This window comes from Streptomyces ortus, from assembly GCF_026341275.1.
Lineage (GTDB): Bacteria > Actinomycetota > Actinomycetes > Streptomycetales > Streptomycetaceae > Streptomyces > Streptomyces ortus.
The window spans coordinates 8197718-8255388 of the sequence record NZ_JAIFZO010000002.1 but is presented as its reverse complement, the minus strand read 5'-3'; the positions used below and the strand labels follow the sequence as shown (position 1 = coordinate 8255388).

Annotated in this window: 48 protein-coding genes and 1 pseudogene (2 of these 49 running past the window's edge); 30 read left to right on the top strand and 19 right to left on the bottom strand. The window is 71.9% G+C overall.

Annotation, left to right across the window (positions count from 1 at the left end):
• Positions 1-715, top strand: the 3' portion of a protein-coding gene (locus tag K3769_RS39055) for a patatin-like phospholipase family protein (RefSeq protein WP_267030944.1). 272 nt of this gene lie to the left of the window's left edge; only the last 715 of its 987 coding nucleotides appear in the window; the start codon falls outside the window, past its left edge; the stop codon is at positions 713-715.
• Between the two features lie 48 nt (positions 716-763).
• On the top strand, positions 764-1639 hold the full coding sequence (locus K3769_RS39050; RefSeq protein WP_267030943.1) for an SCO6745 family protein: 876 nt from the start codon (positions 764-766) through the stop codon (positions 1637-1639).
• A gap of 9 nt (positions 1640-1648) precedes the next feature.
• Here K3769_RS39050 and K3769_RS39045 read toward each other — a convergent pair whose 3' ends face one another.
• Positions 1649-2110: a MarR family winged helix-turn-helix transcriptional regulator gene (locus tag K3769_RS39045; protein ID WP_267030942.1), complete on the bottom strand. Its 462-nt coding sequence runs from the start codon at positions 2108-2110 to the stop codon at positions 1649-1651.
• Positions 2111-2181: 71 nt separating this feature from the next.
• Here K3769_RS39045 and K3769_RS39040 point away from each other — a divergent pair, with 71 nt between their 5' ends.
• The 5 genes from K3769_RS39040 to K3769_RS39020 all read left to right on the top strand — a co-directional run bounded on the left by K3769_RS39040 (position 2182) and on the right by K3769_RS39020 (position 7487).
• Positions 2182-2550: a VOC family protein gene (locus K3769_RS39040; protein WP_267030941.1), complete on the top strand. Its 369-nt coding sequence runs from the start codon at positions 2182-2184 to the stop codon at positions 2548-2550.
• A gap of 216 nt (positions 2551-2766) precedes the next feature.
• A complete protein-coding gene (locus K3769_RS39035) occupies positions 2767-3909 on the top strand; it encodes a polyprenyl synthetase family protein (protein ID WP_267030940.1) in 1143 nt (380 codons plus the stop codon).
• Positions 3906-5501, top strand: a complete 1596-nt coding sequence (locus K3769_RS39030; RefSeq protein WP_267030939.1) for a phytoene desaturase — start codon at positions 3906-3908, stop codon at positions 5499-5501. The genes K3769_RS39035 and K3769_RS39030 overlap by 4 nt, the downstream gene beginning before the upstream one ends.
• Positions 5488-6483 carry a phytoene/squalene synthase family protein gene (locus tag K3769_RS39025; protein ID WP_267030938.1) on the top strand — a complete coding sequence of 332 codons (996 nt, stop codon included), beginning with the start codon at positions 5488-5490 and terminating at the stop codon, positions 6481-6483. Before K3769_RS39030 ends, K3769_RS39025 begins: the two co-directional genes overlap by 14 nt.
• Positions 6480-7487: a Rieske (2Fe-2S) protein gene (locus K3769_RS39020; RefSeq protein ID WP_267030937.1), complete on the top strand. Its 1008-nt coding sequence runs from the start codon at positions 6480-6482 to the stop codon at positions 7485-7487. The genes K3769_RS39025 and K3769_RS39020 overlap by 4 nt, the downstream gene beginning before the upstream one ends.
• A 28-nt stretch (positions 7488-7515) precedes the next feature.
• Here the strand turns inward: K3769_RS39020 and K3769_RS39015 are convergent, their stop codons facing one another.
• Genes K3769_RS39015 through K3769_RS39000 form a run of 4 tightly spaced genes read right to left on the bottom strand, consistent with a single transcriptional unit; the run spans position 7516 to position 11736 of the window.
• Positions 7516-9069: an FAD-dependent oxidoreductase gene (locus K3769_RS39015; RefSeq protein ID WP_308216453.1), complete on the bottom strand. Its 1554-nt coding sequence runs from the start codon at positions 9067-9069 to the stop codon at positions 7516-7518.
• Positions 9066-9797: a class I SAM-dependent methyltransferase gene (locus K3769_RS39010; protein ID WP_267030936.1), complete on the bottom strand. Its 732-nt coding sequence runs from the start codon at positions 9795-9797 to the stop codon at positions 9066-9068. Before K3769_RS39010 ends, K3769_RS39015 begins: the two co-directional genes overlap by 4 nt.
• Positions 9794-10987, bottom strand: coding sequence for a lycopene cyclase family protein (locus tag K3769_RS39005; RefSeq protein WP_267030935.1), 1194 nt, complete (start codon positions 10985-10987; stop codon positions 9794-9796). The genes K3769_RS39010 and K3769_RS39005 overlap by 4 nt, the downstream gene beginning before the upstream one ends.
• A 44-nt stretch (positions 10988-11031) precedes the next feature.
• Complete coding sequence (locus tag K3769_RS39000) at positions 11032-11736, bottom strand: SDR family NAD(P)-dependent oxidoreductase (RefSeq protein ID WP_267031738.1); 705 nt, start codon at positions 11734-11736, stop codon at positions 11032-11034.
• Between the two features lie 167 nt (positions 11737-11903).
• Between K3769_RS39000 and K3769_RS38995 the strand changes: the two genes are divergently transcribed.
• From K3769_RS38995 to K3769_RS38985, 3 genes and pseudogenes are all read left to right on the top strand, one after another.
• Entirely contained in the window at positions 11904-12302 is a 399-nt protein-coding gene (locus K3769_RS38995) for a DUF6153 family protein (protein ID WP_267030934.1), read from the top strand.
• Between the two features lie 112 nt (positions 12303-12414).
• Positions 12415-13050 (top strand): annotated as a pseudogene (locus K3769_RS38990) (DUF305 domain-containing protein); the annotation flags it as partial.
• A 148-nt stretch (positions 13051-13198) separates the two neighbouring features.
• Positions 13199-13417 (top strand): hypothetical protein, encoded by a 219-nt coding sequence (locus K3769_RS38985; protein ID WP_267030933.1) that lies wholly within the window; start codon positions 13199-13201, stop codon positions 13415-13417.
• 28 nt (positions 13418-13445) lie between these two features.
• Here K3769_RS38985 and K3769_RS38980 read toward each other — a convergent pair whose 3' ends face one another.
• The gene (locus tag K3769_RS38980; protein ID WP_267030932.1) at positions 13446-14318 is read right to left on the bottom strand and encodes a ketopantoate reductase family protein; all 873 of its coding nucleotides are present in this window, start codon (positions 14316-14318) and stop codon (positions 13446-13448) included.
• A gap of 70 nt (positions 14319-14388) precedes the next feature.
• Here K3769_RS38980 and K3769_RS38975 point away from each other — a divergent pair, with 70 nt between their 5' ends.
• Both K3769_RS38975 and K3769_RS38970 read left to right on the top strand, forming a co-directional pair.
• Positions 14389-15018 carry a TetR/AcrR family transcriptional regulator gene (locus K3769_RS38975; RefSeq protein WP_267030931.1) on the top strand — a complete coding sequence of 210 codons (630 nt, stop codon included), beginning with the start codon at positions 14389-14391 and terminating at the stop codon, positions 15016-15018.
• A gap of 123 nt (positions 15019-15141) precedes the next feature.
• Complete coding sequence (locus tag K3769_RS38970) at positions 15142-16044, top strand: TIGR03619 family F420-dependent LLM class oxidoreductase (RefSeq protein ID WP_267030930.1); 903 nt, start codon at positions 15142-15144, stop codon at positions 16042-16044.
• A 60-nt stretch (positions 16045-16104) separates the two neighbouring features.
• Here the strand turns inward: K3769_RS38970 and K3769_RS38965 are convergent, their stop codons facing one another.
• Positions 16105-17016, bottom strand: coding sequence for an NAD-dependent protein deacetylase (locus tag K3769_RS38965; protein WP_267030929.1), 912 nt, complete (start codon positions 17014-17016; stop codon positions 16105-16107).
• 270 nt (positions 17017-17286) lie between these two features.
• On the opposite strand from K3769_RS38965, the gene K3769_RS38960 reads away from it, so the two are divergent.
• From K3769_RS38960 to K3769_RS38940, 5 genes are all read left to right on the top strand, one after another.
• Complete coding sequence (locus tag K3769_RS38960) at positions 17287-18297, top strand: Lrp/AsnC family transcriptional regulator (RefSeq protein ID WP_267030928.1); 1011 nt, start codon at positions 17287-17289, stop codon at positions 18295-18297.
• A gap of 83 nt (positions 18298-18380) precedes the next feature.
• Positions 18381-19358 (top strand): polysaccharide deacetylase family protein, encoded by a 978-nt coding sequence (locus K3769_RS38955; RefSeq protein ID WP_267030927.1) that lies wholly within the window; start codon positions 18381-18383, stop codon positions 19356-19358.
• Positions 19355-20686 carry an MFS transporter gene (locus K3769_RS38950; protein ID WP_267030926.1) on the top strand — a complete coding sequence of 444 codons (1332 nt, stop codon included), beginning with the start codon at positions 19355-19357 and terminating at the stop codon, positions 20684-20686. The genes K3769_RS38955 and K3769_RS38950 overlap by 4 nt, the downstream gene beginning before the upstream one ends.
• On the top strand, positions 20686-21516 hold the full coding sequence (locus K3769_RS38945; RefSeq protein ID WP_267030925.1) for an SDR family NAD(P)-dependent oxidoreductase: 831 nt from the start codon (positions 20686-20688) through the stop codon (positions 21514-21516). Before K3769_RS38950 ends, K3769_RS38945 begins: the two co-directional genes overlap by 1 nt.
• Entirely contained in the window at positions 21513-23798 is a 2286-nt protein-coding gene (locus tag K3769_RS38940) for a M20/M25/M40 family metallo-hydrolase (RefSeq protein ID WP_267030924.1), read from the top strand. The genes K3769_RS38945 and K3769_RS38940 overlap by 4 nt, the downstream gene beginning before the upstream one ends.
• A 184-nt stretch (positions 23799-23982) precedes the next feature.
• Here the strand turns inward: K3769_RS38940 and K3769_RS38935 are convergent, their stop codons facing one another.
• The 4 genes from K3769_RS38935 to K3769_RS38920 form a co-directional block, all read right to left on the bottom strand.
• Entirely contained in the window at positions 23983-25485 is a 1503-nt protein-coding gene (locus tag K3769_RS38935) for a family 43 glycosylhydrolase (protein ID WP_267030923.1), read from the bottom strand.
• Positions 25486-25953: 468 nt separating this feature from the next.
• On the bottom strand, positions 25954-26829 hold the full coding sequence (locus K3769_RS38930; RefSeq protein ID WP_267030922.1) for a SigB/SigF/SigG family RNA polymerase sigma factor: 876 nt from the start codon (positions 26827-26829) through the stop codon (positions 25954-25956).
• A 169-nt stretch (positions 26830-26998) separates the two neighbouring features.
• Positions 26999-27433, bottom strand: coding sequence for a DUF2267 domain-containing protein (locus K3769_RS38925; protein WP_267030921.1), 435 nt, complete (start codon positions 27431-27433; stop codon positions 26999-27001).
• Positions 27434-27595: 162 nt separating this feature from the next.
• Complete coding sequence (locus tag K3769_RS38920; protein ID WP_267030920.1) at positions 27596-28030, bottom strand: Hsp20/alpha crystallin family protein; 435 nt, start codon at positions 28028-28030, stop codon at positions 27596-27598.
• 138 nt (positions 28031-28168) lie between these two features.
• On the opposite strand from K3769_RS38920, the gene K3769_RS38915 reads away from it, so the two are divergent.
• Entirely contained in the window at positions 28169-28822 is a 654-nt protein-coding gene (locus K3769_RS38915; RefSeq protein WP_267030919.1) for a type III effector protein, read from the top strand.
• Positions 28823-28957: 135 nt separating this feature from the next.
• Here K3769_RS38915 and K3769_RS38910 read toward each other — a convergent pair whose 3' ends face one another.
• From K3769_RS38910 to K3769_RS38895, 3 genes are all read right to left on the bottom strand, one after another.
• Complete coding sequence (locus K3769_RS38910) at positions 28958-30283, bottom strand: APC family permease (RefSeq protein ID WP_267030918.1); 1326 nt, start codon at positions 30281-30283, stop codon at positions 28958-28960.
• A gap of 380 nt (positions 30284-30663) precedes the next feature.
• Positions 30664-31650 carry a helix-turn-helix domain-containing protein gene (locus K3769_RS38900; RefSeq protein ID WP_267030917.1) on the bottom strand — a complete coding sequence of 329 codons (987 nt, stop codon included), beginning with the start codon at positions 31648-31650 and terminating at the stop codon, positions 30664-30666.
• Entirely contained in the window at positions 31647-32438 is a 792-nt protein-coding gene (locus tag K3769_RS38895) for a peptidoglycan-binding protein (RefSeq protein ID WP_267030916.1), read from the bottom strand. Before K3769_RS38895 ends, K3769_RS38900 begins: the two co-directional genes overlap by 4 nt.
• Before the next feature lie 278 nt (positions 32439-32716).
• Between K3769_RS38895 and K3769_RS38890 the strand changes: the two genes are divergently transcribed.
• The 3 genes from K3769_RS38890 to ppk2 all read left to right on the top strand — a co-directional run bounded on the left by K3769_RS38890 (position 32717) and on the right by ppk2 (position 35965).
• Entirely contained in the window at positions 32717-33163 is a 447-nt protein-coding gene (locus tag K3769_RS38890; RefSeq protein ID WP_267030915.1) for a peptidoglycan-binding domain-containing protein, read from the top strand.
• Positions 33164-33403: 240 nt separating this feature from the next.
• Entirely contained in the window at positions 33404-35047 is a 1644-nt protein-coding gene (locus K3769_RS38885) for a peptidoglycan-binding protein (RefSeq protein ID WP_267030914.1), read from the top strand.
• A gap of 114 nt (positions 35048-35161) precedes the next feature.
• Positions 35162-35965 carry a polyphosphate kinase 2 gene (gene ppk2 / locus K3769_RS38880; RefSeq protein ID WP_267030913.1) on the top strand — a complete coding sequence of 268 codons (804 nt, stop codon included), beginning with the start codon at positions 35162-35164 and terminating at the stop codon, positions 35963-35965.
• A gap of 31 nt (positions 35966-35996) precedes the next feature.
• Here ppk2 and K3769_RS38875 read toward each other — a convergent pair whose 3' ends face one another.
• Both K3769_RS38875 and K3769_RS38870 read right to left on the bottom strand, forming a co-directional pair.
• Positions 35997-36353: an ATP-binding protein gene (locus tag K3769_RS38875; protein ID WP_308216452.1), complete on the bottom strand. Its 357-nt coding sequence runs from the start codon at positions 36351-36353 to the stop codon at positions 35997-35999.
• 293 nt (positions 36354-36646) lie between these two features.
• Positions 36647-37216 carry a TetR/AcrR family transcriptional regulator gene (locus K3769_RS38870; protein ID WP_267030912.1) on the bottom strand — a complete coding sequence of 190 codons (570 nt, stop codon included), beginning with the start codon at positions 37214-37216 and terminating at the stop codon, positions 36647-36649.
• Here K3769_RS38870 and K3769_RS38865 point away from each other — a divergent pair.
• The 9 genes from K3769_RS38865 to K3769_RS38825 all read left to right on the top strand — a co-directional run bounded on the left by K3769_RS38865 (position 37148) and on the right by K3769_RS38825 (position 51263).
• A complete protein-coding gene (locus K3769_RS38865) occupies positions 37148-38602 on the top strand; it encodes an MFS transporter (RefSeq protein ID WP_372515124.1) in 1455 nt (484 codons plus the stop codon). The two genes, K3769_RS38870 and K3769_RS38865, sit on opposite strands and share 69 nt — an antisense overlap.
• 375 nt (positions 38603-38977) lie before the next feature.
• A complete protein-coding gene (locus tag K3769_RS38860) occupies positions 38978-42262 on the top strand; it encodes a GH92 family glycosyl hydrolase (protein ID WP_267030910.1) in 3285 nt (1094 codons plus the stop codon).
• A 153-nt stretch (positions 42263-42415) separates the two neighbouring features.
• The gene (locus K3769_RS38855) at positions 42416-43066 is read left to right on the top strand and encodes a hypothetical protein (protein ID WP_267030909.1); all 651 of its coding nucleotides are present in this window, start codon (positions 42416-42418) and stop codon (positions 43064-43066) included.
• A gap of 136 nt (positions 43067-43202) precedes the next feature.
• Complete coding sequence (locus tag K3769_RS38850; RefSeq protein ID WP_267030908.1) at positions 43203-43877, top strand: LuxR C-terminal-related transcriptional regulator; 675 nt, start codon at positions 43203-43205, stop codon at positions 43875-43877.
• 23 nt (positions 43878-43900) lie between these two features.
• Entirely contained in the window at positions 43901-46171 is a 2271-nt protein-coding gene (locus K3769_RS38845) for a sensor histidine kinase (protein ID WP_267030907.1), read from the top strand.
• 130 nt (positions 46172-46301) lie between these two features.
• A complete protein-coding gene (locus K3769_RS38840; protein ID WP_267030906.1) occupies positions 46302-47309 on the top strand; it encodes a GTPase family protein in 1008 nt (335 codons plus the stop codon).
• Complete coding sequence (locus K3769_RS38835) at positions 47306-47605, top strand: hypothetical protein (protein WP_267030905.1); 300 nt, start codon at positions 47306-47308, stop codon at positions 47603-47605. Before K3769_RS38840 ends, K3769_RS38835 begins: the two co-directional genes overlap by 4 nt.
• 754 nt (positions 47606-48359) lie before the next feature.
• Positions 48360-48887 (top strand): SRPBCC family protein, encoded by a 528-nt coding sequence (locus K3769_RS38830; RefSeq protein WP_267030904.1) that lies wholly within the window; start codon positions 48360-48362, stop codon positions 48885-48887.
• Between the two features lie 60 nt (positions 48888-48947).
• On the top strand, positions 48948-51263 hold the full coding sequence (locus K3769_RS38825; protein ID WP_267030903.1) for an FdhF/YdeP family oxidoreductase: 2316 nt from the start codon (positions 48948-48950) through the stop codon (positions 51261-51263).
• 37 nt (positions 51264-51300) lie between these two features.
• Here the strand turns inward: K3769_RS38825 and K3769_RS38820 are convergent, their stop codons facing one another.
• The 3 genes from K3769_RS38820 to K3769_RS38810 all read right to left on the bottom strand — a co-directional run.
• Complete coding sequence (locus K3769_RS38820) at positions 51301-51813, bottom strand: GNAT family N-acetyltransferase (RefSeq protein ID WP_267030902.1); 513 nt, start codon at positions 51811-51813, stop codon at positions 51301-51303.
• An 84-nt stretch (positions 51814-51897) separates the two neighbouring features.
• Complete coding sequence (locus tag K3769_RS38815) at positions 51898-52101, bottom strand: MbtH family protein (RefSeq protein WP_267030901.1); 204 nt, start codon at positions 52099-52101, stop codon at positions 51898-51900.
• 101 nt (positions 52102-52202) lie between these two features.
• A protein-coding gene (locus tag K3769_RS38810; protein ID WP_267030900.1) for a non-ribosomal peptide synthase/polyketide synthase crosses the window boundary here: on the bottom strand, positions 52203-57671 show its end. The gene runs 14955 nt beyond the window's last position; only the last 5469 of its 20424 coding nucleotides appear in the window; the start codon falls outside the window, past its right edge — the gene reads right to left on this strand; its stop codon occupies positions 52203-52205.

Below are 57671 nucleotides of genomic sequence, written 5' to 3'. Positions count from 1 at the left end.
ACTGCTTCGCAGGCACGGGGCGTACCAGGGTGCGTGGATCCATGGCTGGATAAGGGACGTACTCGCCAGGAAGAAGGTCACCACCTTCGCCGACCTGCGACGCCAGGACAGCGGTGACTCCGCGGGGCTGGCCGAGGACCAGAAGTACAAGCTGGTGGTGATGGCCACCGACGTGACGCGCGGCCGGCTGCTGCGGCTCCCCTGGGACTACCACCTGTACGGCCGCAGGCCGGAGGACCAGTCGGTGGCCGACGCCGTACGGATGTCGCTGTCGATTCCCTTCTACTTCCAGCCGTGCACCCTCACCCACTGCGGGACCGGCCAGGATTCGGTGATCGTCGACGGCGGGGTGCTGTCCAACTTCCCCGTCGAGGTCTTCGACCGCACCGACGGGGAGAAGAGCCGCTGGCGGACGATCGGGGTACGCGTCCTGCCCGATCTGCCCGCGGGCGCGGCCCAGTTGTTCCCGCTCACGGCCCTGAAGCTGTTCCCGTTGCTGCAACTGCTCCAGGAGGTCATGACGACCGCCGTCGTGGGCAACGACCAGAGCCATCTGGAGCGCTCCGAGGTACGGGAGCGGACCATCGCCGTCGACCTGCCGGACGTCGGTGTCACCAACTTCGGCCTGTCGCTGCCCGAGCGGCAGGAGGCCGTCCACCGCGGCTGGCAGGCGGCCGACGCCTATGTGCGGCGGTGCCCCACCGACCCTCGTTGACTGCCGGATCGACGGTCGGGTCGGCGGAGAGCTCACCGATGAGTTTCCGTGCGCGGGACGGTCCACATCGGCATGGACAAGACGCCCTCGCACCCGATGACTGACATCGCCCGCCGCATGTACGAGCTCCTGGAGCCGATCTGCCTGGTCACCTTCTTCGCCGACGAGTGCAACGAGGAGCTGGCCGCACTCGGTCACCGCACCTACTGGGACGGCTACTTCGCCAGCCGCGCCGCACCGCTGGGCCGCGTGCCGGCCCACGTCGTGCACGCGGCCTTCTACAACTTCGCCGACGGGGAAGCCGCGCGGCACATCCCCAGCGCCTGGGCGACGATCCCGCCCGAGGCCTCCGTCGCCGCCCGGGAGCGGGGCAGCGCGGCCTCCCTGCGGCGCATCCTCGGCGAGCAGCTGAGCGCCTCCCCGGGCCTGGTGCGCGCCGCGGACCTGACCACCAAGGCCGCCACGAGCGCCCCCGTCGAAGGGCGGGTGATGTACGCCGGTATGCGCACCCTTGAGGTACCCGGCGACCCCGTCGCCCGGCTGTGGCATTCCGCGACGATGCTGCGCGAGCACCGGGGCGACGGGCACATCGCCGCGCTCGTGGGCGCGCGCATCGGGGGGACGGAGGCCCATGTGCTCTCCGCTCTGGAACAGGGCATCCACCCTCCGGAGTCCTTCGGACGCATCCATCACCTGCCGAAGGAGCGCCTGGCCGCGGTCATGGACGGATTGCGCGAACGGGGACTCATCGACGTCGACGGCCACTTCACCGACACCGGCCGCGCGACCAGACAACGTGTCGAAGCCCTCACCGACGAACTCGCCGCCTCGCCCTACGAGGCCCTGTCCCCCGCCGAACTCGACGAACTGATCACCGAGCTCGAACCCATCACCGCGACCCTGCTGGCCACAGGCTCGCAGTGACCCGCGGCACTACGCGCCGTCGTTGCCGTCCTTGCCCTCACGCAGGGCGTCGATCATGCTTCGCAGACTCCGGAACGCGGCTGACTGTTCGGTCTGCGTCATGCCTGCCAGCATCCTGACCTCGACGGACCGGACCGCCGCGGTCGCCTTCTCCAAGCTGCGTCGGCCGCGGGGCGTGAGCCGCGTGGGAAGAGCCTTTCCGACGGGGGCCGCCGCGGGCCTGGTCACATAGCCCTCTCGTTCCAGGTTCTGGAGCAGCACGTTCATCGACTGCCGTGTCACGAACGCGCCCCGCGCGAGCTCGGAGTTCGACAGGCCCGGCCGTTGGGCCAGCAGCTCAAGGCAGGAGTAGTGCGTCACGCTCATCCCGAGTGGCCGCAGCACCTCCTCCATGGCCGCGCGCAGGACACTCGACGCCTCTTTCAGCAGGTAGCCCAGAGACGTCTCCAGGTCGACACCGTCTTGTTTCATGTCAGGATTCTGACATACAGTGGCCTGTGTCAGAAACCTGACACGTCTGTCACCGCAGAAGGAGCAGCATCATGCCCGCCACCGGTCCCGACTTCATCTCGCTCCAGGCACGCGACCTCGCCGCCTCGCAGGCGTTCTACGAGCGGTATCTCGGTCTCGTCCGCTCACCCGCCGGTCCCCCGCACGCCGTCGTCTTCGAGACGAAGCCGATCGCGTTCGCACTCCGCGACGTCGTTCCCGGCACCGACCTCGCATCCGTCGCCCAGCCCGGCATCGGTGCCGCGATCTGGCTCCACGCCACCGACGTCCAGGCCATCCACGATGCGTTGGCCGCCGACGGCCACACCATCGTCTCCGCGCCGGTCGACGGACCCTTCGGCCGAACCTTCACCTTCGCCGACCCCGACGGCTACCAGGTCACCCTCCACGACCGCGTCTGACCGGCCGGCCGGTCAGACGGCCGCACCGCACCCCACCACTCCCCCGGCCGACCGCGGCACACCACGTCACACCGCCAGCAGGCGCAGGGTGTTGCGCCGCTGGAGTGACTGCCACCGGCGACAGGTCTCGTAACGGGCAGGAATCAGCGCATCCGTTAACAGGCCCGCGACAGAAGCACTGGTGTGCAGGTGACCGAGAGTGAAGGGGAGTTGTGCATGCTGGGACTCCGGCCCACCGCGGCGGCATCGGCCGCGCCCGTCGACAGTCCGCCCACGGCCCTGGCGGCCGTGGGCGCCGTCGAGGCGGAGCTCGGGCATGTACTCGACAGCAAGATGCGCGGGGCCTTCGATGTGGACGAGGTCTTCGCACAGGACGTGGCCGGCCGGGTGACCTCGTTCGTCCGCCGGGGCGGCAAACGGCTGCGCTCGGCGTTCGCGTGGTGCGGCTGGCGGGCAGCGGGCGGCTCGGGCGACCCCACCGCGCTCCTGCGGACCGCGGCGGCCCTCGAACTCGTACAGGCGTGCGCTCTCATACACGACGACGTCATGGACGGGTCGCCGCTCCGCCGGGGCGCGCCGGCCGTCCATGTGGAACTGGCCCGTATGCACCGGTCCGCGCGGATGACCGGCTCACCGGAGGCGTTCTCGACCTCCGTCGCGATACTCGCCGGTGACCTCGCCCTGGTCTGGGCGGACGACGTGCTGACCGAGACGGCGCTCGGTTCGCCGCACGGCGCGCGGCTGTTCCACGAGTGGCAGGCGATGCGTACGGAGATGGTCGCCGGCCAGTACCGCGACATCCACGCGCAGGCTTCAGGATCGTCCGGCGTCGACGAGGCCGTGAGCATCGCCACGCTCAAGAGCGCGCTGTACACGGTCGAGCGGCCCCTGGCGCTGGGCGCGTCCCTGGCCGGTGGCGACGACCACACCCTGAGCGCCCTCCGTTCGGCCGGGCGCTGCGCCGGGCTGGCCTTCCAGCTGCGGGACGACCTCCTCGGCACATACGGCAACCCGGACATGACCGGCAAACCGGCCGACGACGATCTGCGGAGCCGCAAACTCACCTATCTCCTCGCGGTCGGCCTGTGGCTCGCCGACGTCGCCGACGACGAGGAGGCGGCCGACGCACTCGGCCCCGGCGCCCACCTCCGGTCGGACGACGCGGTGGACCGGATGCGAGCGGCGCTGGAGCGGACCGGAGCGAGGGACGTCGTGGAGTCCAAGATCTCGGAGCTGGCGGCGACGAGCGTGCGGCACTTCGCGGGAGCCACGTCCGATCCCGGCGTGCGGCGGGAGTTCACCACCTTGGTCGAGCGCGCTTCGGGCGTCGTCCTGGGACACACCGGGGAGGCGGCATGAGGACGGTGGCGGGGCCGACGGACCACGTCGTCGTGGTGGGCGCCGGGCTGTCCGGCCTCGCGTGTGCGCTGCACCTGCTGGGCTCCGGCCGCCGGGTGACCGTCGTCGAACGGGACGCCGGCCCGGGCGGCCGGGCCGGTCACGTCCGCATGGGCGGCTTCGAGGTGGACACCGGCCCCACCGTGCTGACCATGCCGCAGCTGGCCGACGAGGCCTTCGCCGCCGTCGGTGACAGCCTCGCCCGGCACGTCGAACTGACGCCCCTGCACCCGGCCTACCGGGCGTCCTTCGCGGACGGGACCTCGCTCGACGTGCACACGGACGGCGAGGCCATGGAGACGGAGGTGCGGCGGTTCGCGGGCCCTGCCGAGGCGGCCGGTTACCGCGAACTGCGGGACTGGCTGGAGCGGCTGTACCGGGCGCAGATGCGGCGCTTCATCGACACCAACTTCGACTCCCCGTTCCAGCTCCTCCACCCGGACCTGGCCCGGCTGGCCGCGCTGGGCGGCTTCGGACGGCTGGACCGCCGTATCGGCCGCTTCCTCTCCGACCCCCGGCTGCGCCGTATCTTCTCCTTCCAGGCCCTGTACGCCGGAGTGGCTCCGGCCAGGGCCCTCGCGGCGTACGCGGTGATCGCGTACATGGACACCGTGGCCGGCGTCTGGTTCCCGAAGAACGGCGTCAACGCGCTGCCCCGGGGCATGGCGGACGCGGCGGCCGGGGCGGGCGCCGACTTCCGCTGGTCGACCGAGGTGACCTCGCTCGAACGGAGCGGCGGCCGGGTGCGTGCCGTCCATGTCGCCTCGGGCGAGCGCATCCCGTGCGACGCGGTGGTCCTGACCTGCGAGCTGTCCACGGCGCACCGGCTCGTCGGGCGGGCCCCCCGCCGCGCGGTGGGGCTGCGGCACTCCCCCTCGGCGGTGGTGCTGCACGCGGGCACCGACCGCACCTGGCCCGGCCTCGCCCACCACACCCTCTCGTTCGGCGCGGCCTGGGAGGGCACCTTCGAGGAGCTGACCCGGTCGGGGAAGCTGATGAGCGACCCGTCCTTGCTGATCACCCGGCCGACGACACACGACCCCGGCCTCGCCCCGCCGGGCAAGCACCTCCACTACGTGCTGGCCCCGTGCCCGAACACCGACCTCGGCCCCTCCGCCGAGGCCTGGCGGGATCTCGGCCCCCGTTACCGGGACAGTCTGGTCGCCGAGCTGGAACGCCGGGGCCTGCACGGATTCGGCGACAGCGTGCAGGAGGAGCTGCTGGTGACGCCGCTGGACTGGGCGGCCCAGGGGCATGCGGCGGGCAGCCCGTTCTCGGTGTCCCACACCTTCGCCCAGACAGGACCGTTCCGCCCCCGCAATCTGGTACGCGGTCTGGAGAACGTCGTGCTGGCCGGCTGCGGCACCACACCGGGCGTCGGAGTGCCGACGGTGCTCATCAGCGGAAAGCTCGCCGCCGCACGCGTCACGGGCGGCGACTCGAGAGGCGTCACAGGCGGCGCCCGAGGCCGTGGCCGCCGTATCCGTCCCGTACCGCGCGCGGCCCCCGCCGCCGCGGTCCCCACCGAGGAAGGCGCTCATGACCCGTCGTGAGCTGGACGCCGCAGACATCACCGATCCCGCCCTGCGCGCGGCCTACACCCACTGCCGGCAGCTCAACGCCCGCCACGGCCGGACCTACTTCCTGGCCACCCGCCTGCTCCCGGTGGAACGCCGCTCCGCGGTCCACGCGTTGTACGGTTTCGCCCGCTGGGCGGACGACATCGTGGACGACCTCGAACGGCACCGGACCCCCGACGAGCGCGACCGGCTGCTGCGGCGGCTGGAGAGCGACCTCGCGCACGGGCTGCGTACCGGCGGCGGGGACGAGCCGGTGGTCAGGGCCGTGGCAGACACCTCGAGCCGGTACGCCATCGAGCACACGCTGTTCGCCGACTTCCTGGCGTCGATGCGCAGCGACCTGCACATCACCGACTATCCGACCTACGCCGACCTGCGCGCCTACATGCACGGCTCGGCCGCGGTGATCGGACTGCAGATGCTGCCCGTGCTCGGTACGGTCACCGCTCGCGAGGAGGCGGCCCCGCACGCCGCCGACCTGGGGGTGGCCTTCCAGCTCACCAACTTCCTGCGCGACGTCGGTGAGGACCTGGACCGGGGCCGGGTCTACCTGCCCATGGACCTGCTCGTGGCCCACGGCGTGGACCGCCCGCTCCTGGAGTGGAGCCGCCGCACCGGTCGCCCCGACGCGAGGATCCGCGCGGCGTTCGTCGCCGCCGAGGCCATGACCAGGGAGGTCTACCGGGCTGCGGAGCCGGGCATCGCCATGCTCGACCCGCGGACGCGGCCCTGCATCCGCACCGCGTTCACCCTCTACGGCGGCATCCTCGACGCGATCGCGGACCAGGACTACGCGGTGCTGCACCGCCGCGCGGTCGTCTCCCGCGGGCGCCGGGCGGCGACGGCTGCCGCGGGGATCGCCGGCATCACGAGAGCGCGATGGGGCGCTCGCACCTCCCGACGGACAGCGCGGGCGGACGTCAGGCCCCTGCGGCGGAAAGGTCCCGTGCGATGAGTGACCGAGCGAACCGGCCCGGTTGGACGCCACCGTTGCGGCGGCGGCGCCGGTCGAACTGGGCGGCACAGCCCCCGACGTGGCAGGAAGCACGCCCGGCGGTCATCTCCGACGCGCTCAAACGGGCCTCCTCCCGGCCGTCCGGGAACTGGTTCGTCGTGGGTGCCTCGCGGGACGTGCGCGCCGGTGGCCGCCCCTGCGGCCGGACGGTCGGCGGCGTCGAAGTCGTGCTGTGGCGGTCGGAGACGGGCGAACTGAGGGCCGGCCCGGGCGCCTGCCCGCACCTCGGCGCCCCGCTGCGCGACAGCCGGGTCGTGTGCGGCACGCTGGTGTGCCATTGGCACGGGCTGGCCCTGGACGGAGGGTCGTTCGCCGGCTGGGATCCGTTCCCCGCGTACGACGACGGTGTACTGGTGTGGGTCCGGCTGGACTCGGTCGGCGGCGAGGATCCCACCGAGCGGCCCGTGGTGCCGGAGCGGCCGGCGGCGGGCAGTGGTGTGGACGCCGTCTTCACGGCCGTCGGCCGGTGCGAGCCGCAGGACGTGGTCGCCAACCGGCTGGACCCGTGGCACGGTTCGTGGTTCCACCCCTACTCGTTCGTCGATCTGACGGTGACCCGTCCGCCGCTGGGCGAGGAGGACGACGCGTTCGTCGTCGACGTCTCCTTCCGGCTGACCGACCGTCTGGTGGTGCCGGTGCGGGCGGAGTTCACGGCTCCCGGACCGCGTACCGTCGTGATGCGGATCACCGAGGGTGAGGGCACCACGTCCGTGGTCGAGACCCATGCCACGCCGCTGACCGCCGAGGGCGAGGACCGGCCGCGGACCGCCGTGGTCGAAGCGGTCGTGGCCGCCTCGGACCGGCGGGGTTTCGCCGTGGCACGGGCCGCCGCGCCCGCTCTCCGCCCGTTGATGCGCCGGACGGCCGGCCGGTTGTGGCGCGACGACCTGGCCTACGCGGAGCGGCGCTGGTCGTTGCGCAGCACGGGCCGGTTCCCGGGCTGAGCGGGGAGGTGCTCGGCGCGGGCGGGGCTCAGCGGCCCCCTACCGCGCCGAGTGCTCTCAGTACGGGCGAACGGCCCGCCCGGGGCACCGTCCACAGGACCTGGCCCCGGACTCCCCAGCCGGCCAGCAGCGCGTTGGCCGCCAGGAAGCCGGTCGTCGCGGCGCGTTCCATGAGGGCCACGGGCAGGTCGCAGCGGATCGCGTCACCGGCGAGCGTGACCTGCGGGTGCGCGGTGGTGACGGTGGGCCGCCGGGTGTAGGAGCCGACCGGGAAGAGCGGGCAGTCGGCGCGCCATTCGTGCCGGGCGTCCAGGATCCGCGCCCCGCGGGTCTCCGGATACACCTCGTGCAGGCGGTCGACGAGGCGGTCCTGTACGGCTTCGGGGCGCGCGCCGTCGGGAACGGCGTAGGCGTGCAGTTCCACCACCGCGCCGCCGACGCGGGCCGACCACCGGGCGGCCTCTTCCTCGTAGCGGTCCAGGACGCTGATGTTGTCGAGGCCGTCGTAGCCGCTGGTGCCGAGGAACGCGGCACGGTCGGCGCGGACCGGGCGGTCCAGCCAGAGCCGGGAGACGAGGAACCGGGGTGCGGTGCGCAGGCCGGCGATGTCGTCGCGCCAGGCGGCGGTGCCAAGACCGGGTGACGCCGCGACAAGGCTTCGCAGGGCACCGACGTCGAGGGCGAGGACGGTCGCGTCGTGACGGTCCTCGGCGCCGTCCGTCCGCACGTCCACTCCCCCGTCGTCGCGCGGGTGGACGGCGCGCACCGGTGTGCCGGTGCGGACCCGCGTCCCGAGGCGCTGGAGGTAGGCGCCGAGGGGGTCCCACAGCGCCTGGGGAAAGGGAGCGGTCGGTACGTCGAAGAGCAGGCCCTCGGACGAACCGAGGAAGTAGATGTGGAACATCAGCAGCAGTTCCGCCGCGGACAGTTCACGGGGGTCGGCGAAGAAGCTGCGGGAGAACACCTCGAACGCCAGGTGGTGCGCGGCCTCGGGGAAGCGGACACGTTCGAGGAAGTGGGTCGCGCTGATCGAGTCGAAGCGCTCGTAGACCTCGGGTACGCGGACGTCGAGGAGGGGCAGTGCGGCTCTGGGGTCCATCGCGGCGAGGTCGCGCCAGCCGAACGTGGGGCTCAGGGCGACGAACCCGAGGGCGCTGAACGGCGGGGTGCGCGGTACGCGGGCGAAGCTGTCGGTCAGTCCGCCGCTGTGCCGCAGCGGGTAGTCGGGCACCTGCCGGAGGCGTTCGAGGTGGGGATCCGTTCGCCGCAGCAGGCCGCGGAGGTTGTAGTACTGGCGGAAGAACGCGTGGAAGCCCCGGCTCATGGTCGCCTCGCCGCCGTCGGCCAGCCGGGTGGGCCAGCCGGCGAGCCGGCCGCCGAGCGACTCCTCCCCTTCGTAGAGGGTCACTCGGGCACCTCGTTCGGCCAGGAGGGTGGCCGCGGCGAGGCCCGCGATCCCGCCACCGATCACGGCCACACGCGGGGTGTCCGCGGAGGGGAACCGTGTCAGGCCGGGCGCAGGCAGTACGACCTCGGCCTTGCGGTCCCGGCCCCGCCGGACGGCACGTCGCGGGCCGTTCACCGTGCGTTCTCCGCCGTGGCGGCCGAGCCCTCGCGGGCCAGGAAGGTGTGCACGATCCCGGTCTGCCAGCCGGCCACGGGCAGGGCGCGTACGGCCGAGAACCCGGCGCTCCGCAGCCGGTCGCCGAAGGCGGGAACCGTGTCGAAGTCGAGGACGCTGCGCCACAGGTGGCGGTACAGGTCGCGGTCGCCGCTGAACGTGCCCGCAGGGATGATCACGCCGCGGCAGACAGCGGTCCACAGGGCCCGGTGGGCGGCGGAACCGCTGAGGCTGTACTCGTGGACGGCGAGCCGGCCGCCCGGCCGCAGCAGGGTCCGAACGGTCTTGAGGACGCCGTCCGGGTCGGTGACGTTGCGCAGGAGATAGGCGGCGAACACCGCGTCGTAGGGCCCCTCGTCCGCGGCGGCCAGCGCTTCGGCCGTCATGTGCTGGAAGCGCACGCGGGCGGGCCAGGGTTTGGACTGCGCGCGGGTCAGCATGCCGGACGACGCGTCGACCGCCGTGATACGGGCAGCGGGCGCGGCCTTGAGCAGCGCCCGGGTGGAGGCTCCCGTTCCGCATCCCAGGTCGAGAATGTGCAGACCGGCGCCGCCCCGGGGCAGCCGCAGCCGTCGCGCCGAACGCAGCAGATCGGTGCGGTATCCGGGGTTGAGGGCCGTGAGCCGGTCGTAGGAGTGCGAGGCGTGGTCGAAGGCGAGTGCCAGGTCGTGGTCACGCAACAGGGTCATCGGTGGCTCTCTTTGATTCGTGGGACCGGGTGGGTACGGCGCGGCAGGAAGGGGAGTTCGACGGCGGTCCGCAGCATGGGGCCCACGGGGGTGCGCAGGCCGATACCCCACTCCTCGCGGAGCGAGGTGCGTCCGTCCAGGAAACGCAGCAGCCGCTCCGGCGGTACGCGGCGGAACAGACCGGTGAAGAAGCCGGGGCCGTCGATGCGCCCGGTGTCCAGAGCGCGCAGCAGGATCGCGTCCATGGCCAGTACGCGCCGCGCGTGCGGCCGGGGCGCGAGGGCGCGGCCGTCGCGCAGGGCGGCGGCGATGGCCAGGCTCTGCCGCTGCACGGCGGCGAACGTGTAGCCGGTCGCCGGGCGGGTGGCGCCGCCGGCGGTCCCGATCCGGGAGACGGCCGGGCCGATCCGGCGCGGGAAGCGCGCGTCGGTCATGGGGATGACCCCCTGCTCCGCCGTCTCGACGGTGAACGCGCCGAGCTTGAGGATCTCCCGGCAGTAGTGTCCGAGCGCCGACTCGTACGCCGCACGGGTCAGCGGGGCCCGGGAGAACTCGGTGTACTCGACGAGCGCGTGGCCGGGCGCGAGCGGCAGTACGTAGCCGAAGGCGAGGCCGTGGCGCGGCTGCGGCACCCGGAAGTCCATCAGGTCCGCGACCGCCGGATCGAACCGGTCGGTGTCCGTGCGCACGAACCAGCCGCGGAAGTGCTGGAGCAGGTGCGTCCGGGCCGGGGGCAGGGCCGGCAGGGGGCGGGAGTCGAACACGTGGCGGGCGTGGAGTGTCAGCGTGCGGCCGTCGGGCGCCGTGCATTCGACGGCCGCTCCGCCGGGGGTGTCGCGCACCGCGTCCACCGTCGCGCGCACGACGCGCGCGGCGGGCGAGCCGGCCAGCCTGGAGTGCACCCAGTGCTCGTAGGCCGTGGAGCGGAGCATGCGGTAGCGCAGCGGGGACGGATCGACGGTGATCACGCCGCCGTCGGCGTCGTGGATGCGCAGCCGCGACCAGGACGCGCCGACCGCTTCGTCGAGCTCATCGGTGTCCGCGTCCCAGTAGCACCAGGTCCGCTCGGGCGGGCGCAGAGGACCGTCGGGCGCCTCCACCAGGGTCACCGTCGGTGAACCGTTCGCGACCAGGCGCTGCGCGAGGCTGAGGCCGGACGCGCCGCCGCCCACGATGATCACGTCAGACACGTCAGACACGTCAGACACGTCGTCCGGAGCGCCGGAGCCCCGGGTCACCGGGCGCGCCGTTCGACGACCGGTGTTCCGTCGGCTGCCGTGCGCAGCAACTCGGCGTCCAAGGCCATCGCGTCCGCGACGGCTCCGACGACGGCGCGCGGATCGCCGCCCGCGGGCAGCGGTGGGGCCGTGCCCACGACGGCGCGGTCGGCGAAGCCGGTGTCCAGGTGGGCGGGCCGGACCTCCAGGACGCGGATGCCCGCGGTTCGTGCCTCGCGGCGCACGGCATCGAGCCAGGCACGCAACGCGGCCTTCGACGCGCTGTAGTCGGCCATCCCCGGCTGCGGACGTTCGGCGACCACGCCGGTGAACGCGACGATCATGGAGCCCGGTTCCATGGTGGCCAGCGCGGCACGGAAGAAGGCCGCGGGTGCCAGTGCGTTGACCGTCATCACGTGCTCGGCGACCTCGTCACCGACCGCCGTCGCCTCTCCGAAGGCGACCGTTCCGAACACCGTCACGACGGCGTCCAGCCCGCCCAGGGCCTCCGCGGCACGGGTCACGGCACGAGCGCAGGAATCCGGTGCGTACGCGTCGAACAGGACGGTCGGGGCGCCCCGGCAGGCCCGGGCGGCGCGGGCGAGTCGGGCCTGGTCCCGTCCCGCGAGCGCCGGACGCGCGCCACGGCCGACAAGCTCCGCGGTGAGCGCGCCGCCGAGGGCACCGGTGGCTCCGGCCACCAGCACCCGCGCGCCGTTCATGTCCACGTCTCACTCCCGATCACGTGCGGGCGCGACCGCGCCCCTTCCCACACCAGTGGTTCCGCGAACCGGCCGCCGACGGATGCGCCGCGCGGCGACCAATCGAAGTCAACCGCACCACCCGTCCCGGTACCAGCACCGGCGGGCGGTGCCCCTACGATGAGCGCATGACCGCACCCGCCCGCCGAGCAGGCCGCCGCCCCGCCGGGCGGTTGTTCGTTCTGCTGGTCCTGGCGGTGCTGGCCGGTGTGCTGGGCATGCACGCGCTGGCACCCGGCGGGGTCTCGGCAGCGGAGACCGGTCACGCGATGGTGGTGGCCGCTGCGGACGACGTGCCGCACGCGGACGCGGGTTGCTCGCACACCGACGGCGGGTCGGGTCACCTCGCTCACGCGGACGGCACCTGTGCGGCGGCCGGTACGAGTGCGGCGTACACCCCGCCGGCGCTGGCCGACGCGGTCCTTGACGTACCCGCCGCCGCTTTCCCCGTCGTGGCGGTCACCGGCTGGACCCATGCGGGCCGGGCCCCGCCCGATCTGTCCGAACTGCAGCTCCTACGGATATAGAGCCCCCGCACGGCACCGGCACACCTGTGCTCGGTGCCGTTCTCGCGCTCGCTCTCACTGTCCGTGACCTCGCGTGCCCTCGCACGGGCGCGCGTCAAGGAGTTGCACCCTCATGATCTGCAAGCGTTCACTTGTCCGCCGCACGGCCGCCGTCACGGTCGCGAGTGCCGCGGCCCTCGTCCTGGCCGCCTGTGGTGGCGACGGCACGTCCGGGCACGACGGCCACGGCGCCGGCTCCGGTTCGGGGTCCGCATCCGCCTCCGCATCGTCGGCGGCGGCGGCGTCCGGGAAGCACAACGCGGCCGACGTGACCTTCGCCCAGGGGATGATTCCCCATCACCGCCAGGCCGTGGAGATGGCCGAACTCGCCGAGGGGCGGGCGCGGTCGGCCGAGGTGAGCGAACTCGCCGCAGCCATCAAGAAGGCCCAGGGGCCGGAGATCAGGACGTTGTCCGGTTGGCTCACGTCCTGGGGTGAGGACGTGCCCGCCGAGGGCGGCATGGACCACTCCGCGCACGACATGGGCTCGATGATGACGGACGAGGAGATGACCGGACTCGAGAACGCTTCGGGTAAGGCCTTCGACACCGCCTTCCTCAAGTTGATGATCAAGCATCACGAGGGTGCGGTGACGATGGCGAGGACCGAGCAGGCCGACGGCGCGTCCGTCGCCGCCGTGCGGCTGGCCGGTCGGATCGTCACCGCGCAGAGCACCGAGATCGACCGGATGAACACGCTCCTCGGCAGGGCGTCTTCGTGCGGGGTGACCTGCCGATCCACCCCACGCGACCAGCGGCGTCGGACGGCTGACCCGCTCGACGGTGTCGGCGCCGGCCCGCCCGTCGCTCACCCGGCCCGCGGGCGTTTCGAATGTGAACAGCGGGAACCTGGGATGTATGACAAACCACGATGACGACTCGCACACGCACCACGCGCCCGGATCCCAGCCGAGCGTCCGTCCCGGTTCCGACGAACCGCAGACCGTCCCGGTGCCGACACCTCCCGTCGCGTGGGACAGCGAGCCCACGGACCCGGCGGACCGTACCGACGACGAGGCGGAGGAGGAGCGGACCGCCGCCCACAAGGACCCGAAGACGACATCACGGGACGAGTGATCCCGCCCCTCGCTGACGGCTGACAAGCTCAGCGGGCCACCGCGCCCGCACGGAACTGTTCGGCCAGGAGGTCCAGTTCGGCCACCGTGGCGGGCGAGGCGTCGCTGAGTCCGCTGTGCACGGCCGTCGGGCTCCGCAGGAAGCGCCGGAACAGGGCCACGAGCAGCCCCTGTGGCAGAGTCCGCAAGGCGGCGAACGCGCGAGGTACCGGCGGCGTCGCCATGGCATCGAGGTTGCGCCGTATGGTGTGGACCATGCCGCGGACCGCCTCGGGATCGCCGGCCAGCCGCACCGGTCCGCCCGCCGCGTGCACCGCTTGGCCGAGCGGGACCGCGAAGGCGGCGTGCGTCCTGAGCCAGGCATCCATCCGCGGTTCGGCCTCGGCGTTGAACCCGGCGGTGCGAAACGTCTCCACGATCCGTTCCAGTCGGGGGGTGGTGCGCCCGTCGGGCTCGCCGATCGGCATCGCGACCCGCCGGGTCAGGAAGTTGGTCCTGCGGTAACGCACCACGTCGCCGTCCATCGTGCCGCCCGCCGCGGGGAAGCCGAGCAGCACCCGCTCAGGGCCGATGACCTCGCCCAGCGGGTGCGCTCCGGCCGCCCAGCCGTGGAGGAACAGCACGTCGCCCTCGACCCGGGCAAGTGACTCCAGTACCGCGTCCACCTGGTGGCTGCGGACGACGACGGCGATCAGGTCGTACCCGTCGTCCGGCTGCCCGACCACCGGTACGGGTATCCGTGTGACAGTCGGGCCGTCCTGCTCGGCGAGTTGCACGCCGTGCCGACGCAGGGCGGCCAGGCGCTCGCCCCGGGCGAGCAGCGAGACGTCGTGACCGGCCTCGTACATCCGGGCGGCGAACTGGGTGCCGCACACTCCGGCGCCGTACACGAGCAGTTTCATGACAGCTCTCTTTCACACGTTCGTTTCAGTCATACGTTCGTTTCATTCAAACATATGTAGAGTCCGTCGTGTGGCAACCCCAGACACCCGCACCCAGCTCCTCGACGCGGCCGGGCACCTCTTCGCCGAGAACGGTTACCGCGGCACCTCGGTCCGCGCGATCACCACGCTCGCCGGAGCGAACCTGGCCGCCGTCGGTTACCACTTCGGCTCGAAGGCGGAGCTGATGGCCGCGGTCGTCCGCCGGGCGATCGAGCCCATCACCGCCGCCCAGTGCGCCGGGCTCGACGCACTGCTCGCCCGCACCCCCGACCCGGCGGTCGGCGATCTGGTGGAGGCCTTCGCGGGACCGCTGTTCGACGAGATGCCGGCCGGCGACGAGGGCGGCACCCGGACGTCCCGCCTGATCATGACGATCCTCAGCGACCCGGCCGACGAGGCCCGCAGCTGGACCGGCCCCGCCGAGGACTCGGTCCGCGAGCGCTACTTCGCGGCCTTCGCGCGCGTACTGCCCGGCCTTTCCCAGGAAGAGCTGGCGTTCCGGATGCGGGGAATCCTCGCCGTCACGGCCGTCGACCGTCTCCAGCTCGACCAGCGGCCCTCCCCCGGCTGCGCACCCCCGGAGGCGGGCGAGGCGGCCCGGCGCTGGGCGCTCACGTTCCTGACGGCGGCGCTGAGCGCGCCTGCGACCCGGATGTGACGGCGCGCCTTCAGTTCGCTGGTTGCACCCACAACTACCTTGTGTGTGCGCCGACTTGGCGACGGGCGTCCGGCGGTGACCAGCCGGCCGTCCGACCGTGTCCCAGCAAGGAAAAGAACGAACATGAAGATCGGCTTCGCACTTCCGCAGTTCCACAAGCAGGCCTTCGGCATCTCCCGCATCGCCCTGTTCGCCCGTGAGGCCGAGCAGGCAGGCGCCGCGAGCCTGTGGGTCGGCGACCGCAACCTGGCCGCGGTGTCCCCGAAGGTCGGCTACGGCGGTCAGGGCGACACCATCCCGGCCGAACTCAACCCGGCCGCCGACCCGTTCGTCCTGCTGGGCGCGGCGGCGAGCGTCACCGAACGCGTCCAGCTGGGTATGCACGTACTGATCGCGCCGCTGTACCCGCCGGTCCAGCTCGCCCGCTCCCTGACCACCCTCGACCTGGTGAGCGAAGGACGTCTGCTGCCCGGGTTCGGCATCGGCTGGTCCCCCGAGGAGTACGAGGCGGCCGGCCTGGACTTCCACCGGCGCGGCGCGCGGATGGAGGAGCTGCTCGACGTCCTCGACACCATATGGACCACCGACCCGGCCGAGTACAAGGGCACCCACCTCACCGTGCCCCTGCACCACTCACCGCTCAAGCCCCACCAGAGCCCGCGTCCGCCGATCTACCTCGGAGCGATGTCCGAGCGCGCGCTGCGCAGGGTCGCCCTGCGCGGGGACGGCTGGCTGCCGCTGTGCGTGGTGCCCAGCTACGTCGACATCGACGGGCTCGTCGCGCAGCGCGCCCTCATCGACGGCCAGGCCCGCGAGGCCGGCCGTGACCCGGCGGACATCGGCACGGTCCTGCGCGTCAACATCGACGCCGGTACCGCGCCCTCGGCCGTCGTCGACACCCTCAAGTCGGTGCACGAGCGCACCGGAATCGCCCACTTCATGATCGACTCCCTCTACACCGCCGACACGGTCGAGGACTCGATCGAGCTGGCCACCGACATCCTCGTCCGGGTGAACCGGGGCTGAGCCGGGCCCGTGTCCCCGTACCCGCGGGGACACGGCATCACCCGTACCGGAACGGCGCGGTCACTGCCCGGTTCCGGCCGCCGCCCCGCCCTCGACCGGGATGCCCAGCCCGTCGGCCACGGTGGTCAGCGTCGCCCCCAGGGGAAGGGCGACCCGGGTGACGGCGTGCACGTCACCGCGGGTCGCGTCCCGGTTGACGATCAGCACCGGCTTCCCCTCCTGCGCCGCCTGGCGGACGAAGCGGAGCCCGGACATCACCGTCAGGGAGGAGCCGAGGACGAGCAGGCAGTTCGCCGCGCGGACCAGTTCGCGGCAGTGCTCGACCCGGGCGGCAGGCACGGCTTCGCCGAAGAACACCACGTCCGGCTTGAGGATGCCGCCGCAGAGCGTGCAGGGCACCACGCGGAAGTCCCCGACCTGCTCATCGGAGAGGTCGGCGTCACCGTCGGGGTTGATCGCCGCGGCCACCGGTGCGAAGCCCTCGTTCGCCTCCTCCAGCCGGCGGGCGAGTTCGCGGCGCGGGCCGAAGGCGCCGCAGGACAGACAGACGACCCTTTCCAGACTCCCGTGCAGCTCCACGACGCCCTCGGTGCCCGCGGCCTGGTGCAGGCCGTCGACGTTCTGCGTGATCACGCCCGTGAGCAGGCCGTGCCGCGCGAAGGCGGCGACGGCCCGGTGCCCGGCATTGGGGCGGGCACGGCCGAAGGTACGCCAGCCGAGGTGGCTGCGCGCCCAGTACCTGCGCCGCGCCTGTTCGCCGCCGACGAAGTCCTGGTAGGTCATCGGGGTGTGCCGGCTCAGGCTCCCGCCCTCGCCCCGGTAGTCGGGGATGCCCGACTCCGTGGACAGGCCCGCTCCGCTGAGTAGCAGCACACCGCCGAAGCGCAGCGCGTCGGCGACCGGTAGCGGATCCGTGGTGCCGGGCGGCAGGTCTTCGGTCGGGGTCCAGCTCAGAGTGGGGCGCATGCGCATGCCACCAGAGTAGGCAACCTCCGTCCTCTTCCGTTCGGCCGCCGGAAAGGCGCCGGCGGCAGCGACGGTCCGCGCACGTATCCCGCCGGTGAACTTTTTCAGACACACGGTGGCGTAATCCGTCACCTTCCAGCCATGTGGGGGCACGGGCCCCAACTGCGTCCTTTACGTCTCCGTAACCCTCCGAGTGCTGGATGGCACGGCTCTGAGCTGGGGTGATGCAGGATTCCTTCATTGACGGCGGCCTCGGTGCTCATTAGCGTCGGCGCCATGAACCACCGAGCCCCCGTGGACACCGTCGACGAGCTGGACCGGCGCATCATCGCCGCGCTCCAGCTCAACGGACGTGCCCCGTGGAGCGCGGTGGCGCGGTGGGTGGACGCCAGCGAGACGACCGCCCAGCGACGCTACCGGGCCCTGCGCGAACGCGGGCTGCTGCGCGTGGTCGGCACCCTGGAACTGGACCGGACGCGGGAGGGATCCTCCATGCTCGTCCGGGTGCAGGCCAGGCCCGGCCGTGGTCTTGACGTCGCGGACCGGCTCACCGCCAGTCCGGATGTGCGTTTCGTCGCTGTGGTCACCGGCGCCGCCGACCTGATCGTCGACTTCGTCGCCCGCGACAACGAGGAGATGATGCGGATGCTCTTCACCGATCTGCCCGCGGCCGACCTCATCACCAGCACCGAGGCCGTACCGGTCATCCGCGCGTTCACCTCGGCGTCGATGTGGGACACCGGACTGCTGCCCGCCGAGGCAGCCGCCGACCTGCGGCCCGACTCCCTGGCCTCGTCCTGCGACCGGGCCGACTGGGACGTGACACCGCAGGCGCTCACCACCCTGGAGCAGGCGGTCGTCGCGGCCCTCAAGGAGGACGGCCGCACCCCGGTCAGCACGCTGGCCAGGAGTCTGGAGCACACGGAGTCCAGCGTCGCGCGGGCCATGGACCGGCTCATCGCCCGCGGCATCCTCCAGTTCCGCACCCTCGTCGAACCGGCTCTGATCGGGTACGACGCGGAGTTCATGGTCTGGCTGTCGATCGAGCCCGACCGGCTCGACGCGGCGGGACGGCAGCTCGCCGGACATCCGGGAACCAAGTTCCTGGGCGCGGCGACCGGCCGCTTCAACCTCGTCGGACACATGGTGCTCCCCCGCCGCACCGACCTCTTCCGCTACACCAGCGACGTCATCGGGGCGCTGCCCGGCCTGCTGGCCTCCGACGTGACCCTGCACCTCGTCACCATGAAGTACTCCTGGCACCGCATGGTCCGCCCGGCCGCCTGAGCGGGCACCCGCGCGCCCGCGGCCCGCTCCGGCCGCGCTCCCCCACTTTTCCCCGTCCTGTCCCCGACCCCCGTGGAGTCACCATGCCCACAGACGACTCCGGCCTGCCCGCGGAGAGCTGGCGCTGGACCGAACAGACCTGGCGCGGCCACCTCGACGCCGTGCGCGCCGGACGCCGGCTGGTCCCCGACCGCTGGCCCGGCGGCGCCCGCGTCGCGGTCGCCCTCTCCTTCGACTCCGACCACGAGACGATCCCGCTGCGCGACGGCGAGACCAGCCCCGGCCGCCTCGCCCAGGGCGAGTACGGCGCCCGCGTCGGCGCGCCCCGGATCCTCGCTCTCCTCGCCCGGTACGGCGTGCCCGCGACGTTCTTCATGCCCGCGGTCTCCGCCCTGGCCCACCCCGAGGAGGCGCGCGCCTACACCCGCGACGGTCATGAACTGGCCGTGCACGGCTGGATCCACGAGCGCAACATGCTGCTGGGCCGCGACGACGAGCGGGAGCTGACCGCGCGTGCCCTGGACACCCTCGACACGCTGACCGGGCGGCGGCCCGTCGGCATCCGCACGCCGTCCTGGGACTTCTCCGACTCGACGCTCGACATCATGCTCGAACTGGGCTTCTCGTACGACTCGTCGCTGATGGCGGACGACGAGCCCTACGAGATCGTCGCCGACGGCAGGCCCACCGGTCTGGTCGAGATCCCCGTGGACTGGATCCGCGACGACGCCCCGTACTTCACGATGGACCGCTACGGCTCCGTCCGCCCGCACAGCCGCCCGCGCGACGTGCTGGAGATCTGGACCGACGAATTCGACGCCGCGTACCGCGACGGCGGGGTATTCCAGCTCACCCTGCATCCGCACGTCATCGGCCACCGTTCGCGCCTGGTGGCGCTGCGTGAACTCCTCGACCACATCGCCGCCCACTCCGACGTCTGGTACGCCACCCACGCCCAGCTCGCCGACGCGGCCCGCGCCGTGCTGAACAACGGGGTGCCGGCCGAAAACAACCGCTCGACCGCCCGTTCCGTCCCCGACGCCCCGGAGCAGACGCCATGACCACCGGACCCGCCACGCCCCCCGCCGGTCCCCTGTCCAAGGGCGGCGGCTCCCCCGCCCCGGGCAGACTGAGCAGCGCCCAGCGCAAGGCCATCGTCGCCGGCACCATCGGCAACACCGTCGAATGGGTCGACTGGGCCCTGTACTCGATCTTCGCGAAGATCATCGCCGATGAGTTCTTCCCCAAGGGCGACGGCGCGGTGGCCCTGCTGTCCACGCTCGCCGTGTTCGCCGTCGGTTTCGTGATGCGTCCGGTCGGTGCCGCGGTCCTCGGCGCGTACGCCGACCGGCACGGCCGTAAGAAGGGCATGACCCTCACGGTCGCCCTGATGGCGGGCGCCGGCTTCCTGATCGCGATCACCCCGAACTACGACACCATCGGCGTCCTCTCGCCGCTGGTCCTGCTCCTCGCCCGGCTCGTGCAGGGCTTCTCCGCGGGTGGCGAGTTCGGTTCGTCCTCCGCCTTCCTCGTGGAGTCGGCGGCCCGCGGCAGGCGCGCGTTCGCCGGGTCGTGGCAGCAGGTGTCGGTCGCGGGCGGCGTCCTCATCGCCTCGCTCCTGGGCACCCTCACCACCTCGACGCTCAGCGACGACGCCGTGCACTCCTGGGGCTGGCGCGCCGCGTTCGTCTTCGGCGGACTGCTCGGCCTGGTCGGACTGTGGCTGCGCGTCACGGTCGAGGACACCGAGTCCTTCACCCAGGCACAGGACACGGGCCGCACCCGGACCAACCCCGTCAAGACGATGTTCGTGGAGCACCCGGCCGCGACCCTGCGCGTCGCGGGCATCACCATCGCGGGCACCCTGACCTACTACATCTGGGTCAACTACCTGCCCACGTACGCGAATCTGACCACCGGCATCCCGCTCAAGACGGCCCTGCTGTCGCAGACGCTGTGTCTGGTCGTCTTCGTCGTCGCGCTGCCGTTCGTCGGGCTGCTCTCGGACCGGATCGGCCGCAAGCCGACCATGGCGGCCTTCGCCGGCGGCTTCGTGGTCCTCGCCTGGCCGCTGCTGCACCTGCTCAGCGGCAGCTTCCTGAGCCTGTTCCTGGTCCAGCTCGTCGGCATGCTGCTGATCCTCGGCTACTCCGCCAACTGCGCCGTCATCATGGCCGAGCAGTTCCCCGCGGAGGTACGCGCCACCGGAATCGCCCTGCCGTACGCGCTGGCGGTCGCGCTCTTCGGCGGCACGGCGCCGTATCTGACCACCTGGATGCACGAGAACGGCCACAGCGACCTGCTGTGGATCTACGTCTCCGGCGCCGCGCTCATCTCCCTCGTCGTCTACCTCACGATGCCGGAGACCAAGGACAAGGAGTTCGCCTGATGGCGCACGTGCTCGTCACCGGTGCCGCGGGCGGTATCGGCGGGGCGATCGCCGGGGAGTTCGCCGCACGGGGCGCCCTGCTCACGCTCGCCGACCGCGATCCAGAGGCGCTGGACCTGACCGCGGCACGGCTGGGCGGCGGCGCGGTGACGCGCGCCGCGGACCTCACCGACCCGGACGCGCCCGCCGCCCTGGTCGAGGCGGCCTGGGCGGCGAACGGCCCCGTGGACGTCCTGGTCAACGCGGCGGGGGTCTACCCGTCCCTGGACATGGCCGAGGTCGAAGCCAACGCCTGGGACCGGCTGTTCGCGGTCAACCTGCGTGCTCCCGTGCTCGCCACCGCGGCCTTCGCACGGCTCGCCATGGCTGCCGGGCGGCCCGGCGCGGTCGTCAACATCAGCTCCGGTTCCGCGCTGCGGGCCCGCCCCGGCGGCGGCCCGTACGCGACGTCCAAGGCCGCCCTGGAGATGGCCACCCGGGCCGCCGCACTCGAACTGGGCGAGCACGGCATCCGCGTCAACGCGGTCAGCCCCGGGTTCGTCCAGGTGTCCAGCGACTGCAACCCCGTCTCCGCCGAGTACGCCGCGGCCATCGGCGGCAACCCGCTCGGCCGCCCGGGCAGCCCCGAGGACATCGCCCGCGCGGTGTGCTGGATCGCGGGCCCGGACGCCTCCTGGATCACCGGAGAGATCCTGCGCGTGGACGGCGGGTCCAGTACGGGCGCACTGCACCTGCCCCGCATCTGGCAGCCCGGTGACATCCGCGCCACCCCGCACCCGGCGCTCCCGGCCGATCGCGCCACCGCCTCCACGGAAGGACTCCCCTCATGACCACCCCCTCCGCGCAACGGGCCGCCTACACCATCGTCGGCGGGGGCGCGATCGGCGGCACGCTCGCCTTCGCCCTCGCGCGGGCCGGCCACCCGGTCACGGTCGTCGACACCGATGCCGCCCATGTGGCCGCGATCCGCGCCCGCGGACTCGTCGTCGCGCACGGCGAGTCGCGTACGAGCGTGGCGGTCGACGCCGTCACCCCGGACGAGTTCCAAGGCGCCCTCGGACGGGTCCTGCTGGCCGTGAAGGCACAGGCCACCGGCGCGGCGGCGGCGTGGATCGCGCCCCGCCTGGAGCCGGACGGCTATGTGACCTCCCTGCAGAACGGCTTCAACGAGGGTCTGATCGCGCAGCATGTGGGCGCCCACCGCACCGTCGCCGCGTTCGTGAACATCTTCGCCGACGTCGTCGAACCGGGTGTCGTCCTGGACGGCGGCGCCGGGGCCCTGGTCGTCGGCGAACCCGGCGGGGCCCCGGTCAGCCCACGCGTCCGCGCGGTGGTGGCCGACCTGCGGAGCTGGGGCCCGGCCGTGGCCAGCGACAACGTCGAGGGATATCTGTGGGCCAAGGCCGGCTTCGGTGCCATGCTCGCCGCCACCGCCCTCGCCGACGCCCCCATGGCCGACCTCATCGACCGGCACCGCCCCGCCATGGCCGGTCTGACCGGTGAGATCTTCGCCGTGTCCGACCGGCTCGGCGTCGCCCTGGAGGCCTTCGACGCCTTCGACCCCCTCCCGTTCCGGCAGGGTACGGATCCGGCGGAACGGGACGCCGCCTTCGACCGCCTGAGCGCGTGGCTGCGTACGCAGGCGAAGGACCGCAGCGGGATCTGGCGGGACCTCGCCGTACGGCACCGGCCCGTCGAGGTCACCACCCACTACGCCGACGTCTTCGGCCACGCGGCCCGCGAAGGGCTGCCCACACCTCTGCTGCGCACCGTCATGGAGGGCCTGCGCTCCCTGGAGGGCGCCCCGGACGGGATGTCGGAGTCGCGCCTGGCGGAGCTGGACCGTCTCGCCGGGCCGGCGGTGCTCGGCGGGACCCATGAGTCCGGCCACGTCGCCCCGTCCACGATGCCCGGACGGCCGCCCGCGGCGGAGCAGGCCGCGGCGGTCCGGCGCTGGCTCGACGAGCACCGTGAGGAGATGGTCGCCGACCTCGACGCGTACACGTCCCAGGGCAGTGCCAGCGACGATCCGGACGACCTCGATGCCTGCCTCGGCTGGCTGCGCGACTGGCTCGACCGCCGCCTGGGCGCACCGGACGCCGAGGAGATCCTTCCCCGGACGGGAACGGGGGCAGGGGCCGGGGCCGGGGCCATCCTCGTACGCCGCTATCCGGGCCGGGACGCGTCCGCCGAGGACGGCCGGCCGGTCCTGCTCCTCGGTCACTACGACACCGTGTGGCCGACCGGCACCCTCGACGACTGGCCCTTCCGGCGGGACGGCGACCACATCAGCGGGCCCGGCGTGTTCGACATGAAGGCCGGTCTCGTACAGGCGGTGTGGGCCCTGCGCGCCCTCGACGCCCTGGGCCTGCCCAGGCCCGCCTGCACCCTGATGCTGAACGGCGACGAGGAGACGGGCAGCCTCGCCTCCCACGAGGCCATCGTCGCCGAGTCGCACGGCAGCAGGCTCGCCATGGTCTTCGAGGCGGCGGCCGACGGCGCGATCAAGACGGCACGCAAGGGGGTGGGACTCTTCACCCTCACGGTCACCGGCAGCGAGGCCCACGCCGGGCTCGACCCCACCGCCGGGGCGAGCGCGGTGGACGAACTCGCCCACCAGATCCTGCGCCTGGCGGAACTGCGTGCCCCGGAGGCGGGCACCTCGCTCAACGTGGGCGTGGTGGAGGGCGGCACCCGCAGCAACGTCACCGCGGGGCGGGCCGTCGGCCGCATCGACATCCGTGTCGCCTCCGCGGCCGAGCAGCAGCGGATCAGCGATGCCCTCGCCGCCCTGCGCCCGGTGGATCCGCGCACCCGCGTGGAGATAAGCGGGGACTGGAACCGGCCCGTCTTCGAGCGGACCGAACAGGTCGCGGCGCTCGCGGAGCTGGCCCGCCGGTGCGCGGCGCTGCTCGGGGAGGATCTGCGGGAGGCGTCCGTCGGCGGGGCGAGCGACGGCAACTTCGTCGTGGCCGCGGGGACGCCCGTCCTGGACGGCATCGGCGCGGTCGGCTCGGGCGCGCACGCCCGCTCGGAGAACACCTCGGTGTCCGGCATGGTGGCCCGCTCCGCGCTGACCGCCACGGTGCTGGTGTCGCTGGCCGCCGGATGACTACGAGACCGACGCCGCGCGCCCGGCCGGGGATATGACACAGGCTCTGCGAGACATACCGCGTGACCGTGACGCGTCAGGCTCCGGCTCCGGCCTCCGCCCGTGTCCGCCTTCGCCGCGGGGCGCGTTCGGCTCCGCGGCGGGGCGCGTTCGGCTCCGCGGCGGAGGCGGGAGCGCCGGTTCGTCACCCCGCGGGCGCGACGGCAACATTGTCGAAGGCGGCCTCGGTGTCGAAGACCCGGACGCCGTTCGCGCCGCTGCGGTAGGTGCCGTCGCTGACGGAGATCTTGGGCGTCGTCATGTCGTCGACGAACACCTTGATCGACGAGCCGACGGCGGTCACCCGCATCCGGTGGGCCGAACCGGAGCCGATGGCCGTGCGGGCACTGGCCAGCTCGGTCCAGGAACCGTTCGCCCGGCCGAGGACCACCTTGCCGCTCGGGCTGATGCCGGCGTAGTAGCCCGAGTAGCTGTCCCAGCCGACCGACGGCCCGCTCACCCTGAAGGTCAGGCCCGCGTCCCCGCCGCCCGAGGTGACGGTGACGTCGGCGTCGTAGGTGAAGTCGGCGAAGTTCGTGTCGAGCAGCGCCTTGCCGCCCAGGTTCCGGCCCACCCGGTACTGTCCGCCGCTCACGGACCAGGTCCCGCCGTACGTCTTCCAGCCCAGCGCGTTGCCGTCGGCGAAGTTGTCCTTCACCTGCATCGCGATACGGCGGATGGTGCCGTCGGAGTTGAAGTGGAGGCGGTCGTAGGCCAGTTGACGGTGGTTGCCGTCGCTCTCGCTGAGCGGGCGGCGGTGGTAGACGATGTACCAGATGTCGGTGCCGGGCACGTTGACGACGGAGTTGTGGCCGGATCCCTTGGCGACCGCCGGATCCTGGGCGAGGACCTTGTCGATCTTCTTGAAGGGGCCGGTGGGTGAGTCGGACATCGCGTACGACACCGAGTAGTCGGGGCCGGTCCAGCCGCCCTCCGACCACATGAAGTAGTACGTGCCATCGCGCTTGAACATGTAGGAGCCCTCGGTGAAGTTCTCGGGGGTGATCTCCTTGTAGGTGGAGCCGTCGTCGAAGGTGCCCAGGCTGGTCATGTCCGGGTTGAGCTTGACGACGTTGGAGTGGTGCCAGCCGCCGTAGTACATGTACGCCTGACCGTCGTCGTCGATGAAGACGTCCTGGTCGATGGGCTGGGCCCCGTTGTGGAACTGCGAGATCAGCGGCTTGCCGAGCGCGTCCTTGTAGGGGCCTTCGGGGCGGTCGGCGACGGCCACGCCGATGCCGCCGAGTTCCGAGTCGTTCTGGATGTCGTTGGCGGCGAAGTACAGGTAGTACTTGCCGTTCCGTTCGACCGGCGCGGGGGCCCACACCGCGTACTCGGCCCAGGTGACGTCCGCCGTCTTGAGGACGTTGCTGTGCTTGGTCCAGTGGACCAGGTCGGTGGAGGAGAACGCGTCGAGGTAGGTCTGCTCGGCGTAGGGCTTGGATGCCGTGGGGTAGACCCAGAACCTGCCGTCGTAGACCGCGGTGTCGGGGTCCGCGTACCAGCCGTCGACGAAGGGGTTGCCCGCCTCGGCGGTCGAGTAGTCGGGTGCGGCGACGGCGGTCGTCGGCGAGAACATCGCCACGAGGCCGCCGACCAGCAGGGTGGCCAAGGACTTGGCGACGAACCCGGTCGATCGGACAGTCACGAGAACCTCCGTGGGGGGTGAGGCCGGCGAGAGCAGACAACGTTGTCGAGAGCTCCGTGACGGGAATCGCGCGTGGGGTTGCTGCACGTTGGTGTTTACATCGTTGCAAGGGGGCTGTAAACCCTTCGCGCACGGATCGTCACCCACCGGTTCACGGGTGCTTCGCCCGGTCGAGCGGGTCGTTGCCGGCTCGGTCACCGGGCCGGGATGAACGGCCCCGGGGCGGGCACTCGGCCTCTGTGACACCAAGGGGTGCCGCGTTTCCGACGGAAAGAGAGACCCATGTACATCGGTCTGGGCACCATCGTCGTCATTGTCATCATCATCGCCGTCGTCATGATGCTGCGCCGTCGCTGACATGCGCCCGGTTCTGCCCGTCCGTCGCGCGGAGATGCGGGAACCGGACGCACACCGGTCGGCGCCGGCCTGCACGGCACGGCGCCGACTCTTCGTGACAGGCGACAGGGGCTATTCGGCGGCCAGCAGGCCCGCGCGGAGCTTGCCGAGGACGCGGGTGATCAGCCGCGACACGTGCATCTGCGAGTAGCCCAGCTGGTCGGCGATCTGCTGCTGGGTGAGTTCGTCGACGAAGCGGAGGTGGATGATCCTGCGGTCACGCTCGTCGAGTTCGGCGACCAGCGGCGCCAGGGAGTGGAAGTTGTCGATGACGTCGTAGGAGTTCTCCTCGAAGCCGATGAAGTCGGCGAGCGCGGTGTCGGACTCCTCGTCCTGGTTCATCACGGCGGCGTCCAGCGAGGCGGCGTTGTAGCCGTTGGACGCCATCTGCGCCTGGACCACCTCGGAGACCTCCAGCTGCATCAGCTCCGCGAGCTCCGCCGTCGAGGGAGAGCGTCCCAGACGGGTGCGCAACTCCTCGGTGGCCTTGGACAGTTCCAGCCGTGCCTCCTGGAGGCGGCGCGGAACGTGCACGGCCCAGCTCGTGTCGCGGAAGAACCGCTTGATCTCGCCGGTGATGTAGGGGACGGCGAAGGACGTGAACTCGACCTCGCGGGACAGTTCGAACCGGTCGATCGCCTTGATCAGGCCGATGGTCCCGACCTGGACGATGTCGTCCATCTCCTGCGGGCCCCGGTGCTTGAACCGGGAGGCCGCGTACTGCACGAGGGAGAGGTTCATCTCTATCAGGCAGTTGCGCACGTACTGGTACTCGTGCGTGCCCTCCTCGAACTGCGCGAGACGGTCGAAGAACCGCTTGCCGACCTCCCGCGCGTCCCGGGGCGTGATGGAGGAAGGGTCCGCGTACGCGCGCTCGACGAGGTCCTGCGCCACCCCGGTGGCCCGGACACCGGCCCCGGTCTGCTCCTGCGCCGTCACGATGGTCATGGGGTCTCGCTCCTTGTGCCTCAAACATGGCTGCCGTTGTTGATCCTGCCCGCGCGTACCCGGGTAGCGGATTCGTACGCCCACGGATTTCGGCCGAGTCCCGGTCGGGGTCCGGGATCGCGCCCCGGGCCGCCGCCGGAACTGTCCGCGCCCGGGGCCGGCCCGAAGGTCAGGCGGCCTGGATGAGTTCCGCGCGCCCGAACAGCAGCGCGTACCCCGACGGCAGTTGGGCGAGGACGCGGTCGAGGAGGGCAGGGCCCGCGAGGTCGGCGACGGCGGCGAGGACGGCTCCGGCGTCCCAGCGCGCGGTGGCGGGTGTGCCGCCCGTGCGGGAGGCGAGGTCCTTGACGAATCCCCAGCCGGTGAGCGGCTCGGGGTCGGGGCGCCGGCCAGTGAGGACGAGGGCGGCCTCGTCCGGCAGGCAGGCGGCGAGTTCCGTCCGCTCCTCGCCGGTGAGCTGACGTCCCAGCGCCGCCAGGACGGCGTACGTCACTTCCTCGGCGCGCTCCCTGGTGGAGTACGCCCCCTCGTACCGGATCCTCTCCAGCATCCGGTGAAACGTCGTGCCGGGTCGGGCCGAAGCCGGTTCACGCAGCGAAATCATCGGAGTGTGTTGCCTTTCTCGCCCTTCGGGCGTGGTGCCGGTGGGAGGGGCCGGCCCGGTGGGCATCGGCCGGCCCGTTCGTGTGGCGCCGCGCGCGGGACGGGATCGGAGCGGGGGCCCGATCCCGTCCTCCGCGTGCGGCCCTGCCGCGGAGATGAGTCCTCAGGCCCGGATCTGCTGCTGCTCGGATCCCCCGCCGATCGAGACCTTGCGGGGCTTGGCGCGCTCGGCGATCGGGATGCGCAGGGTCAGCACCCCCGCCTCGTAGTCGGCCCTGATGCGCTCGGTGTCCAGGGTGTCGGCCAGCACCAGCTGGCGTGAGAAGACACCTACGGGCCGCTCGGAGAGCTCCATCTGCACCTGGTCCGCGTCCGCGGCCGGGCGGCGCTCCGCCTTGACGGTCAGCATGTTCCGCTCGACATCGATATCGACCGCGTCCTTGTCCACACCGGGCAGGTCGAGTGCGATCACGTACTCCTCGCCGTGCCGGTAGGCGTCCATCGGCAGGACCGAGGGCCTGGACGAGGTGCCCGTGACACCCGTCAGCTGCTGGGCGAGCCGGTCCAGTTCGCGGAACGGGTCAGTGCGCATCAACATCGCGAAAACACCTCCACAGGTCTGGCAGTCACTGCCAATGCGCTTCAACTGACTCCGTTGTAGCATGTCATCGAAACGATGACAACTTCGATGTCATCCAAAGGATGACAGTCGCGCACGACGCCCGAGAGGATCTCCATGCCCCCTGCCTCCGACCCTCATGACCCCGCTTCGCTCCTCACCGCCAAAGCGGCGCTCGACGCGATCGGCGAAGCCGTCCGTACCGCCCGGACCGCGCGGCCGGAACCGTCCACGAAGGACGGGCAGGCCTCCGCCGACCAGGCCCTGGCGGCCCTCGTGCTCCTGCGTGAACTGCGCGAACAGCTCGCCGGATGGGAGCCGGGACTGATCGAGGCGGCCCGGGCGGCGGGCTCCAGCTGGGCGGAGCTCGCCCAGCCGCTGGGTGTCGCCAGCCGCCAGGCCGCCGAGCGCCGCTACCTGCGCGTACGCCCCGGGACGTCCGGCAGCACCGGCGAACAACGCGTACAGGCGACCCGGGACCTCCGCGCCGCCGGCCGCACCGTCTCCGCCTGGGCCCGGACCAACGCCGCCGAGCTGCGGCAACTCGCCGGGCAGATCACGGCTCTCACCGACCTGCCCGCGCAGGCGCGCACCCCGCTGGCCCGGCTCGCCGACGCCCTCGCCGCCGACGACGCCGCCCGTCTCCTCGGCCCGCTGACCGACGCGCGCGCCCATCTCGAAGCCGCTCACCCCGAGCTCGCGGCGCGCATCGACTCCATCAGTGACAACACCGACCGGCTCCGCCAGGCCCGGGGCGGCCCCGCCTCCTGAAGGCAGAAGGCAGAAGGCGGCGATCCGAACGGAAACGGCTGGGGCCGCCTTGCGACATCCCGGGGTTCGGGGCCCCTCCCCGGCCCGCCCGGCGCCGTCCGGCCGTCCGGCCGTCCTTCGCGGGCCGGGCCCGGTTCAGCGGGCTCGCCGCAACCGCACCGCGGCGACCAGACCCAGCACCACCCCCACCGCGAGGACGGCCAGTCCCTTCAGCCAGACCTCGCGTTCGATCTGGGTCGCCAGCAGGACGCAGGATGCCGCCCCCAGGACCGGCACCACGGACGGGGCCCGGAAGTGATCGTGGTCGGTGACCTCGCGGCGCAGCACGAGCACGGAGGTGTTGACGAGGAAGAACACCACGAGGAGGAGCAGGACCAGCGTGGAGGCGAGGGTGCCCACATCGCCGGTCAGCGCGAGGAGCAGCGACAGGGCCGTGGTGGCGGCGATCGCGGCCCACGGCGTACGCCGGCCGGGCAGCACCTTCGTCAGGAAGTTCGGCAGCAGGCCGTCCCTGGCCATGCCGTAGGCCAGCCGCGACGACATGATGCCGGTGAGCAGCGCGCCGTTGGCTACAGCGACCAGGGCGATGGCGCTGAAGACCTTGGTGGGGACCCCGCCGGCCGCACGGACGACTTCGAGGAGCGGTCCGCTGGACTCGGCCAGCTTCCCCGTCGGCACGGCCGCCGCCGCGGCGGCTCCCACCAGGACGTACACCGCCCCCGCGGTGACCAGCGCGCCGAAGAGCGCCCTGGGGTAGGCGCGCCGGGGATCACGGGTCTCCTCGGCCACGTTGACGGACGTCTCGAATCCGACGAACGAGTAGTAGGCGAGTACCGCCCCGCTGAGCACGGCGGCGGCGGGCCCCTTGCTCGGGGTGCCGAGGTCGGTGAGCCGTCCCACGTCTCCGTCGCCGCGGAGCACGATCCAGGCACCGAGCCCGATCACCAGCAGGAGTCCGCCGACCTCGATGACCGTCGCGACGGCGTTGGCCCTCGTCGACTCGCTGATGCCCCGGGCGTTCAGCAGCGCCAGCGCGGCCAGGAAGACGATCGTGACGAGCACCACCGGAAGCGAGACGAACTCGGACAGGTAGTCGCCGCCGAACCCGCGGGCCAGGGCGCCCACCGACACGACGCCTGCGGCGAGCATGCAGAAACCGGCGAGGAATCCGGCGAAGGGCCCGTAGGCCAGGGTGGCGTAATGGGAGGCTCCGCCCGCGCGCGGATACTTGGTGACCAGTTCGGCGTACGAGGCGGCCGTCAGCAGCGCCAGGCACAGGGCCACCAGGAGCGGGGCCCACACGGCGCCACCGGCATCGGCCGCGACCTGTCCGACCAGGACGTATACGCCGGCGCCGAGAACGTCACCGAGGATGAAGAAGTAGAGCAGCGGGGTGGTCAGGGCCTTCTTGAGCGCCGTGGGAGCTTCCGAGGTCCGGGGCGCGGCTTGGGGAGTGTGCACGAAGCGCCGTGTACCCGGTGCGGCGGGTTTACGACATGGCGAATGGATGGCTCGTGGAGCGGGCCGCGGCCGTGAGCTCGACCGGCGGCTGCCGGACCCGGCCCGCGGTGGCGTGAATCCACCGCAGGACACCGCCGCACGAACAGTGTTCCCGACCGTCCCCGGCTCCGCGGCTACCAGCTACCAGCTACCAGCTACCAGCTACCAGCTACCAGCTACCAGCCAGGGTCTTCGGCTCTCGGCGCAGGCGGTGGGCCCGATCTGGTGCCGGCGCAGCAGCTTGTGGTCCACGACGCCGTCGAACGGTTGGAAGGCGCCCAGCCCCAGGAAGAATCCCGCCCGGGCGTGCGCGGGCGGCGGGCGCGACAGGGCCGGTCGCGTCAGCCGTCGGGGAGGGGGTCGGCGGTCCGGTCCGGGCTCGTCCTGACGCATTCTCTCGGGCCGCCCGCGGCGGGGGTGAAGCAGGCCCGGACCGTCGTCCCGGGGCCGACCACACTCATGAGCGTGTGGACGTACGTGTCCGCCTCGTCGCGGCTGGTGACCCGCGCGCGGTGGAGGGAACCGTCCCGGCCTCCGGTGCGCAACTCGATGCGGTCGTCCACGGCCGCGCCCCACATACGGGCCCAACTCGCCCCGCACTCCGGGCTGTAGCGGATCTGGAGCCAGGCCCCCGTGGCGGTCTCGTGCTCGGCGAGGGTCGTCGGCTCGGCGCCGCACTTCATCGCGATCGGGTCCTTGTCCCGACAGGAGTCGTGCCGGCAGAGCGCCCCGGTGGCGGGGGACGGCGTCGGGGACGGTGCTGCCTGCTTGCGGTGCGAGGAAGGAAGGTTGACGAGTACGAGCGTTCCTATGGTCACGGCGCAGACCGACATCAGGGCGGTGAGGACGGTGACGGACCGGTGGCCGGCCGGGCGGGTGGAGTCCGGTGCCGTCTCGTTTCCGCCGTTGTCGGAGAGGGCGACGGCGGTCTGGGCCGGGGGCGGTGTGGCCGTCCGCACGCCGGTGGACTGTCGGGCGGGTGTCCCCCGTGCGGGCGCGCCGGCTTCCGGCTGTGGCGTCACGCGCGTGCTCTGCGTACCCTGCGCCCCGTGTGTCCCGTACGTCCCGTGTGTCACCTGGGTTCGGTGCGTTCGGGCGATGTCCAGGAGCGCCAGCGGGTGGTCGGCCGGCTCGCCGGCGAGCCGGCACAGTTCCGTGACCGCGCTGCGGGGCGGCAGACTCTTGCCGTTGAGGTAGCGCTCCCAGGACGACTTGCTGAAGGTGGTCACGTTCGCGAGCTGTGCCAGGCTCAGGCCGGTGCGCTCCTTCAACTGCCTCAGTACGACGGCCAGTCGGTCGCCCGCCGGGGACGGTGCGGCCCGTGTCATCCGCGCAGCGCCTTCCAGGAGCGCGGGCCCAGCATGCCGTCGACGACCAGGCCCGAACGCTGCTGGAACGCTTTGACGGCCCGTAGCGTCAGGGGGCCGAACATGCCGTCGATCCCGCCCGGCGAGATGCCCGCCCGGCGCAGGAGACACTGCGCCTCGGCGACATCGGCGCCCGTGGCCCCGTAGACGATCTCGTCGTTGCGGCCCTTGTTGAGGCCGGCCGACCAGCGGCCGTCGACGCGCGAGATGCGGCATGTGTAGGAGGGCGGCGGCGAGGTCGCGGTGGTGGCGGGCGGGGCGGCGACAGCCGCGTGGGTGGCGTCCTCGTCGAGGCGCAGCAGGAGCAGCAGGGCCGCCAGGAGGGCCACGCTCAGGGCTACGACGCCTGCCGCGAGGGCGATGTGCGGGAAGCGGCCTGGGGCCGGTGCGGGGGTCGGGGGTACGGCGGCAGGTAGTACGGCGGTAGGTGGTGCGGCGGGCCCGATCGGCGTGAGCGGCTCCGCGGGGTTCCTGGCGCGGCGGCTGTCCCAGGTGTCCGCGGCGATCTCGTGCAGCGCGATCAGGGGGACGGGGTCCGCGCCGGTGATGCGGGCCAGTGCCTCCACCGCCTCCCGGGGCGGCAGCGAGGTACCTCCCAGATACCGCTCCCACGACTTGGCGCTGTAGCCGGTCTTCGCCGCGAGGTGTCGCGTCGTCAGTTCACCGTGATCCTTCAGTCCGCGTAACCGTTCCGCCAACTGCCGGGCGCAAGGATCGAGTTCGGCGGACAGCGCCTTGTAGCGCGCCATGTCTTCCCCCATACGGTCATGAGTGTGAGCAGGGACCCCCCTCCGCTGCTCCGCATTCTGCATGAGCCCGTCACATCTGTCACAGGTGTCCCGCACAACCGTCCCGCGAGGCCCTGTCCTCGCAGGTCAGCAGGGTGGTCGTCCCGAGCAACCGTCACCTGCTCCGCAGCCGTGGCCAGGGGCCCTGACGCCCTGCACCTTTGACCTCGTCACCTCATCCCGGCAGGCGATCCCGGCAGGCCGGACAGGGGCGGATTCCACGACCGAAAGAGGAAAGCATGCGAGCGAACGCTCTGGGCACGACCATCGCCGGACTCGTCACCGTTGTCGGCCTCGCCGCCGGCAGTGTGGCGACCGCGGGCACCAGCTTCGCGGCGACCGCGACCACCGCGCGGACGGCGGCGGTCGCACAGCCCGCCGCCGTGACCGCGACGCAGAACTTCGGTCTGACCACGGCCGAGGCCAAGAACGTCCAGAACTTCCTCGCGGACTACTGGGGCTACACGGGCTCCATCGACGGTCAGCTGGGCACCAACAGCTGGAAGGCCTTCCAGCGCTGCCTCGCGAAGTACTGGGGCTACACCGGCGAGATCGACGGGGACCCCGGCACCAACACCATCAAGGCGTTGCAGCGTCTGCTGAAGGACAGCTACGGCTACACGGGCGACATCGACGGCGTCGCCGGTTCGGGCACCCGGGCGGCGTTCAAGCGCTTCGCCGCCTGAGAGCCCGACCGCTCCCCCAGGTCCGACGGCCTCACCGGCCTCACCTCCCTGAACGGCCTGGCCTGTCTGGTCCATCCGGTCCATCCCGGCCTGTCTGGCCCGTCTGGCCTGTCCGGCCTGTCTGACCCATGAGTGACGACCCGCCCCGGCCCGTCCTGCAACCGCGAGGACGGGCCGGGTTGCGTGTTCTCGCCCCTCCAGCCGCCGAACCCCTCCCCCGCCGAAGGAGAACCTCCCGCCATGGCAAGACTCGCATTCCTCGTTCGCAGCGAAGCCGAAGGTCCACACGGTCGGGACGCGCACCGCACCGGGACAGGGTGGCGGACACGCGTCGGGACCTTCGCCGCCACCGCGGCCATGGTCTCGGCCGGTATCGTGATCGGCGCCCAGCCCGCCGCGGCGGCCCCGGCCCCCATCAGGCTGACCTCCGCGTCCTGCCCCGCCGAGATCGTGCAGGGCCAGACGAACGGTTGCGTCACGGAGTTGCAGAACCTGCTCAACGCGCACGGCGCCGGGCTGGCGGTGGACGGCCAGTTCGGCGCGGGCACGCTCTACGCGGTCCGTGAGTACCAGGCCGCCACCGCCATCGCCGTGGACGGGCGGGTGGGCCCCGCGACCAAGAGCAAGCTGTACGCGACCGGAGGCTCGGCGCCCGCCCCCGTCAACCTGAACTCGTCCGCCTGCCCCGCGAACATCGTCCAGGGTGCCAAGGGCGGCTGCGTCACCGAGCTGCAGCGGCTGCTGCGCCACCAGGGCTACGCCGTCGACGTGGACGGCGACTTCGGGGCCGGGACGGCGAGCGCCGTCCGCGCCTTCCAGTCCTCCCGCGGTCTCACGGCCGACGGCCAGGTCGGTCAGGCCACCAAGCGGGCGCTGTACGACACCGACGAGTCACCGTCGACGAGCCTGGACCTGAGGTCGTCGTCCTGCCCGGAGAACATCGTGGAGGGGCAGAGCGGCGGTTGCGTCGCCACGCTGCAGTCCCTGCTGAACGGCAAGGGCCAGAGCCTCGACGTCGACGCAAGTTTCGGTCCCCGCACCCTGGCGGCCGTGAAGGCCTTCCAGTCCGCGAGCGGCCTGACCGCCGACGGAGCGGTCGGCCCGACCACCAAGGCCGCCCTGTACGCGAACATCGGCGGTGGCGGCGGCAACGGCGCGCCCGCGCCGGTCAACCTGAACTCCGCCTCCTGCCCGAACGAGATCGTGCAGGGGCAACGCAGCGGCTGTGTCACCGAGTTGCAGAGCCTGCTCAACCACCACGGTGCCGATCTCGCCGTCGACGGTGACTTCGGCGCGCTCACCGACAGCGCCGTCAGGGACTTCCAGGCCGAGAAGGGGCTGTCGGTCGACGGCCACGTGGGACCCAACACCAAGGCCGCGCTGTACGGCGCGGTCACCCCGCCGTCGTCGCCTACGCCCGGTGGCGGCTACGCCAGGATCCTCGACGTGGCGGAAGCCGAGGTGGGCACGGTCGAGGGCAGCGCCCGCGCGAACAGCTACGGCTCGTCGGTCGGTCTCTCCCTCTCCACCAGCAACTACGCCTGGTGCGCGACGTTCGTGAGCTGGGTGGCCAAGCAGACCGGGGCCAGCTCCTACCGCAACTCCTATGTCTCGGGCTGGGTCAAGCAGGCGCGGGCCGGCAACTACCACCTGTCGGTGACGACCAGCCCGCAGCCGGGCGACATCGTGGCCTTCGACTGGGACGGCGGAAGCGACTTCACCGGGGGCAACGAGCACATAGGGATCGTGCGCACGGTGTCCGGATCGTCCTTCACCACCGTCGAGGGCAACACGGGCAACCCCAACGGCGACAACGACGGCGTCTACGTCAGGTCCCGTGCCACGAACAGCGGCTACGACGTGGTCTTCATCCGCGTCCGCTGAGGGGCCGCGGATGAAGACCAGGGTGCGCGGTCCTTCGCCGGTCAGTACGGTGCTGTCCTGGTGTCCGACCCGGGGCGGGGTGATCCCGCCGGGTCCGCGAGCGGTGGAGGCGGCATGGCCGACAAGAAGGCGGCAACTCTGCCGCGTAAACCGTACGAGCGTGAACTGTTGCGCCTGCAGACCGAGTTGGTGAAACTCCAGGAATGGGTCCGGGCGGAGGGCGCCCGGCTCGTGGTCGTCTTCGAGGGACGCGACGCGGCCGGCAAGGGCGGCACCATCAAGCGTGTCGCCGAGCACCTCAATCCGCGGGTCGCCCGGATCGTGGCCCTGCCCAAGCCGACCGAGCGGCAGCGCACCCAGTGGTACTTCCAGCGCTACACCGAACACCTTCCGGCGGCCGGCGAGATCGTGCTGTTCGACCGCAGCTGGTACAACCGGGCCGGTGTCGAGCACGTGATGGGCTTCTGCACGAAGCAGGAGTACCAGCTCTTCCTGCGCCAGTGCCCGATCTTCGAGCGGATGCTGGTGGAGGAGGGGATCGTGCTGCGCAAGTACTGGTTCTCGGTGAGCGACGCCGTACAGGAGGACCGGTTCCGGCGCCGCCTCGACGATCCGGTACGGCGCTGGAAGCTCTCGCCGATGGACCTGGAGTCGATCACCCACTGGGAGGCGTACTCACGGGCCAAGGACGAGATGCTGGTCCATACGGACATCACCGAGGCGCCCTGGTTCATCGTCGAGAGCGACGACAAACGGCGGGCCCGCCTCAACATGATCGCCCATCTGCTGGGTTCGCTGCCCTACCACGACGTCCCGCCACCGGTGCTGGAGCTGCCGAAACGCCCGCCGTCGACCGGCTACGAGCGCCCGCCGCGTGATCTGCAGACGTACGTCCCCGATCACGCGGCGAGCCTGTGACCGGACGGACGGCACCGCCCCGTGGCCGTGCTCACATCGGCTGACGGCCTGCCGCGTCACCGCCCGGGTCGTCGGCGAGGACCACCGAGGCCCGGATGCGTTTGCCGACCGGCTCCCGATGGATCTCGAAGCTCCGGGACACCGCCATGACGATCTCCAGACCGTGCTGACCGACCCGGGCCGGGTTCGGCGGCAGGATCCGCGGCAACGCGGTGCCGCTGTCCCACACCGTCACCGTGACGGCCTCGCCGTCGGCCTCCAAGGTCATCACACAGGGACCCGGGGCGTGTTTGCGGGCATTGGTCACCAGCTCGGACACCACCAGCTGAACCATTCCGACTGCCCGCGAGGACACTTCGATCCCATGATCGACCCGCAAGGATTCCATGAATCCGCAGGCCGCGTCACGGGCATCACCGATCCCCGCAGTGCCTTCCACCACAGCGGTCACCGCCGCGGAAGTATCCGTCCATTGCTGCCGGCCTTCTGTCTGCCCAGCCAATTTCATCATTCCGCCTCACTGCCGAAGCGCTCTTACCGGATGTCGCTTACCCCGGAAACACCACTTCAACGGTAAAACCGGCACCGATTGCGGACCGGGACACCGACCAGGCGGCGGGTGGCCCGTGCCATGGGGGCCACGAGCCGGCTGCCGTAGCCGACGTGGACGTCGGCGCGGGCTCAGGCCAGGGCCCTCGACGCCGAGAGGAACGTGGACACCAGTTCACGTGCCCAGTCGCTGGAGGCCGGCTGGGCGCTGAAGATGGCGCGGTAGTACAGCGGTCCCAGCAGGAAGTCCACGGCGCTCTCCACAGCGGGGGCACGGCCGCCGCGGGACCGCTCGCGCTCGATGATGGCGCTCAGCTGCTCATGCCGGTCCCCGATGCAGGCGCAGCCGCCTTCCGGCCCGGAGCCGATGGCGGCGCGCATGAGCGCGAGGGTGTCGGGGTCCGCGAGGTCGGTCGCCACGTCCCCCAGCCAGCGCTCCAGGTCACCGGCGAGGGTGCCGGTGTCGGGCACGACGACGTCGCCGCTGAACCGGCTGGTGGCCACATCGCTCAGGAGCTGAGCTGCCGAGCCCCAGCGCCGGTACACCGTGGTCGGGTGCACGCCCGCGCGGGCGGCGACGGCGGGAATCGTCAGGGCCTCCGCGGGTTCCTCCGCGAGGAGCTGTGCGACGGCGTGGTGAACGGCCGCGCGGACCTTCGCGGAGCGACCGCCGGGGCGTACCTGAGCTTGAGCGTCATCCATGGGGAAATTATCGCACTGATCGTTGCGTTAGTGGTAGCGTCCTTAACGCATCGATCACTGCGTTTGGAGAGAGTCATGTCCGTCTCCGCCCTATCCGACAGCGACAGCGACAGGAACAGCGACAGGAAGAACCAGATAGCGCCTCCTTCCGATACCAACCCGCCCGGTCGACGCCGCCGCGGCGAGCTCACCCGGCCGACCGCTTTCGCCGCCATCGCCGTCGTCTTCGTGCTCTTCATGGCCGCGTCCAGCGCCCCGTCCCCCCTCTACGTCGTCTACCAGCAGCACTGGGACTTCTCCGCGACCACCCTCACCACGGTGTTCGCCGTCTATGTGCTCGGGATGATCGCGGCCCTGCTGGTGCTCGGCTCCCTGTCCGACCATCTCGGCCGCCGCCCGGTACTGCTCTCCGCGATCGCGCTGGAGGCCGCGTCGATGGGACTCTTCCTCGTCGCGGACAGCGTGTCCCTGCTGCTGACCGCGCGCCTGGTCCAGGGCGTCGCCACCGGGGCCGCGATGACCGCCCTCGGCGCGGCCCTGGCCGACCTCAACCCCACCCACGCGCCGCACCGCGCCGGCGTCGTCACCGGCGCGGCACCCACCTTCGGGCTGGGGCTCGGCGCCCTGGGCTGCGGCTTCCTCGTCGAGTACGGCCCCCACCCCACCCGCCTCGTGTACGTACTGCTGCTGGGTGGCCTCGTCCTCGCCGCGGCCGTGGTCGCGGCACTGCCCGAGACGTCGCTGCGCCGGCCCGGCGCCGCCCGCTCCCTCCAGCCCCGCCTCAAAGTGGCGCCCCACCTGCGGGCGGACCTGCTGCGCCTGGTGCCGATCCTCGTCGCGAGCTGGGCGCTGGGCGGCCTGTACCTCTCGCTCGGACCGTCGGTCGTCGTGGGCCTGTTCGGCCTCTCCAGTCACGTCGTCGGCGGCCTCGTGGTCACCCTGCTGACCGTACCGGCCTGTCTGACCGCGATCGCGCTGCGCGCCTGGCCCGTCGCCCGCACCCTCGCGCTCGGCGCCGCCCTCCTGCTCACCGGCACGGTGGTCGCCCTGACCGGTGTCGAGGAGGACTCGCTGCTCACCGCGGCGCTCGGCACCGTGGTCGCCGGGGTCGGGTTCGGCGCCTCGTCCCTCGCCAGTTTCGGCACGCTGGCCCGGATGGCCGCACCCTCGGAACGCGGCGAGCTGTTCTCCGTGGCCTTCGTGATCTCCTACCTGTCCTTCAGCGTGCCCGCCGTCGTCGCCGGAATCGCCGCCACCCACACGGGACTCCATGAGACGTCCATCGCCTACGCCGCCACGGTCGCCCTCCTCGCCGCCCTCGCACTGCTCGCCCAGTGGCTCCGCTCCCGCCAGACCGCCGCACGCGCCACCTGCCCCCAGACCTGACCGGCGTCCGCCCTCCGCCCCTCACCCCTTCCTCCACCGCCCCTCCACCCGTCGCCCCTTCGAGGCGCGCGACGGGCAGGGCCGTGGCGGGTGACGGGCAGAGCCGTGGCGGACGACCGCGATTCCGCGTACCTCCACAGTCCGCGTCAGAAGTCTTGACAACGATGTCAGACGCGTGATCTAGTCCGCTTCCATCCAGCCGGATCCCGTTGATTGCGCTGCGAGGGGGGCTCGACGCGATGACCTGCACACCGCTTGCCCTCCGTGCCGGATTTCCGCGCCCGAGGCACACACAGACATGAGCGCCGGCCCTTTCGGGCCGGCGCTCTTCTCCGTGCGCAGCACACGAAGAGCGAGGAACAGGAGACCGCTTCCATGCACAGACCCCGCCGACGATGGCGTGACCGCGCGTCAACAGGGCTCGCCGCACTGCTCGTTGCCGGGGGCGCCCTGGCTCCGGTGCCGGCCGCCGCCCAGGCTCCCGCGGCGACCGCTCCACCGACCTCTCTGGTCAACCCGTTCATCGGCACCCAGAACTTCGGCAACACCTTCCCCGGCGCGAGCGCCCCCTTCGGCATGGTCCAGGTCAGCCCGGACACCGGCGGCCAGGGCGGCTACGACTACCAGCAGGACAAGATCCACGGGTTCAGCCAGACCCACCTCTCCGGTGTCGGCTGTTCCGTCATGGGTGAGCTGCCGATCATGCCGACGACCGGCGCGGTCGACAGCGTCGACCCGAACTCCTACCGGTCGGCGTTCTCGCACGACGACGAGGACGCCGAACCCGGTTACTACCGCGTCGGGTTGAAGTCGTACGGCATCGACGCCGAGCTGACCGCCACCTCCCGCACCGGATGGCAGCGCTACACCTTCCCCTCGACCGACCGCGCCAACGTCCTGTTCAACACGGGCAAGGCCAACCAGAAGGTCTACAGCTCGGAGGTGCACGTCGTCGGCGACCGGACCGTCGAGGGCCGTGTCGAAGCCGGCAACTTCTGCGCGGGCAAGGACAAGCACACCGTCTACTTCACGGCGACCTTCGACCGGCCGTTCACCTCGCACGGCGCGTGGCGCGGGAGCACCCCCGCCCCCGGCGAAAGGGACGCGTCCGGCGAGGGCGACAACGGTGCCTGGGTGACCTTCGACGCCGCCGCCGACCGCGACGTCGTCGTCAAGGTGGGGCTCTCCTACACGGGTCCCGAAGGCGCCCGCAAGAACCTCACCGCGGAGACACAGGACTCGTACGACTTCGACGCCACGCGGGCGGCGCTGCACGCGACCTGGGAGCGGCAGCTCGACGCGGTCAAGATCGGCGGCGGTTCGGCCGAGCGGCAGCGCGCGTTCTACTCCGCCCTCTATCACGCGCAGCTGCATCCGAACCTCGCCGGAGACGTCGACGGCCGGTACGCGGGCTTCGACGGGAAGAACCATGTCGCGTCGGGGTTCACGCCGTACCAGAACCTGTCGCTGTGGGACACCCACCGGCCGCAGAACCAGCTGCTCCAGATGTTGCAGCCGAAGGTCGCCCGTGATGTCGCGCTGTCCGTCGTCGCGATCGGACGGGACGGCGGCTGGCTGCCGCGCTGGTCGCTCGCCAACAGCGAGACCAACATCATGACCGGTGACCCGGTGACGCCCTTCCTGGTCGAGGCATGGTCCAAGGGGCTGCTCGCAGGTCACGAGAAGGAGGCGTACGCGCTGCTGCGGAAGAACGCGGTCAGTACGCCACCGGCCGACTCCCCCTACAACGGCCGCGCGGGGGTGGACGCGTACCAGAAGCGCGGTTACGTCCCCAGCGGGCTGGAACCGGGGAAGGACTGCGCCGACAAGGGCGGTGACAACGACTGCCGCCATCCCGCCTCGGCGACCATGGAGTACGCGGCGGCGGACGCATCGCTGGCGCTGATGGCCAAGGGACTGGGACACGGCGCGGACGCCAAGATGTTCGCGGCGCGCGGCCAGTGGTACCGGAACCTGTGGGACTCCTCCATCCAGCAGTTCCGGCCGCGTACGACCGACGGCACCTGGCTGACGCCCTACGACCCGGTCGAAGCGGGCCACCAGTTCCATGAGGGCGGCGCCTATCAGTACCAGTGGCTCGCGCCCCAGGACCCGGCCGGACTCGTCTCCCTGATGGGCGGCAAGAGCGCGACCGAGAGGCGGCTCGACTCCTTCTTCGCGTACGACAAACTCCTCGCGGACCCGGCCAGGACCGCTCGCGAGGACTGGATCTCGGCTCCGTACGACTACTACGGCAAGTCGACCTACAACCCGAACAACGAGCCCGACCTGCACGCCCCGTACATGTACCTGTGGGCCGGCGCGCCCGCCAAGACCGCCACCGTGGTCCGCGCCGCGATGACGCTCTTCACGGACGGGCCCGACGGCATGACCGGGAACGACGACCTGGGCACCATGTCGGCCTGGTACGTCTTCTCCTCGCTGGGCCTGTACCCGACGACGAACGGCGGTGGCTTCCTCGCCGTGTCCAGCCCGCAGTTCCCCTCGGCTGACATCCGCATCGGCGCGTACGGGAAGCAGCAGGGCGGCACGCTGACCGTGAAGGCGCCGGGTGCGAGCGACACCCAGCGCTACGTCAAGCGGGCGACGTTCGGCGGGAAGAACCTGCGCGCCACCTGGCTGGACTGGGACGCGGTCGCCAAGGGCGGCAGCCTCGCCTTCGAGATGACCGGCAAGCCGTCGGCGTGGGGTACGGGCAAGGGTGACGAGCCGCCGTCCGTGAACCGCGCGGCAGCGGATTCCCGCCGCGATCTCGACGCGTCGCTCCGTACCGCTTCCGACGTCCTGCCCACGTCCGACAGCGCGCAGAGCGTCCGCCTGAAGCTGGACGTGCTGGGCCAGTCCCCCGGCACCCTGCGGGTGGGCGTCGACGCGAAGGCTCCCGGCGGCTGGACCGCGAAGACCTCGGACTCCTTCTCGTTGGTGTCCCGCCGTCTTCCGGTCCAGCGGACCGCGACCGTGGACGTGAACGTGCCGGCCGGGACCGCGCCGGGTTCGTACACCGTGCGGATCACGGCGGCGGCGAAGGGCGTGAAGAGCGTGGAGCGGGTCGCGACCATCGAGGTACGCGCCGCGGCCCGCTGCGCGCCGGACATCGACGGGCAGTGTGCCGTGGACCTCGGCAAGGAGGTGAACCACGACGGAACCGCGACCGTCGCGGCCTCCGGGCAGGGCGACTTCGACGGCGGCGGCTGGAGCTTCGACGGTGATCTGCTGCCCGCGGCGGGTCCGGTCGTCTGGGGCGGCGTGACCTACGACGCTCCCGATCCGTCCGGCACCGCCGAGAACTTCGTCGAGGCCCGCGGGCAGTCCATGCTGCTCCCGGCCGGTTCGTACGGCGCGCTGCGCGTTGTCGCCGTGGCCCACCACGGCCCGGTCACGACCGCGCTGACCGTCCGCTACACCGACGGGACCACCGCGGAAGTGCCCGTCCCCGTGGGCGACTGGGCGGGGTCGGCGCCGCAGGGCAGCTCCGTGGTGCTGGAGATGCCGCACCGGATCAAGCGCGGGCAGGGGGTGGACGGCCCTCCGGTGCGGCTGTTCGGCGCCTCGGCGGACCTCGACGCGTCGAAGACGGTGCGCTCCGTCGGCCTGCAGAACGATCCTCGGGTGCAGGTGTACGCGATCACGCTGAAGTAGAGCCGAAGGAGAAGGCAGAACTTCGTACCTCCACCGGCCCACGCCTCTCCATCGGGAGGCGTGGGCCGGTGTTTTCGCTGCCTTCGCGAAGCCCGCCGCGGCATGCGTACCCCCGCTCATGACACCAAGCTCCCGAGGCCTCAGACTCCCCCCATGCCCAAGTCCATATCCCTCTCCATGTCAGGAACCAGGCTTCTCGGACGGTCGGTCACCGCAGCCGTCCTCGTCGCGGCCACCCTGTCCGCGTGCGGCACGGAGCAGGGCGGCCGGTCTCAGTCGGCCGTCCCTCCGACCTCGTACCCGACCTCGTACCCTCCTCGGCCGAAGTGCGCGCAGCCCGCGGAAGACGCCACGGCTCCACCCACCGCCCGGCCCTCCTCATCCAGGCCGAGTGCGGACGGCGAGCGTTCGCAGGAGCAGTCGGGGGAGAACGAGGACCGGCCTCCCCACTACGCCGAGAACCACGCCTACCGCATGCAAGGTTCTCTGTCCGAGGACAAGCGCGCCCAGGGAGAGGCCTCGGCCGCACTCATTCGCAGGGAACTGGAGAAGGTCCGGGAGGAGGGCGGTTCCGGCGCGTACGGCGTCTTCGACGAGCAGCGGATCGCTGCGGCGCTGAAACGGCTCGGCTGCGGCAAGGAGCACGGCGTCTACATCGGGAACGGGTTCTACAGCGTCCACACGGGAGTCGTGTGCGTGTCCGGCTACGTGAAGAAGGACGAACTGACCAGCGAGGTGCACGGCGCCTACGCCGAGCCCCAGCCCGGCACGGGCCCGTGCGTCGAGAACCGAGGGGGCCACTGACCGCCTCCCGGCGAGAACGCGGAGTACCGGGAACGCCCGACGCAGGACCCACGGAGCACCTACGATGCCTGCACGGTGCCTGGGCAGAGTGCGGCGCTTTGGGGGCGGCATGGAACCGGACGCGAGCAGCAAGGACATGCCACCGATCCGAGTGGCCGCGGTGGACGACCATCCCATCCTGCTGGACGGGATCGCGGCCTATTTCGCCCGTCACGCACCCGACATCACGCTCGTGGCGACGGCCGAGGACGTCGACACCCTGCTTGCCGAGCACCCGGGCGACGAGGGAGCGCTCGTCGTCCTGCTCGATCTGCGCCTGCGGGACCGCAGTGACATCGGCTCGAACGTCCGTCGACTACGGGCCGCCGGAGCGCGCGTGCTGGTCTTCACCGGTGAACAACGCCCCGCACTGGTGCGCCGGGCCCTTGACGCAGGGGCGCTGGGCCTGGTGCTGAAAGAGGACCCGCGGGAGCGTCTGGTGGAGGCGATCCACACCGCGGAGACGGGCGAACTGTACGTCTCCAGCCGACTTGCCCACCACATCGTGCACGACCCACGAGGCGGCATCAGCCTCTCCCCACGACAATCGCAGGTGCTTGACCTGATCGCCAAGGGGTTGCCGCACGAGGACATCGCCCGCATTCTGCACATCACCGAGGACACCTTGCGTACCCACCGCTCACGAGCGATCCAGGCTTACTCGAAGGCTAGCGGCAGGCCGGTCGAGGGCACGGGTGACCTGGTCTACCGAGCCGTGGCCGACGGTGTCATCGACATCGACCCGGACTTGCCCGAACGGACCGGGCGCTGAGTTCGCGGTCCTACCGCCGAGGGGTGGAACGCGGACTGTCGTCCGCGATGGCCGCGCTGTCGGCCCTGTTCGCGCTGAGCTGGTCGGTGTTCCTCCTCGCCGACGGTTCGGCGCCCGACCTCGACATCCGCGCCGTCGGGGCGGTGTTCCTCGCACAGTCCGTGATCACAGCGGTTCGGGGATTGCGCATGCGGCTGTCCCGCACAGACGCGGCGGTGGCTCTTGTTCTGGCTGTCCTCGGGCAGGCGGTGATCGCGCTGGGCGGCACTTCGCGCGTCGTGGTCGGGCAGCGCTGTCTGCTGGCTGTGCCCGCCGTGCTGCTCGCCACCGCACTGCTACCACGTTGGGTGGGCCGGTGGGTCTGCGTCGTGGCTGTCGGGGCGCAGGTCGCCGCGAGCTGGCCCGCGGACGGACCCGCGGCCGCCCTGGAGAGCGTCTGGCCGGTGGTGGCGACAGCGGTGGCCGGTGGCGTGCTCGTCCCGTTGATGCGCACGGCCGGTGACCGGGCCGACCGGGCACAGCGACAGGTGCGGGCGGTGAAGGCGGCGGCGAGCCGGGCAGCGGGCCGTCGTGAGGCGCATCGGCATTTCCAGGGCGTGCTGCACGACGAGATCAGCACCGCGTTGCAGGCCATCAGCATGCCCGGAGTCCCAGTGACGCGGCTGCGGGAGGCGGCCGCCGGTGCCGTGGCCGCGCTCGCCGCCGCTCCCACCGGGCCCGGCCTCGGCGGTCGGACCGATCTGGCGGCCGTGGTCCGCTCCCTCCGGCCACCGCAGGGGACCACGATGACGATCGAGGTCACGGGACAGGTTCCGGTGCCACCCGAGGTGGCCGAAGCGTTGACGGGCGCAGCCCGGGAAGCCTTGCGCAACGTCGAGGACCATGCCGGGGCCCGGGCCGTCCAGGTAAGCCTGCGCCAGGGGACACGGGACCATACCGACAACACGGGCAGAGGAAGTGACGGGTTCACCCTGCTCGTCACGGACGACGGCAGGGGCTTCCCGGCAGAAGAACTCTCCGCCACCTCGGTGGGGTTACGGCGGTCGGTGATCCGCCGGATGGCTGCCGTCGGGGGGTCGGCCGAGGTGTCGAGCACTCCCGGGCGCGGCACGACGGTACGGCTCCAGTGGTCTCCCCCGGCAGCCGCCCCCGCGACGACAACCGCGGCCGGGGCGGCGGACCGGCCCGGCGTGGCCGAGGACACGGTCGGACGGATGCAGGCCGCGGTCGGGGACGTACGGCGTCCGTTGGCTGCCGTCTGTCTGCCGTTCCTCGCCGTCATGGGCATCATCGCGGCCGTCCACACGCTCCAGACCCCGGGCACGGGGCACTTGTTGGTCTGGTACGTGATACTCGCCGTCATCACTGTGGCGCTCCTGCTGCGCGCCGAGACGGTCATCCCGCGCCCCGTGGCGTGCGCCGCCTGCGTGTTCGCCGTCGTCGGGGCGCTGGGGAGCTTCCATGTGCTGCCGCTGGCGGGCCTCGCGGACTACACCTCCTGGCCCGTCGGTGCGGTGACGCCGCTTCTCACCCTTCTGGTCATCGTCCGCCCGGCCTGGGAGGCGCTGACGGCGTTGGCGGTGGAGCAGATCGGTATCGTCGTCCTGGTGATCGCCGGTCCACCGATCGCGTCCTCGGCCGGGGCGACCGCCGCCCTGGTGGTGCCCGCCCTCTTCGCACCCGCGCTCGGCGTGATCACAGGGCTGGCCATCGGGCGCACCGTGGCCCGGCTCGGCGGAGCGACGGCACACGCCGAGGCCGAGCGGTCGGTCACGCTCGCGGCCGAAGCCGCCCGCCAGGCACGCGAGGAACTGCACAGCAGGAGGCTGGCCGATCTCGGCGAGGCGATCGTGCCGTTGCTCACCGATGTGGCGTCCGGACGGTGCACATCCGACGACCCGGGCGTGCGGGAGCGCGCCCGTCTGCTCGACGGTGCGGTCCGGGACGAGATCCACCTGCCCGGCGTACTCGACCGCTCCGCGCGCGAGTTGCTGAGCAGGGTCCGTGGGGAGGACTGCGCGGTCTTCATCCAGTCGGACTCCGACGATCCGCACCCGCCGGCCTTCCTGCGGCTGCTGTTGACCACCGCGTTGAACTGCGGCCCGACTCCGCGCGAGCTGTACCTCACGGTGAACGCCACCCAGGGTGGGGTGCGTGCCTCCCTGGTGCTCCTTCCGGGGCACGAGGTGCGGGCCCGGGCACTTCGCGAGGCCGTCGCCGAGGCCGTGACGGGGAGCGTGGTGGAGAACTCGCTCAGCTCCACCTGGGTCGAGGCGGACGTCCGCGCGACCTGACCACGTAACGGGCCGTCCGTACCGGGACGGCGTGGCTGTCACCACTTGCGGGGACAGCCAGAACGCGCCGCGGCCGAGAACATCGAGAGGCGTCGGGACGCACGGTCCCGGCGCTTGTGAGAGGACGGCCATGCCCGACTTCATCCGTCAGCATCTACGCAGATTCACCGCCTCGGTCGAGCAGTCCGACGCGCTCTCTCCGGCGCAGCGGGCGTCTCTCCTCCGAGGGTACGAGGAGGCGCTCGTGAACGAGGCACCGCCGCGACTGGTCCTCATCGGCCAGGCCGGGGTCGGCAAGTCCAAGACCATCAACGCCCTGTTCAACGCGGGCCAGGAGGTCGGCCACAGCAGGGCCACCACCGATCGGGCCTGGACGATCCCGGTCCAGGAGGTCAGCGGGAGCCATGGAACCCTGGAGGTCGTCGACATGCCTGGCATCGGCGACGACATCGCCAACTACCGGCGCTACCTCGACCTGTACCGCGAGATCCTGCCCACGGCAGACGCCGTCGTGTGGATCCACGCGGCCGAGGACCGGACGGTTCAACTCGTCCAGCAGGCGCTGAGGGATCTCTTCGGGCCCAGCCCGGAACTCGTCGGCCGGCTGGTCTTCGGCCTCAACAAGGCCGACGAGATGGGTCCTCACGACTGGAACACCCGCGCGAACCTGCCCTCGGAGCTCCAGCGGGCGGCGCTGCGGGACAGGGAGGGGGCCTTCACCCGCAGCATCGCGCACGCCCTGCCGGCCTGGCGGGGCCGGGCGGTGTCGTACGCCGCGCTGCATCACTACAACCTGACGGCACTGTTCAAGGAGATGATGTACGCGGTCCCCGAGCAGCGCAGATGGGTCCTGGAGCAGCGGATGGATCTGGCGGACTTCACGGCACTCGTGGACCGCAAGCTGCTGCGGGCCGCTCAGGCGCGGACCCTGGCCGAGGTACCGGCCGCCGTGCCCGAGGCGCCGGCCGTGCCCCCTCAACCCGCACAAAGGTTGCGAGAGCGGCCGAGCCCCGAGCCGCCACGGTCGGTCAACGAGGCACTTGCGGGGCTGTCGGAGGCCCAATGGCAGGAGTTGCACGCGGACCGGGCCCGGCTACAGGAGTTCGTCCGGCGCGTGGAGCAGGAGATGGGCCGATGAACGCCGAACCCGGACCGGGCGAGTTCGACTCCGTCGTGAACGCCCTGCGCATGGTCATGCGGGAGCAGGAGGAGAACCTGCGGGAGATCGACCGGATGTCCGAAGTCTCCTTCCGGCTCTGGCTCAACAGTGTGGCGGAACGGCTGGCGAAGGTCGCTGGTATCTCACTGGCGCGCATACATGCCTACTTCGGCGACCTGACGACGATCCTTACCAACGCCCGCTCGACACTGAGGCGTTCGTACCACGACGAGTACCGACGGGCACGCCGTGTACCGCCGGCCCCGGCCGGCTGACGGATCAGGAGGAACACACCATGGCGTGGGTCGAGTTCGCTTTTCCCCGTTGCCCGGCCTGCTCCCGCTCCTGGGCTGTCAGCCGCCACCATGGTTGCCCCACGGCGGAGGCTGTGGGGCACGGCGGTGGTCTTGAGATCGATCCGGACCGGTCGCGGGTGCGGTGCACGGGCTGCCGACGCAACTGGGAGGTGTGGGAGACGCGTTTCCACTGTTCCTGCGGCCGTCGGTTCGAGGCCCACGAGGTGGAAGAGGCGGTGCGGGAGGTGATCCGCGTGGCATCGCTGCTTGCGCGGGTGCTGACACAGCAGGCTAGGGACCTGGCCGAGATCCGCCGTGCGGGTGAGGTGTCGTTCCGTGCGTGGGTGAGCCGGTTCACTGACTCGGTGGCCGGCTCGCTCGGAGCGATGGCAGGTCGGATCGTGGGTAGTTTGCTACGAGCTCTGGACTGAGGGGAGAAGCGGCAGTTCCTGCGCTGATCGTGGGTGCCATGAGGCATGGATGACCGGGCTGCGGCGGGCGGCGCGATCGCGTCGTCGCCGTACACCTTTCGGGCCTACGCGGACGGCGTGCCGAAGGTGAAGGTGCTCACCTGCCTCCGCGGGTGTCCGGTTTCGTCCGTGACAGGCCCTCTGGCCGGCGTTAGGCGGCCCGGATGACGGGTACCCGCTCGCCCGGCAGCAGGGGCGACGTGTGGCGACCGGTCGGACCTGCGGTGAGACTGGGGCGAGCGGCGTCCGACGATGGGTGGAGCATGTTCAGCGTTGAGGAAACGATCGAGGTCGCGGTTCCGGTGAGTTCCGCGTACAACCAGTGGACGCAGTTCAAGAGCTTTCCCCGGTTCATGACCGCGGTGAAGAAGGTCGAGCAGGTCCGCCCGGCGCTCCTGTCGTGGACGCTCGCCGCCGGACCCCTGCGCCGCGAGTTCCAGGCCGAGATCGTCGAACAGGAACCCGACTCCCATCTGACGTGGCGCAGCCTCGAACGGCACTTCGGCCATCAGGGTGAGGTGTCGTTCCGGCCCGCCACGGACGGCGCGGCGGACCGTACGACCGTCGTCGTCCGGATCGAGGTCGACACCCCCGCCGCCAGCGCCCTCCTCGGCGGCCTCCCCGAGCTGGTCAGCCGGGTGGTCCAGCGGGAGCTGCGGCACTACAAGGCGTTCATCGAGGGGCTCGGCGCGGAGAGCGGGGCCTGGCGCGGCACCATCCGCGACGGACGCGTACGGCCCGTGGAACCCAAGCCGCACCGGAGCCGTGTCGCCCACTGGCCCGTCGGCTGACGCCGGGAGGGACAGCGTGACGGCAGCGTGCGGCAACAGTGTGAGTGAAAGGCAATGCCGATGAAGAAGGCGCCCGGCGACGAGCCGAACGAGGCTCTGCGCGTGACCCCGCCGAAGAAGTGGGCCGCGGGCGTACCCGCGGTCGCCCACGCGTTGGGGTACTCCCTGGAGGAAACCTCGGCACGACGCACCGGGGAGACGCTGCTGACCATGAACCAGGTGGGCGGCATCGACTGCCCCGGGTGCGCGTGGGCGGACCCCTCACCCGGCAACCGGCATCGCAACGAGTACTGCGAGAACGGCGCCAAGCACATCAACGACGAGGCGACGTCGCGGCGCATCGGCGCCGACTTCTTCCGCGAGCACACGGTCTCCGAGCTGGGCCGGCGCTCCGACAAATGGCTGAACCAGCAGGGCCGGCTCACCGAGCCGATGGTCAAGCGGCCGGGGTCCGACTCGTACGAGCCGATCAGCTGGCACGACGCCTTCGACCTGCTGGCCTCGGAACTGACCTCGCTCGACTCCCCCGACGAGGCGGTGTTCTACACCTCCGGCCGGGCCAGCAACGAGGCCGCGTTCGTGCTGCAACTGTTCGCCCGGGCGCTGGGCACCAACAACCTGCCCGACTGCAGCAACATGTGCCACGAGTCCAGCGGCTTCGCGCTGCACGAGACGCTGGGTACGGGCAAGGGAACGGTCAGCCTCGACGACCTGCACCACGCGGACCTGATCTTCGTGGTGGGGCAGAACCCCGGCACCAACCACCCGCGGCAGCTCTCGGCACTGGAGGAGGCGAAGCGCAACGGCGCCCGCATCATCGCGGTGAACCCCCTGCCGGAGGCCGGACTGCTGAGGTTCAAGAACCCGCAGAAGCCCAGCGGAGTGATCGGCAAGGGCACCCAGATCGCCGACCGGTTCCTCCACATCCGCAACGGCGGCGACCTGGCCCTGTTCCAGGGGATCAACCGGTTGCTGCTGGAGGCCGAGGACGCCCGTCCGGGCGAGGTGCTCGCCCGCGACTTCATCGAGAGCGACACCAAGGGCTTCGAGGAGTTCGCCGAGCACGCCCGCAGCATCGAGTGGAACGACATCCTCGCCGCGACCGGTCTGGCACGCGAGGAGATCGAGCAGGTCCGGGACGAGGTGCTGGCCAGCCGGCGCGTCATCGTCTGCTGGGCGATGGGCATCACCCAGCACAAGCACGCCGTCCCCACCATCCGGGAGTTCGTCAACTTCCTGCTGCTGCGCGGGAACGTCGGCCGGGCCGGCACCGGGGCGTGTCCGGTGCGCGGGCACAGCAATGTCCAGGGCGACCGCACCATGGGCATCTGGGAGCAGATGCCGGACGATTTCCTCGACTCGCTCCAGGAGGAGTTCGGCTTCGACCCGCCGCGCGCCCACGGCCTGGATTCCGTGAACACGATCCGGGCGATGCGCGAAGGCCGCGTCAAGTTCTTCCTCGCGCTGGCCGGAAACTTCGTGCGGGCCGCTCCGGACAGCGAGATCACCGAAGAGGCCATGCGCAGCTGCCGTCTGACGGCCCACATCTCCACCAAGCTCAACCGGTCCCACACCGTGTGCGGCGAGACCGCGCTCATCCTGCCCACCCTCGGCCGCACGGAGGTGGACATCCAGGCCGACGGGGAGCAGTTCGTCACCGTCGAGAACTCGATGAGCGAGGTGCACACCACGCAGGGGCGGCTGCAGCCCGCCTCGCCCCTGCTGCTCAGCGAGATCTCCATCCTGTGCCGGCTCGCCCGTCGTACCCTCGACGGCCCGGGCGCCGACATCCCGTGGGAGGAGTTCGAGGCCGACTACGGCGCGATCCGCGACCACATCTCACGTATCGTCCCGGGACTGCACGACTTCAACCGGCGCGTGACACGCCCCGGTGGCATCCAGCTGCCGAACGCGGTCAACGAGGGCGTCTACCACAACGACGTCGGCAAGGCGCTGTTCACCGCCAACGACTTCGCGATGCTGCAGGCCCCCGAAGGACACCTGCTGCTGCAGACCTTGCGTTCCCACGACCAGTGGAACACCGTCCCCTACACGTCCAACGACCGCTACCGGGGCATCCACGGGAGCCGCCGCGTAGTGCTCGTCAATCCGGAGGACGTGGCCGCACTGGGCCTCTCGAACGGGCAGCACGTCGACCTGGTCAGCGTGTGGGGCGACGACCCCGAGCGGCGCGCCGAGGACTTCCGCGTGGTCCCCTACCCCACCACCCGGGGCTGCGCCGCCGCCTACTACCCGGAGACCAACGTCCTGGTGCCGCTGGACAGCGTGGCCGACAAGAGCAACCAGCCGACGTCGAAGGCGATCGTGGTCCGCCTGGAGCCGGTCACGGCGCCGGCGACCGCGCAGGCGAGGTGAGCGTCGGCCGCCACGTGGTGAACCTCAGCCCCCGGGTTCAGCTCCCGGGTACGGAGATCACGACCATCCGGTTCACCGTGCCGTCCTCGCCGACCACATCGCGTACGTGCCGGAAGCCGAGGCGTCGGCACAGGGCGAGACTCGCCGTGTTCCCGGCGCCCACCATGCCGTACGCCTCCGTCAGCCCCAGGTTGTCGGAGGCGTGGCGAAGCAGGCCGTGCACGGCCTCGGTGCCGATGCCCCGCCCCCAGTAGTCGGGGGCGAGGGCGACGATGAGTTCGTGCCCGTCGACGTTGCCGGTCTTCTTCACCTCCGCGTGACCGATGTACGTCCCCTGCCACCACACCCCCCACACATCGAACCGGCGCGTGGGATAGACGTCGGTGAGGATGGCACGGAACGCCGTACACAGGTCGGCCTCGGGCACCATGTCCTGGCCCATCCAGTGGCACACCTCCTCGTTGCGCAGCAGGGCGACGAAGTGGGCCTCGTCCTCGGGGCGGTAGGGCGTGAAGACCAGTCGTTCCGTCTTCAGGACGGGTGTTGTCATCGGTGGACTCCTCGGGTGAGGCGGAGAGGCGACTCCGTCCCGCGGAGGGACAGCGGCTCCCGTCCCTCCGCGGCCACGGACGGGTCAGGCCTCCGAATTCTCCATCCGCTCACGCAGGCTGCGCGGACGCATGTCGGTCCACACCTCGTCGACGTACGCGGAGCACTCCTCCTCGGTGCCCTCCTTCCCGACGGGCTGCCAGCCCGCGGGCACCTCGACGTCGACCGGCCAGAGGGAGTACTGGTCCTCGTCGTTGCGCAGCACCTGGTGGCGGGTGTTCTCGTCCATGTCGTTCTCTCCTGTCGTGAGTCGGGCGGATCGTGCGTCGAGGGGATGGTGAATTGGGGGAGCGTGCGGGAACCGGTCCGGGTCGAGCCGGTCCGGTGGGGTCAGAGGCTGTCCCTGGCATGGCGAGCGATGTGACCGAGAGCCTCGGTGAAGTCTTCGGCGACGCGGCGCACGGCGGCCGGGTCGAAGGTCCCGGCGCGGTGGTGCCAGGTGAAGGCGAAACGTCCGTCCCGCACCGCGCCGACCACCTCCAGCGGATGCGATCCGCCGTCCCGGGGGTCGTGGTCCTGCCCGAAGGACCCGTGCTCGGTCCGTACGAGGCCGCCGTCCGGGGCCGCGGGGCGGGCGTCCCACTGGCCGAGGTAGTTGAAGACCACCTGCCCGTGTGCGGCCTCGCCCAGCCGTTCGCGTACCTCGGGCGGTCCGAAGGTCCGCAGGGCGCCGAAGCCCAGTCCGTTGCCGGGTACGGAGCGCAGTTGGCGGCGTACCGACTTCACCAGCGAACGCCAGTCGCGGGCGGCCCCCGGGCGGTCCGGTTCCGCGACCTGGAGGACGACCGGGTGGATGGTGGTGAACCAGCCGACCGTGCGGGAGAGGTCCACGTCGTCGAGCAGGTCCTCGCGGCCGTGCCCTTCGAGGTCCAGCCGGACGCGTTCGCCGCCGGTCCAGCGGGCCAGCGCCAGGGCCAGCGCGGCCAGCAGGACGTCGTTGACGCGGGTGCGGTAGGCGGCCGGCGCGGCGCGCAGCAGTGACTCCGTGTCCTCCTCCCCCAGTTCGACGGTGAACGAGCCGCCCTCCTGGACGGCCGGGTCGGATGCGGCGGCGGGGAGCCGTCCGACGGTCACGGCCTCCTCCCAGTAGGCCAGTTCGTGGTCCAGGCCGCCGTCGCCGACATGCCCGGCGAGTTCGCGGGCCCAGTCGCGGAACGAGGTGGTGCGCTCCCCCAGGTCGACGGGCTCGCCGCGCACGGCCTGCCGGTAGGCGGCCTCCAGGTCGTCGGCGAGGATCCGCCAGGACACGGCGTCCACGACCAGGTGGTGGCCGACGAGGAGCAGGTAGGCCGTGCCGCCGCCCCGTTCGCCCGCCCGCGACGGCTCTCCCTCCCCCGCACCGGTGAACAGCGCTGCCCGCAGCAGCGGGCCCCGGCCGAGGTCGAAGCCGGTGTGCAGGTGGTCGGCGGCCTCCTTCATGGCCGCGTCCGCCTCCTTCGCCGGCAGGCCCGACAGGTCGTACCGGACGAGCAGTTCGTCGCTCTCCCGCGGCGGCGGGTTGAACTGGCGCCATCCGTCGGCGTCCTGGGTGAAACGCATGCGCAGCGCGTCGTGGTGTTCCAGCAGCGCGTCCAGGGCGAGGCCCAGGGCGGCGGGGTCGGGCGTACCGTCGAGTTCCAGCAGCGCCGACTGGTTGAAGTGGGTGTGGTCGGCGCGCGGTGTGCCGAGGAACCATTCCTGGATCGGGGTGAGGGGTACGTCGCCGGTCGCCGGGCCGTCGCCCCTCTGCTGGGGTGCGGTGCCGACGACGGTGGCCAGTTCGGCGACTGTCTGGTGGGTGAACAGGTCCCGGGTGGCCAGGTGCAGGCCCTCGCGCCGCAGCCGGGAGACGACCTGCATGCTCAGGATCGAGTCACCGCCGAGGACGAAGAAGTTGTCGTCCACGCCGATGTCCCGCACGCCGAGGACATCGCTCCAGACGTGCGCGATGCGGCGTTCGGTGTCGGTACGGGGCGCGGTGCGCGGGCCGGCCGCGACGGCGGTGTGGGCGGGTCCTGGTGCGGGCAGGGCCCGCCGGTCCGTCTTGCCGTTGGGGGTCAGCGGCAGCCGCTCCAGCGGTACGAACACGGAGGGCACCATGTGCGGGGGCAGCAGCCCGGCGAGGTCTTCGCGCAGCGCGGCGACGGGCAGGCCACCGCCACCGCCCCCGCTGCCTCCCGTGCCGTTGCCGTTGGCACTGGCACTGGCACTGGCACTGGCATCGCCGGCGGGGACCACGTACGCCACCAGCCGTCCGTGGCCGTCGGACGGTTGGCCGTCCGGGGCGTCGGCGCGGACCACGACCACCGCGTCGCGCACGTACGGGCTGCGGCGCAGCGCGCTCTCCGTCTCTCCCGGCTCGATACGGAAGCCGCGCAGCTTGATCTGGTCGTCCGCGCGGCCGACGAAGCGCAGTTCGCCGTCGGCGCCCCAGCGCGCCAGGTCGCCGGTGCGGTACATGCGCTCCCCCGCCGCGCCGAACGGGTCGGCGACGAACCGCCGGGCGGTCAGGCCCGGCCGGTGGAGGTAACCGCGGGCCAGCCCCGGGCCCGCCACGTACAGCTCCCCGGTCACGCAGGGCGGTACGGGTCGCAGGGCGGCGTCGAGGACGTACACGCGGGTGGCTCCGGCCGGGCGGCCGATCGGCGGCGCGCCGCCCGCCGGGCTCAGCGGGCCGGTCCAGGTGGCGACGACGGTGGCCTCGGTGGGCCCGTAGGAGTTGATCATCAGGCGCCCGGGCGCCCACCCCTCCACGAGGTCGGCGGGGCAGGCTTCGGCGCCGACGATCAGGGTGCGCAGGTCGGGAAGGTGACCGGCCGTCTCCGGCGCCACCGTGGCCAGCGCGGCCGGTGGGACGAGGGCGTGGCTGATGCGGCGCTCGGCGAGCACCTGGGCCAGCCGCTCGCCGACCAGCGGCCCTTCCTCTCCTGTGACGAGGGTGGCGCCGCTGAGCACGGAGACGCACAGTTCGAGGACCGAGGCGTCGAAGCTGGGTGAGGCGAACTGCAGCACCCGGTCGCCGGGGCCCGCCGCGTACCGTTCGGCGGCGGACGCGGCGAAGCCCGCCAGGCCCCGGTGCGTCACCGTGACGCCCTTCGGGGTCCCGGTGGATCCGGACGTGTAGATGACGTACGCCGGATGGTCGGGGGTGAGGGTGGTGGGTGGGGTGGGTGCCGTGCCGCGGGCCGTGCCGGTGGGCACGGCGTCCGGGTCACCCGCCCCCCAGGCCCCGGCTGTCCCACCTGGCCCACCTGGCCCGACTGCTCCGGCTGTTCCGGCGATGTCAGCTATCTCGGCCGGGTCGTCGAGGACCACTCGGGCGCCCGCGTCGCGGATCATGAACTCCCTTCGCTGAGCGGGGTAGTTCGGGTCGACGGGCAGGAAGGCGGCGCCCGCCTTGGCGACGGCGAGCTGCGCCACCACCGTCTCGGCGGTGCGCGGCAGGGCGAGGGCGACCACGTCCTCGGGGCCGACCCCGCGGGCGATCAGCCGGTGGGCGAGCCGGGTGGCGGCACGGTCGAGTCCGGCGTACGACAGCCGACGCCCGGTGTCCTCCAGCGCCACGGCGTCGGGGGTGGCGGCCACCTGCCGCGCGAACAGCTCCGGCAGGGTCGCCACCGGTACCGGCCGGGCCGTGCCGCGTCCCTGCTCCAGCAGGGCCTTCAGTTCGTCGTCGGAGGCGAGCGGCAGGGCGGCGAGCGGGCGGCGCGGGTCGTCGGCCACGGCGGTCAGCAGCGCGGTCAGCCGGGCGGCGAGCTGCTCGGCCGTGGCCGCGTCGAACAGGTCGGTGTTGTAGGTGAGCAGGCCGTCCAGACCGCCGGAGTCGGCCTCGGCGAACTCCAGGGTGAGATCGAACGCGGCGTGCCGGAGCTCCGTCCCGACGGCGGACACCTCCAGGTCCGGGACGTCGAGTCCGGCGGCCGGGGTGTTCTGCAGGACGACCATCACCTGGAACAGCGGGGTGCGGCTGGTGTCGCGCACCGGACGCACCTCGTCGACCACCTGCTCGAACGGCACCTCCTGGTGGGCGAAGGCGTCCAGCACGGTCCGCCGTACGTCGTCGAGGAACTCGGTGAAGGGACGTTCGGGGTCGACCCGGGAGCGCAGCACCAGGGTGTTGACGAAGAAGCCGATCAGCTGCTGGATCTCGGTCTGGTCCCGGCCCGAGGTGACGGTGCCGACGGTGACGTCCTCGCTGCCGCACAGCCGGGCCAGGAAGGTCTGGGCGGTGGCGACCAGCGTGGTGAAGAGGGTCGCTCCCCGGTCCCGGCCCACCTGTCCGAGACGGCGTGCGACGGCGGGCGGGAGGGTCAGCCGGGCGGTCGCGCCGGCTCGGGTGCGCAGGGGCGGGCGGGGCCGGTCGGTGGGCAGGTCAAGCGGCTCGATGTCCGCCAACTGCTGCTTCCAGTAGCCCAGTTGCTGCTCATGCTCGCTCGTGGCGCGCTGCCAGTGGGCGTAGTCGGCGTACTGGACCGGCAGCGGCGGCAACGGTTCGGTGGCCGGGTCCAGTTCGGCCCGGTAGAGGTGGGCGAGATCGCCGGTGAGGACAGCGGTCGACCAGCCGTCGGTGACGATGTGGTGCAGCGTGAGGGTCAGGACGTGCTCGTCGTCGGCCGGTCGGATCAGGCCGGCCCGCAGCAGGGGGCCCTCGCGCAGGTCGAAGGGCAGGGCGCGGTCGGCCGCGAGCAGCTTCTCCAGGCGGGCCGTGCGCTCCCCCTCCGACAGCAGCTCGGTCAGGTCGCGCAGCGGCAGCGGTACCTCCCGCGGCGGCTGGACGATCTGTACGCCCCTGCCGTCCACCATGTCGAAGGTGGTGCGCAGCGACTCGTGCCGTGCCACCAGTTTCCGCAGGGCCGCCGCGAGGGCCCGGGTGTCGAGCCGGCCCCGCAGGCGTAGCGCCAGGGCGGTGACGTACTCGCTGCCGCCGGGTGCGAACTCCTCCAGGAACCACAGGCGTTGCTGCGCGTACGACATCGGTGCCGTGGCGTCCCGGGCCACCGGGGTGATGACGGGGCGCTCCTCGTCGGCGGTCCGGTCCCCGGTGAGCAGCTCGGCAAGCGCGGCGGGGGTCGGGTGGGTGAACACGACCCGCGGCGAGAGGCTGGTGCCGAACTCCTCGGCCAGGCGGGAGGCCAGCCTGATGCTGAGGATGGAGTCGCCGCCCAGCGCGAAGAAGTCGTCCTCCACGCCCGGCGGCCGGCCGCCCAGTACGTCGGCGAAGACGTCGGCGGTACGGCGTTCGGCCTCCGTGCGCGGTGCGGTCCGCGCGCCCTGCCGGGGGCCGGTGTCCGTCTCCGGTGCCGGGAGGGCGGCGTGGTCCACCTTGCCGTTGCCGCTGAGCGGGAGGGCCGTCAGCGCGACGAACGCGGAGGGCACCAGGTAGTCGGGCAGCGTGCGGCGGGCGTACGAGCGCAGCTCGTCCGGGTCGTGTCCGGCCGGTCCGACGACGTAGGCGACCAGGCGGCGGGCGCCGGGGCGGTCCTCGCGGGCCACCACCGCCACGTCCGCGACGCCGGGGTGGGGCGCCAGCGCGGCGGCCACCTCGCCGGGCTCCACGCGGAAGCCGCGGATCTTCACCTGGTCGTCGGCGCGGCCCAGGAACTCGACCGTGCCGTCCGGGCGGCGGCGGGCCAGGTCGCCGGTGCGGTACATCCGGGCGCCGGGCGGGCCGAGGGGGTCCGCGAGGAAGCGGCGTGCGCTCTCGCCGGGGCGGCCCAGGTAGCCGCGTGCCACGCCCTCGCCCGCGATGTACAGCTCGCCCGCGCAGCCCGGCGGGACAGGGCGCATCCGGGCGTCCAGGACGTGGACCCGTTTGTCGTC

Excerpts from the sequence above, each read along its gene's own strand:
- K3769_RS38835 (WP_267030905.1), top strand. The coding sequence starts at position 47,306 with ATGAACGCCGAACCCGGACCGGGCGAGTTCGACTCCGTCGTGAACGCC.
- K3769_RS38970 (WP_267030930.1), top strand. The coding sequence starts at position 15,142 with ATGAAGATCGGCTTCGCACTTCCGCAGTTCCACAAGCAGGCCTTCGGC.
- K3769_RS38885 (WP_267030914.1), top strand. The coding sequence starts at position 33,404 with ATGGCAAGACTCGCATTCCTCGTTCGCAGCGAAGCCGAAGGTCCACAC.
- K3769_RS38930 (WP_267030922.1), bottom strand. The coding sequence starts at position 26,829 with ATGACCATCGTGACGGCGCAGGAGCAGACCGGGGCCGGTGTCCGGGCC.
- K3769_RS38830 (WP_267030904.1), top strand. The coding sequence starts at position 48,360 with ATGTTCAGCGTTGAGGAAACGATCGAGGTCGCGGTTCCGGTGAGTTCC.
- K3769_RS39025 (WP_267030938.1), top strand. The coding sequence starts at position 5,488 with ATGACCCGTCGTGAGCTGGACGCCGCAGACATCACCGATCCCGCCCTG.
- K3769_RS38825 (WP_267030903.1), top strand. The coding sequence starts at position 48,948 with ATGAAGAAGGCGCCCGGCGACGAGCCGAACGAGGCTCTGCGCGTGACC.
- K3769_RS39000 (WP_267031738.1), bottom strand. The coding sequence starts at position 11,736 with ATGAACGGCGCGCGGGTGCTGGTGGCCGGAGCCACCGGTGCCCTCGGC.
- K3769_RS38960 (WP_267030928.1), top strand. The coding sequence starts at position 17,287 with ATGAACCACCGAGCCCCCGTGGACACCGTCGACGAGCTGGACCGGCGC.
- K3769_RS38855 (WP_267030909.1), top strand. The coding sequence starts at position 42,416 with ATGCCCAAGTCCATATCCCTCTCCATGTCAGGAACCAGGCTTCTCGGA.
- K3769_RS38965 (WP_267030929.1), bottom strand. The coding sequence starts at position 17,016 with ATGCGCATGCGCCCCACTCTGAGCTGGACCCCGACCGAAGACCTGCCG.
- K3769_RS38995 (WP_267030934.1), top strand. The coding sequence starts at position 11,904 with ATGACCGCACCCGCCCGCCGAGCAGGCCGCCGCCCCGCCGGGCGGTTG.
- K3769_RS38890 (WP_267030915.1), top strand. The coding sequence starts at position 32,717 with ATGCGAGCGAACGCTCTGGGCACGACCATCGCCGGACTCGTCACCGTT.
- K3769_RS38875 (WP_308216452.1), bottom strand. The coding sequence starts at position 36,353 with ATGGAATCCTTGCGGGTCGATCATGGGATCGAAGTGTCCTCGCGGGCA.
- K3769_RS39035 (WP_267030940.1), top strand. The coding sequence starts at position 2,767 with ATGCTGGGACTCCGGCCCACCGCGGCGGCATCGGCCGCGCCCGTCGAC.
- K3769_RS38820 (WP_267030902.1), bottom strand. The coding sequence starts at position 51,813 with ATGACAACACCCGTCCTGAAGACGGAACGACTGGTCTTCACGCCCTAC.
- K3769_RS39010 (WP_267030936.1), bottom strand. The coding sequence starts at position 9,797 with ATGACCCTGTTGCGTGACCACGACCTGGCACTCGCCTTCGACCACGCC.
- K3769_RS38920 (WP_267030920.1), bottom strand. The coding sequence starts at position 28,030 with ATGTTGATGCGCACTGACCCGTTCCGCGAACTGGACCGGCTCGCCCAG.
- K3769_RS38870 (WP_267030912.1), bottom strand. The coding sequence starts at position 37,216 with ATGGATGACGCTCAAGCTCAGGTACGCCCCGGCGGTCGCTCCGCGAAG.
- K3769_RS39045 (WP_267030942.1), bottom strand. The coding sequence starts at position 2,110 with ATGAAACAAGACGGTGTCGACCTGGAGACGTCTCTGGGCTACCTGCTG.
- K3769_RS38950 (WP_267030926.1), top strand. The coding sequence starts at position 19,355 with ATGACCACCGGACCCGCCACGCCCCCCGCCGGTCCCCTGTCCAAGGGC.
- K3769_RS38895 (WP_267030916.1), bottom strand. The coding sequence starts at position 32,438 with ATGGCGCGCTACAAGGCGCTGTCCGCCGAACTCGATCCTTGCGCCCGG.
- K3769_RS38955 (WP_267030927.1), top strand. The coding sequence starts at position 18,381 with ATGCCCACAGACGACTCCGGCCTGCCCGCGGAGAGCTGGCGCTGGACC.
- K3769_RS39020 (WP_267030937.1), top strand. The coding sequence starts at position 6,480 with ATGAGTGACCGAGCGAACCGGCCCGGTTGGACGCCACCGTTGCGGCGG.
- K3769_RS38860 (WP_267030910.1), top strand. The coding sequence starts at position 38,978 with ATGCACAGACCCCGCCGACGATGGCGTGACCGCGCGTCAACAGGGCTC.
- K3769_RS38980 (WP_267030932.1), bottom strand. The coding sequence starts at position 14,318 with ATGAAACTGCTCGTGTACGGCGCCGGAGTGTGCGGCACCCAGTTCGCC.
- K3769_RS39040 (WP_267030941.1), top strand. The coding sequence starts at position 2,182 with ATGCCCGCCACCGGTCCCGACTTCATCTCGCTCCAGGCACGCGACCTC.
- K3769_RS38945 (WP_267030925.1), top strand. The coding sequence starts at position 20,686 with ATGGCGCACGTGCTCGTCACCGGTGCCGCGGGCGGTATCGGCGGGGCG.
- K3769_RS38925 (WP_267030921.1), bottom strand. The coding sequence starts at position 27,433 with ATGATTTCGCTGCGTGAACCGGCTTCGGCCCGACCCGGCACGACGTTT.
- K3769_RS38815 (WP_267030901.1), bottom strand. The coding sequence starts at position 52,101 with ATGGACGAGAACACCCGCCACCAGGTGCTGCGCAACGACGAGGACCAG.
- K3769_RS38940 (WP_267030924.1), top strand. The coding sequence starts at position 21,513 with ATGACCACCCCCTCCGCGCAACGGGCCGCCTACACCATCGTCGGCGGG.
- K3769_RS39030 (WP_267030939.1), top strand. The coding sequence starts at position 3,906 with ATGAGGACGGTGGCGGGGCCGACGGACCACGTCGTCGTGGTGGGCGCC.
- K3769_RS38900 (WP_267030917.1), bottom strand. The coding sequence starts at position 31,650 with ATGACACGGGCCGCACCGTCCCCGGCGGGCGACCGACTGGCCGTCGTA.
- K3769_RS38840 (WP_267030906.1), top strand. The coding sequence starts at position 46,302 with ATGCCCGACTTCATCCGTCAGCATCTACGCAGATTCACCGCCTCGGTC.
- K3769_RS38985 (WP_267030933.1), top strand. The coding sequence starts at position 13,199 with ATGACAAACCACGATGACGACTCGCACACGCACCACGCGCCCGGATCC.
- K3769_RS38850 (WP_267030908.1), top strand. The coding sequence starts at position 43,203 with ATGCCACCGATCCGAGTGGCCGCGGTGGACGACCATCCCATCCTGCTG.
- K3769_RS38915 (WP_267030919.1), top strand. The coding sequence starts at position 28,169 with ATGCCCCCTGCCTCCGACCCTCATGACCCCGCTTCGCTCCTCACCGCC.
- ppk2 (WP_267030913.1), top strand. The coding sequence starts at position 35,162 with ATGGCCGACAAGAAGGCGGCAACTCTGCCGCGTAAACCGTACGAGCGT.